52 protein-coding genes (2 of these 52 only partly in view) are annotated in these 57,671 nt (G+C 41.6%); 13 read left to right on the top strand and 39 right to left on the bottom strand.

Features of this window, described 5'->3' with window-relative positions; genetic code table 11:
• The 3 genes in view from EGX73_RS07400 to EGX73_RS07390 are tightly spaced (at most 47 nt apart) and all read left to right on the top strand, a layout consistent with a single transcriptional unit that may run on beyond the window.
• A protein-coding gene (locus EGX73_RS07400) for a beta-N-acetylhexosaminidase (RefSeq protein WP_096711016.1) crosses the window boundary here: on the top strand, positions 1-1,245 show its 3' portion. The gene continues 618 nt to the left of window position 1, outside the view; 1,245 of the gene's 1,863 nt are visible here — the last part of the coding sequence; the start codon falls outside the window, past its left edge; its stop codon occupies positions 1,243-1,245.
• A 47-nt stretch (positions 1,246-1,292) separates the two neighbouring features.
• Entirely contained in the window at positions 1,293-1,778 is a 486-nt protein-coding gene (locus tag EGX73_RS07395) for a hypothetical protein (protein ID WP_005472740.1), read from the top strand.
• Between the two features lie 11 nt (positions 1,779-1,789).
• On the top strand, positions 1,790-3,088 hold the full coding sequence (locus tag EGX73_RS07390; protein ID WP_003128606.1) for an alpha-L-fucosidase: 1,299 nt from the start codon (positions 1,790-1,792) through the stop codon (positions 3,086-3,088).
• Between the two features lie 233 nt (positions 3,089-3,321).
• Here the strand turns inward: EGX73_RS07390 and EGX73_RS07385 are convergent, their stop codons facing one another.
• The 5 genes from EGX73_RS07385 to EGX73_RS07365 form a co-directional block, all read right to left on the bottom strand.
• Entirely contained in the window at positions 3,322-4,614 is a 1,293-nt protein-coding gene (locus EGX73_RS07385) for a family 20 glycosylhydrolase (protein ID WP_005472742.1), read from the bottom strand.
• 29 nt (positions 4,615-4,643) lie between these two features.
• Positions 4,644-6,896: a helix-turn-helix domain-containing protein gene (locus EGX73_RS07380; RefSeq protein ID WP_005472744.1), complete on the bottom strand. Its 2,253-nt coding sequence runs from the start codon at positions 6,894-6,896 to the stop codon at positions 4,644-4,646.
• Between the two features lie 106 nt (positions 6,897-7,002).
• The gene (locus tag EGX73_RS07375) at positions 7,003-7,902 is read right to left on the bottom strand and encodes an ROK family protein (RefSeq protein ID WP_003128602.1); all 900 of its coding nucleotides are present in this window, start codon (positions 7,900-7,902) and stop codon (positions 7,003-7,005) included.
• Between the two features lie 228 nt (positions 7,903-8,130).
• Complete coding sequence (locus tag EGX73_RS07370; protein WP_003128601.1) at positions 8,131-9,294, bottom strand: AI-2E family transporter; 1,164 nt, start codon at positions 9,292-9,294, stop codon at positions 8,131-8,133.
• An 11-nt stretch (positions 9,295-9,305) separates the two neighbouring features.
• Positions 9,306-9,656 (bottom strand): PTS glucitol/sorbitol transporter subunit IIA, encoded by a 351-nt coding sequence (locus EGX73_RS07365; RefSeq protein WP_003128600.1) that lies wholly within the window; start codon positions 9,654-9,656, stop codon positions 9,306-9,308.
• Between the two features lie 118 nt (positions 9,657-9,774).
• Here EGX73_RS07365 and EGX73_RS07360 point away from each other — a divergent pair, with 118 nt between their 5' ends.
• From EGX73_RS07360 to EGX73_RS07350, 3 genes are read left to right on the top strand one after another with little or no spacing between them, the layout of a single operon-like run.
• The gene (locus EGX73_RS07360; protein WP_003128599.1) at positions 9,775-10,797 is read left to right on the top strand and encodes a lactonase family protein; all 1,023 of its coding nucleotides are present in this window, start codon (positions 9,775-9,777) and stop codon (positions 10,795-10,797) included.
• A gap of 21 nt (positions 10,798-10,818) precedes the next feature.
• Positions 10,819-11,169, top strand: coding sequence for a hypothetical protein (locus EGX73_RS07355; protein WP_003128598.1), 351 nt, complete (start codon positions 10,819-10,821; stop codon positions 11,167-11,169).
• A 29-nt stretch (positions 11,170-11,198) separates the two neighbouring features.
• Positions 11,199-11,360 (top strand): hypothetical protein, encoded by a 162-nt coding sequence (locus EGX73_RS07350; protein WP_021149110.1) that lies wholly within the window; start codon positions 11,199-11,201, stop codon positions 11,358-11,360.
• Between the two features lie 192 nt (positions 11,361-11,552).
• Here EGX73_RS07350 and EGX73_RS07345 read toward each other — a convergent pair whose 3' ends face one another.
• The 10 genes from EGX73_RS07345 to metG form a co-directional block, all read right to left on the bottom strand.
• Entirely contained in the window at positions 11,553-13,100 is a 1,548-nt protein-coding gene (locus EGX73_RS07345) for a bifunctional UDP-sugar hydrolase/5'-nucleotidase (RefSeq protein WP_003128596.1), read from the bottom strand.
• Between the two features lie 103 nt (positions 13,101-13,203).
• A complete protein-coding gene (locus tag EGX73_RS07340) occupies positions 13,204-14,487 on the bottom strand; it encodes an ABC transporter substrate-binding protein (RefSeq protein WP_003128595.1) in 1,284 nt (427 codons plus the stop codon).
• A 21-nt stretch (positions 14,488-14,508) separates the two neighbouring features.
• Positions 14,509-15,801 (bottom strand): MBL fold metallo-hydrolase, encoded by a 1,293-nt coding sequence (locus EGX73_RS07335; RefSeq protein ID WP_003128593.1) that lies wholly within the window; start codon positions 15,799-15,801, stop codon positions 14,509-14,511.
• A complete protein-coding gene (locus tag EGX73_RS07330; protein ID WP_041119808.1) occupies positions 15,785-16,603 on the bottom strand; it encodes a carbohydrate ABC transporter permease in 819 nt (272 codons plus the stop codon). Before EGX73_RS07330 ends, EGX73_RS07335 begins: the two co-directional genes overlap by 17 nt.
• A gap of 1 nt (position 16,604) precedes the next feature.
• On the bottom strand, positions 16,605-17,486 hold the full coding sequence (locus EGX73_RS07325; protein WP_029487291.1) for a carbohydrate ABC transporter permease: 882 nt from the start codon (positions 17,484-17,486) through the stop codon (positions 16,605-16,607).
• Complete coding sequence (locus EGX73_RS07320; protein WP_123866844.1) at positions 17,486-18,559, bottom strand: ABC transporter ATP-binding protein; 1,074 nt, start codon at positions 18,557-18,559, stop codon at positions 17,486-17,488. The genes EGX73_RS07325 and EGX73_RS07320 overlap by 1 nt, the downstream gene beginning before the upstream one ends.
• A 469-nt stretch (positions 18,560-19,028) precedes the next feature.
• On the bottom strand, positions 19,029-20,537 hold the full coding sequence (gene abc-f, locus EGX73_RS07315; RefSeq protein WP_041119805.1) for a ribosomal protection-like ABC-F family protein: 1,509 nt from the start codon (positions 20,535-20,537) through the stop codon (positions 19,029-19,031).
• A 516-nt stretch (positions 20,538-21,053) separates the two neighbouring features.
• Positions 21,054-21,482: a hypothetical protein gene (locus EGX73_RS07310; protein ID WP_003128588.1), complete on the bottom strand. Its 429-nt coding sequence runs from the start codon at positions 21,480-21,482 to the stop codon at positions 21,054-21,056.
• Positions 21,483-21,656: 174 nt separating this feature from the next.
• Positions 21,657-24,335, bottom strand: a complete 2,679-nt coding sequence (locus tag EGX73_RS07305; protein WP_005472760.1) for a cation-translocating P-type ATPase — start codon at positions 24,333-24,335, stop codon at positions 21,657-21,659.
• Positions 24,336-24,599: 264 nt separating this feature from the next.
• A complete protein-coding gene (gene metG, locus EGX73_RS07300) occupies positions 24,600-26,606 on the bottom strand; it encodes a methionine--tRNA ligase (RefSeq protein WP_003128586.1) in 2,007 nt (668 codons plus the stop codon).
• 184 nt (positions 26,607-26,790) lie between these two features.
• On the opposite strand from metG, the gene EGX73_RS07295 reads away from it, so the two are divergent.
• The gene (locus EGX73_RS07295; protein ID WP_005472766.1) at positions 26,791-27,060 is read left to right on the top strand and encodes a hypothetical protein; all 270 of its coding nucleotides are present in this window, start codon (positions 26,791-26,793) and stop codon (positions 27,058-27,060) included.
• A gap of 45 nt (positions 27,061-27,105) precedes the next feature.
• Positions 27,106-27,936, top strand: a complete 831-nt coding sequence (locus tag EGX73_RS07290; protein ID WP_003128584.1) for an NUDIX hydrolase — start codon at positions 27,106-27,108, stop codon at positions 27,934-27,936.
• Positions 27,937-28,134: 198 nt separating this feature from the next.
• Here EGX73_RS07290 and EGX73_RS07285 read toward each other — a convergent pair whose 3' ends face one another.
• From EGX73_RS07285 to opp3b, 5 genes are read right to left on the bottom strand one after another with little or no spacing between them, the layout of a single operon-like run.
• Entirely contained in the window at positions 28,135-29,172 is a 1,038-nt protein-coding gene (locus tag EGX73_RS07285; protein ID WP_003128583.1) for an RNA-guided endonuclease TnpB family protein, read from the bottom strand.
• Positions 29,173-29,188: 16 nt separating this feature from the next.
• Positions 29,189-30,124 carry an ABC transporter ATP-binding protein gene (locus EGX73_RS07280; RefSeq protein WP_003128581.1) on the bottom strand — a complete coding sequence of 312 codons (936 nt, stop codon included), beginning with the start codon at positions 30,122-30,124 and terminating at the stop codon, positions 29,189-29,191.
• A gap of 14 nt (positions 30,125-30,138) precedes the next feature.
• Complete coding sequence (locus tag EGX73_RS07275) at positions 30,139-31,191, bottom strand: ABC transporter ATP-binding protein (RefSeq protein WP_029487296.1); 1,053 nt, start codon at positions 31,189-31,191, stop codon at positions 30,139-30,141.
• Positions 31,191-32,228, bottom strand: coding sequence for an oligopeptide ABC transporter permease (gene opp3C / locus EGX73_RS07270; protein ID WP_003128579.1), 1,038 nt, complete (start codon positions 32,226-32,228; stop codon positions 31,191-31,193). The genes EGX73_RS07275 and opp3C overlap by 1 nt, the downstream gene beginning before the upstream one ends.
• Positions 32,228-33,169, bottom strand: coding sequence for an oligopeptide ABC transporter permease (gene opp3b, locus EGX73_RS07265; RefSeq protein ID WP_003128578.1), 942 nt, complete (start codon positions 33,167-33,169; stop codon positions 32,228-32,230). The genes opp3C and opp3b overlap by 1 nt, the downstream gene beginning before the upstream one ends.
• Before the next feature lie 82 nt (positions 33,170-33,251).
• On the opposite strand from opp3b, the gene EGX73_RS07260 reads away from it, so the two are divergent.
• Positions 33,252-33,587, top strand: a complete 336-nt coding sequence (locus tag EGX73_RS07260) for a DUF3899 domain-containing protein (protein ID WP_003128577.1) — start codon at positions 33,252-33,254, stop codon at positions 33,585-33,587.
• 232 nt (positions 33,588-33,819) lie between these two features.
• Here EGX73_RS07260 and EGX73_RS07255 read toward each other — a convergent pair whose 3' ends face one another.
• The 13 genes from EGX73_RS07255 to EGX73_RS07195 all read right to left on the bottom strand — a co-directional run bounded on the left by EGX73_RS07255 (position 33,820) and on the right by EGX73_RS07195 (position 47,317).
• On the bottom strand, positions 33,820-35,481 hold the full coding sequence (locus EGX73_RS07255; protein ID WP_003128576.1) for a peptide ABC transporter substrate-binding protein: 1,662 nt from the start codon (positions 35,479-35,481) through the stop codon (positions 33,820-33,822).
• A gap of 482 nt (positions 35,482-35,963) precedes the next feature.
• A complete protein-coding gene (locus EGX73_RS07250; protein WP_005472773.1) occupies positions 35,964-36,287 on the bottom strand; it encodes a hypothetical protein in 324 nt (107 codons plus the stop codon).
• 237 nt (positions 36,288-36,524) lie between these two features.
• A complete protein-coding gene (gene pcp, locus EGX73_RS07245) occupies positions 36,525-37,172 on the bottom strand; it encodes a pyroglutamyl-peptidase I (RefSeq protein WP_003128574.1) in 648 nt (215 codons plus the stop codon).
• 30 nt (positions 37,173-37,202) lie between these two features.
• On the bottom strand, positions 37,203-38,123 hold the full coding sequence (locus EGX73_RS07240; RefSeq protein WP_003128573.1) for a DUF979 domain-containing protein: 921 nt from the start codon (positions 38,121-38,123) through the stop codon (positions 37,203-37,205).
• Positions 38,124-38,807, bottom strand: coding sequence for a DUF969 domain-containing protein (locus tag EGX73_RS07235; RefSeq protein WP_003128572.1), 684 nt, complete (start codon positions 38,805-38,807; stop codon positions 38,124-38,126). It abuts the gene before it with no gap.
• 338 nt (positions 38,808-39,145) lie between these two features.
• Complete coding sequence (gene rlmN, locus EGX73_RS07230; protein WP_050762675.1) at positions 39,146-40,162, bottom strand: 23S rRNA (adenine(2503)-C(2))-methyltransferase RlmN; 1,017 nt, start codon at positions 40,160-40,162, stop codon at positions 39,146-39,148.
• Between the two features lie 310 nt (positions 40,163-40,472).
• Positions 40,473-40,772, bottom strand: coding sequence for a hypothetical protein (locus EGX73_RS07225; RefSeq protein WP_003128567.1), 300 nt, complete (start codon positions 40,770-40,772; stop codon positions 40,473-40,475).
• Positions 40,769-41,140: a type II toxin-antitoxin system PemK/MazF family toxin gene (locus tag EGX73_RS07220; RefSeq protein WP_003128565.1), complete on the bottom strand. Its 372-nt coding sequence runs from the start codon at positions 41,138-41,140 to the stop codon at positions 40,769-40,771. Before EGX73_RS07220 ends, EGX73_RS07225 begins: the two co-directional genes overlap by 4 nt.
• 9 nt (positions 41,141-41,149) lie before the next feature.
• A complete protein-coding gene (gene alr, locus EGX73_RS07215) occupies positions 41,150-42,271 on the bottom strand; it encodes an alanine racemase (RefSeq protein ID WP_003128563.1) in 1,122 nt (373 codons plus the stop codon).
• A gap of 53 nt (positions 42,272-42,324) precedes the next feature.
• On the bottom strand, positions 42,325-42,681 hold the full coding sequence (acpS, locus tag EGX73_RS07210; RefSeq protein ID WP_003128562.1) for a holo-ACP synthase: 357 nt from the start codon (positions 42,679-42,681) through the stop codon (positions 42,325-42,327).
• A gap of 353 nt (positions 42,682-43,034) precedes the next feature.
• Complete coding sequence (locus tag EGX73_RS07205) at positions 43,035-44,543, bottom strand: DEAD/DEAH box helicase (RefSeq protein WP_003128560.1); 1,509 nt, start codon at positions 44,541-44,543, stop codon at positions 43,035-43,037.
• A gap of 282 nt (positions 44,544-44,825) precedes the next feature.
• Entirely contained in the window at positions 44,826-46,175 is a 1,350-nt protein-coding gene (gene murF / locus EGX73_RS07200) for a UDP-N-acetylmuramoyl-tripeptide--D-alanyl-D-alanine ligase (RefSeq protein ID WP_005472783.1), read from the bottom strand.
• Positions 46,176-46,261: 86 nt separating this feature from the next.
• A complete protein-coding gene (locus EGX73_RS07195) occupies positions 46,262-47,317 on the bottom strand; it encodes a D-alanine--D-alanine ligase (protein ID WP_003128558.1) in 1,056 nt (351 codons plus the stop codon).
• 180 nt (positions 47,318-47,497) lie between these two features.
• Here EGX73_RS07195 and EGX73_RS07190 point away from each other — a divergent pair, with 180 nt between their 5' ends.
• Positions 47,498-49,231, top strand: a complete 1,734-nt coding sequence (locus EGX73_RS07190; RefSeq protein ID WP_041119801.1) for an AarF/ABC1/UbiB kinase family protein — start codon at positions 47,498-47,500, stop codon at positions 49,229-49,231.
• Positions 49,232-49,258: 27 nt separating this feature from the next.
• On the opposite strand, the gene EGX73_RS07185 is transcribed toward EGX73_RS07190, so the two are convergent.
• The 6 genes from EGX73_RS07185 to EGX73_RS07160 all read right to left on the bottom strand — a co-directional run bounded on the left by EGX73_RS07185 (position 49,259) and on the right by EGX73_RS07160 (position 55,488).
• Positions 49,259-49,711: a YaiI/YqxD family protein gene (locus EGX73_RS07185; RefSeq protein ID WP_003128555.1), complete on the bottom strand. Its 453-nt coding sequence runs from the start codon at positions 49,709-49,711 to the stop codon at positions 49,259-49,261.
• A gap of 115 nt (positions 49,712-49,826) precedes the next feature.
• Positions 49,827-50,492: an ABC transporter ATP-binding protein gene (locus EGX73_RS07180; RefSeq protein WP_003128554.1), complete on the bottom strand. Its 666-nt coding sequence runs from the start codon at positions 50,490-50,492 to the stop codon at positions 49,827-49,829.
• A gap of 10 nt (positions 50,493-50,502) precedes the next feature.
• Positions 50,503-51,999 (bottom strand): ABC transporter permease, encoded by a 1,497-nt coding sequence (locus EGX73_RS07175; RefSeq protein WP_005472789.1) that lies wholly within the window; start codon positions 51,997-51,999, stop codon positions 50,503-50,505.
• A gap of 260 nt (positions 52,000-52,259) precedes the next feature.
• On the bottom strand, positions 52,260-54,089 hold the full coding sequence (locus EGX73_RS07170; protein WP_123866843.1) for a carbohydrate-binding domain-containing protein: 1,830 nt from the start codon (positions 54,087-54,089) through the stop codon (positions 52,260-52,262).
• Between the two features lie 12 nt (positions 54,090-54,101).
• Positions 54,102-54,776: a DUF4956 domain-containing protein gene (locus tag EGX73_RS07165; RefSeq protein ID WP_003128549.1), complete on the bottom strand. Its 675-nt coding sequence runs from the start codon at positions 54,774-54,776 to the stop codon at positions 54,102-54,104.
• Positions 54,766-55,488, bottom strand: coding sequence for a polyphosphate polymerase domain-containing protein (locus tag EGX73_RS07160; protein WP_123866842.1), 723 nt, complete (start codon positions 55,486-55,488; stop codon positions 54,766-54,768). Before EGX73_RS07160 ends, EGX73_RS07165 begins: the two co-directional genes overlap by 11 nt.
• Positions 55,489-55,620: 132 nt before the next feature.
• Here EGX73_RS07160 and EGX73_RS07155 point away from each other — a divergent pair, with 132 nt between their 5' ends.
• The 3 genes in view from EGX73_RS07155 to EGX73_RS07145 are tightly spaced (at most 3 nt apart) and all read left to right on the top strand, a layout consistent with a single transcriptional unit that may run on beyond the window.
• The gene (locus tag EGX73_RS07155) at positions 55,621-56,295 is read left to right on the top strand and encodes a response regulator transcription factor (RefSeq protein ID WP_003128546.1); all 675 of its coding nucleotides are present in this window, start codon (positions 55,621-55,623) and stop codon (positions 56,293-56,295) included.
• Positions 56,296-56,298: 3 nt separating this feature from the next.
• Entirely contained in the window at positions 56,299-57,609 is a 1,311-nt protein-coding gene (locus tag EGX73_RS07150) for a cell wall metabolism sensor histidine kinase WalK (protein WP_003128545.1), read from the top strand.
• Positions 57,610-57,611: 2 nt separating this feature from the next.
• Positions 57,612-57,671, top strand: the 5' portion of a protein-coding gene (locus EGX73_RS07145) for a GNAT family N-acetyltransferase (RefSeq protein ID WP_021149078.1). The gene runs 411 nt beyond the window's last position; 60 of the gene's 471 nt are visible here — the first part of the coding sequence; it begins with the start codon at positions 57,612-57,614; its stop codon lies beyond the right edge, outside the window.

The raw sequence follows: 57,671 nt of genomic DNA, 5'->3' as shown, positions 1-57,671 counted from the left end.
ATTCGCAGCTGCTTCAAAACAAATAAAATCCATATTGGTATGGATGAAGCACACCAATTAGGAAAAGGCCGTTACCTCGAACACAATGGTTTAGAAGATCGCTTTGCCATCATGATTAAACATTTAAAACACGTCATCACTCTCTGTGAACAGCTACAATTAGAACCCATGATGTGGAATGACATGTTCTTTCGGATTGGTTCTCCAACAGGCGATTACTATGATCCAGCAGTCGTCATTCCTCCAGAAGTCATTCAGCAAATTCCAGCAGTCAACATGGTGTACTGGGATTATTATCATCATGATTTTCAAACATATCAACGACTGTTTGCTGAACATAAAAAGCTAAACCAACCCACAGTATTTGCTGGCGGTATTTGGACATGGAATGGACTGGCACCCAATTATGGCAAAACCATCGCTACAATGGAGCAAGCATTAAGAAGTGCCAAAGCAAATGGCATCACTGAAGTCTATGCTACCTTATGGGGAGATGACGGCGCAGAGACCCCGATGATTGCCAGCTTGTTAGGTCTACAATTATTTAGCGAGGCCCAGTTTTATGCCACGCCATCGCGGGAGATAGTCACAGATCACTTGAAACTATTTCATGGATCACAAGCAGAAGATTTTCTTTTGCTGGATCTTTTTGACCAAACTCCCGGTGTTGCTGCCGAAAATCCTTCTGGATCAAATCCAAGTAAATTATTGCTTTATCAAGATATTCTTTATGGCCTTTATGAAAAGACATTCAGAGAGGTGCCATTGACCCAACATTATGAGGAACTGGCCCAACGATTGGCCGCAGTCACGGGGACACAGGACACACAACGGATGTTCCGCTTTTATCACCAATTAGCGGTGGTACTAGCTTTGAAAGCTTCTTTGAGTCCCTGGATCTCAGAAGCCTATCATGAAAAAAAACGTGAGAACCTTCAAAAAGCCCTTGAGATGATTCAGCACTATCAGCAGGAATTACAACACTTGCATCAATCTCATCGAGATCTGTGGTTTGAATGGAACCGCCCCTTTGGGTTTGAAGTGATCGATCTTCGCTACGGCGCTCTATCTAAACGTGCCGAGATGGCACAATGGCGTTTGCAGAACTATTTGGATGGTCACATCACTAGATTACCAGAACTAGAGATGCCACTGTTGCCAGTAGATGATCCCTCAAGTGTCGGCAGTTTGGGAAGAAATCTTTTCCATGGCATTTATAGTGCCAGCAAGATATCTGATGTATAAGTACAAAAAAAGGACAAAAAATAGTGCAGAAAACAAGGAGGATTTGCATGAAAAAAAAGAGTTATCCCTTATTTTTCGTTGGTTTACTTTTCATTTGCGGTCTATTTTTTTATCAACAGACAACTTCTCGTTCAGCAGAAACCACTGTAGCGCGTTTGCAAGTTACAGGAGCCGTTACAGATTCTTCTGCAGCACAAGCGTGTCTGACCGTACTAAAGCAAAACCTGCAGGCAGCCACCCAGAAAGACGTTGAGGGCTACACAGCGACCCTTGTTACTTCTGCAAGAGAATCTACGGCAAGGGAAATGCACGCTTTTTTTGCGAAATATGATTTGACTCATGAACTCTTGTCTTTTGAAGTTGTCAAACAAGAAGCAGACTCCATGCTGGTAGCTGCACAGCAAAAAACAGTGAACCAAGGACAGAATGACTATCGCGACCATATTACCCAAGCCCATCATACCTTTGTGCTCGAGAATGGGCAGTGGAAGATTAAAGAAACGGTTATGACAAACACCGAATTCATTGATTAAGGAGTATCTCTATGAAAACATTTCAGAATTGGCCTGATCATTACCCCGATCCTAGCTGGTTTATTCATGATCGGTTTGGGTTGTTCATTCATTTTGGCTTATTTAGTATTGGTGCACGCCACGAATGGTTTATGACCACCGAAGAAATTGCCCCCGAAACTTATCGAGAAACTTATTTCGACCAATTTAATCCCAATTTATTTGATGCTGCTGTTTGGGCCCAAACAGCTAAAGATTGCGGTGTTCAATATATAGTCTTTACTACGAAACATCATGAAGGGTTCGCCCTATGGGATAGTGAATGGACCGATTATAAAGTCACCAATACACCCTTTAAGCGAGATTTACTCGCAGAATTATTGCCTGCGTTTCGTGATGTGGGAATCAAAATCGGACTCTATCATTCGCTGATTGACTGGTACCACCCTCATTTTACGATTGATGGATTGCATCCTCAAAGAAGTGACTTAGCCGCTCGAGAGTCCAATTCTCAACGGGATATGCTTATTTATCAAGATTTCATTGCTGGTCAAGTGACCGAACTATTGACTCAGTATGGCAGGATCGATTATATGTGGTTCGACTTTCCTTACAGTCATCGTGATTGGGGCTGGTCTAAAGGAAAAGGAGCAGAAGACTGGGACAGTTCGCGACTGGAAAAAATCTGTCGGACACTCCAACCGGATATGCTGATCAATGATCGCTTGGAACTTGGTCGGGGAATTACCACCCCTGAACAATTTCAACCAGAAAAACCACTGGAAAAAGACGGTTTACCTGTTCTTTGGGAAGCCTGTCAGACAATGTACGGGACTTGGGGCTATGATCGCGATGCGTTGGAATGGAAATCAAGTGATATGTTGGTGAAAATGTTGATCGATACGGTTTCAAAAGGGGGTAATTTTTTATTGAACATTGGTCCTAATCCCCGAGGAGAGATCGACCCGCGGGCAGTCAAACGAATGCAGGCGATTGGTGCATGGATACGGCTGCATAAAGAAGCTATCATCGATTGTGGTCCTAGTAAATACCCGGTACCTAAAGATTGTCGTTATACTCAAAATGGCAAGAAACTCTATTTGCATGTATATAGCTATCCCTTCAAACATATTCATTTGCCGGAAATTGCTGATCAAGTTCGCTTTATCCGCTTCTTGCATGATGGCTCTGAAATTTTTTATCGTGGCTTTGATCCTAATGAAGTCATCACTTCTACGGAAGCTGTCATTGCTCCTAATGATCTAGTCGTCACGCTGCCGGTAGTGCCACCTAATGTTCTCATTCCAGTCCTTGAGATTACATTGAAGTAAAAAGAGTAGAACAAAGAATACCGTAAAGCGCTAGACAATATCTCTAGCAAATAGACGGCAGACAGTAAATCTTCCTCGCAAACCCACGACGAAGATTCACTAGACTGCCGTCTACTATTTAAGTACTTGCTTTAAATACTCGCTTTAGGTATTCTCTCCATGTATTCTTCTTAGGAATCTCTTCTTATCGTCCACTTTAAAACAAGTCACGTTTTCCTAGAGAACGTTTCGCTTTACTGCTCTTTAGTCAACAACGACTGCCATTTCTGAAATAGTTGGCTAAAGGTTTCTTTCCCTGGATCTGTTTCTTCATAAACTTTTAGGCTAATGATAGCTTGCAGCCAAAAAGCTTCTGTGATCACTGCCGCACCTTCTTTTGCATCTGGGATATCTGCCCAAATCGCTAATGCGATCGCTGGGGTTTGTGCTAATTGTTCTTGGGTCACTTGCTGTCCGTTGGCAAAAGTCGTTAATGTAAACTCATCGCTTATTTTTTCATAGGTCGGATACGTATACCCTGCAGCTTCACCTACTACATAATAAAAGAAATTGTCATTGTGATTGATCACAGAATAGCCTTTGTCAAAATAAAGAGCGACTGGTGCCATATTTTGATTCCAGCGTGTCCAATAGGAAATCTCACAGTTTTTCGTTAAGGAAAGCTGTTCCTTTCGATTCAAGCGATAAAACCCATCATTCCATACACGAACAACAAAACCTAAGTCAGTCACATAGTCCACCAAATTATTCACATACGCAATGAATACTTCAATCCCACTTGCTTCTGGTCCATATGCTTCTTTGGCAGCTTCAACTAAAGTCGGAAACTCTTCTAGACGGTCAAAATCAACAAATTCATCTGCACCAATATGGAAATAATGGCTGTCTACAAATAGCTCTGCGTATTCTTTGTAGATCTCTCGGATGAAAGCGACAGCTTCTTGGTCAAGAATGTTCAATGCCCTAGCATCGACCCCACCAGTCGCGTTAGGTAAACACCATTCGGGATGGGTGGCTAAGACTTGCTTGAGATGTCCTGGGGAGTCAAAATCAGGAATGATCTCGATACCGTAACCTTTGGCATATGTGATTAGTTCTCGGATCTCTGTTTTTGTTAAATGTTCGGTTGATACAATCTCCGGAAAACGTTCAGACTCGATTCGAAATCCTTCATTTTCTGAAAAATGGACTTGCAAATGGGTGAACTGAAAAAAAGCCATACTGTGAACGAGTGCTTTTAGTTCTTTTAAGGAAAAATATTTGCGGCCAATATCGATCATTAGGCAGCGCTCCTTGATTTGGGCGGTGTAGCTGTTTTTTTGTTGTTTCTTCGTCACTTGATTCAAATAGTAGGTTGTCAGACCATAAAATAATTGCTGGGGATCTTTCGCAGTGATCGTTTTTTGTTCCTCATCAAGAATAAAATCTGCCGTTAGTGCAGGTTCGATCTTAATTTTTGGTTCCTCTTCTAATGAGACACCAATAGAAGTATAAAGTTCTCTCGCTTTTTGAGTCATTTCTTTCATTGTCACATTTCCCTTCATTTTTCGCATTTTCAGCGTTTTTGGTTGATTTTGCGATATTGTCCTGGTGTTACACCAACGATCGTTCGAAACTTACGCGTATAGTTCGAGACATCATAATAACCGTTGTCCCGAATGATTTCTTTGATCGGTAGATCGGTTTCGACTAATTCTTGTTTGATTTTTTCTAACCGCAGTTCTTGGATATACTTAGAAAATGTTTTGCCACTTTCTTTTTTCACAAATCGGCTAATATAAGAGACAGATACTTTAAATTCTTCCGCAATAGATTCCAATGACAGCTGAGAAGACTGAAAATTTGCTTTGATATAAGCAAAAATCGTTTCATTCAACTCCGATTCTTGATTTTGTGGTCGATCCCTCACTTTTTCGCAAATATGCTGGACCAATTGTTGCAACACCGTTCCTAGCTGCATCAGATTAGTAAAATCTGCATGTTCGGCTGCAAATAGCAAAATCTCCTCTCCCACTAATTCGCCTCCAGTTTGTGCAACCGTATTCAATAAATAATAGCCATACATCTTTTGGACCGGCTGAGATCGTTGTTTACTTAACCCGTCTTTGATTAACCAATGCACCGTTTCAATTGCGATATCGCTATTTCCTTGATTCAATGCTTGGATCAGTTTTAATTTTTGACTGTCGGGATACTGGATCGCCGAGCGTTGTTCTTCTGCGGAAATTTCAAGGTAATAAATGATTTGCTGGTTGTTACTGACATGATAATCCAATGCAGCTAATCCTTCAATATAAGATTCATTGATAGCCGTCAATTCATTGACGATGGTTCCCACCCCAATTGCTGGAAGCAGTCCAATCGCAGCTGCTATTTTTGCCGCGACTTCTTGAACGATCTCTTCCTGTTGGTATCTGTGATCAAATCCCACAGTCAATGCGATCACTTCAGTGGAAAGGATCTCGGTGGCGTAGGCTGTGTACCCTTGGCTGCTGATTTCTTCAATATAGTCAATCAGAAAACAGCTCTCGCCGGCTTTATATTTTGAAGCCACGGTTTTGGTATCGATCGTGATGACAAAATAATTGTCCGCAGGAAAATGAATATGAACGGCTTCGATCAGCCTTGCAACTTCTTGTTCCGAACGCAGACGACCGCTCATCAGCTTTCTAAGAACTTGTTCTCGAGCATGCGGCGTCTGCATCTGGATTTCTTTATGCAGTTCCTGCTGTTCTTCTAAAACAGCAGCCAATGTATTATGAACATCATCCATCGAATTGACCGACATCTCCATATCTTTATGGAATTCTCGAACCAAATGTTCGATTTTGCGGATCGGTCGATAATTTCTGATCCCCATTAATGTAACAGCAATGATCCCCACGAATAGAATACACATAAAAATAAGAATGAAATGTTCTTGAACGCGATTGACCAGCGATAATGCTTGTGATGGATTGGTCACCGATACCACTGAGATATGCAGTTCCTCATTGGGAATTGATTGAACGAGGTACTTTTGCTGATTAAACTGAAAGGTGTCCTGAGTGGTGATCTGAGCCATTTCTTGGGGATCATTCAAAAAAACTGTCAAATCGTTATGATTTGTGCTAGCTAAAATCTGAAACTCATCATTGATCAAATAATTCGTACTCGCACCATCACTATTGGTCAAGTCCAGCATTTTTGCTAAGCTAGCTTCTTTGATCTCATAAATAGCTGCTCCATAGACAGTCAGTTCATCATTTTGTAACGGCACAATGTAGAAGAATCGGGAATGATGCCGTGCCAATGATGCCCCTTCGATAGTCAGCAACGTTGGATAAGCTTTCTCTAGCTGATCGATCAGCTGTCCTTGCTGCATATCATTATCTGGGATTACTTTTTCTAAGAAACCTTCGACGGATAATTTGCCAATCGAAGAAAAAAAGTTCTCCGGTTCTTCTTTATAGTATAAATAAACTTCTTCGACAAACTCATTCGTGATCTTGTAGGTTTGCAGGCTTGCTTTGCCTTCCTTTGAATAATAGGGATGGGTCAAAAAATTTAATGAGAGTTGATGGTCATCCGTCATTTTCTGGGTCAGGTAGTTCAATTGAAGGAAGTTGTTCTCTAAGGAGTATTTCAATTGAATCAACTGATTCTTTGCCGTTAATGCAACCTGTTCATTGATACTTTTGACAGAAGTCGCATACCAAATCCACGAGACCGTTAAAAAGGGGATCAGGAATACCAGCAAGTAGGAACTGATTGAGCGCGCGATCCCTCTGAACGTGTTTTGCCCGTTTTGATCGTAAAACTTTTTCACTTTTATCACCTGACCCTTGTTTCATTCGCTGCAATTTAAACGCTTACATAATAAAAAAATAGAGACTATTTTTTTATTACATTTTTATCTTAGAATTGCAACTGTTTTAGCTAGTTTTCATTTCAAAAGTTTGCAGTAACCAATTGTAGCAAGCACCAATTAAATTGGACTCATTCCCAAACTGGCAACAGGCAACATTTGGCAATCGAACTGTACTAGGAATCTGCGCTGCAATCTGCTGAATCTTCTTTTCTAATAGCGGCAGTAAAAAGTCGCTTTCACTGATTCCGCCTCCAATCAAAACAATTTCTGGATCAAGAATGTATTGTAGGTTGTAGCAGGCCACGGCTAGCTTTTCAATAAAGCGATCCACCCAAATCGTCACTGCCGGATCGTTTTGCTGGTAGTAAGCAACAACTTTATACCCATCAATCGAGGGGGCTTTTTTTTCGGCTGCAACTTGTTCTACCAATGTTCTTGTTGCACCGGCAATACTCCAAATTTCCCAATCTTTCTTTTCGACTTCAGGAAACAGCATATAACCAAACTCGCCAGCTAAAAAGTGTTTGCCACGAATCAACTGGTTATCGACCATCAATCCGCCTCCCACAGAGGTACCTAAAACAATGACAGCAAAACTGCTAGCGCCTCTTCCTCTTCCCAGCCATTTTTCTGCTAAAAGCGCGCAATTGCCATCATTCTCCGCGATGACGGGTTTTTGATAATAGTCCGTTAAAAAAGAAACCATGCGATTACCAAATCCCTCATAAAGCGGTGAATCCATCCCAATCTGTTGTGTCACTGGATCTACTAATCCTGTCGTACTAATAGCAATTCCGGAAAAGTCTTTTGGATAGTCATTATCAATATGTGAAATCAATCGGTCGATCACAGTTGAATAGTCTTTATTCATCGGAAAGCTTCCTAATTGTATTCTTTCTCCGTGACTATTCAACAACCCCGTCTTGATCATTGTCCCTCCGATATCTACTGCAAGAATCTTCATTCCAACGCTCCTTTGCTTGTATGTGCTTTCAGTATAAGCATTCTCTAGAAACAGAAGCTATATGTTTTTCTTGCAACTATGTGTCAAAAATCGCACATAACAAAAAGGCTGAAGCAATTCGCTCCAGCCTTCTAAATTCAGCTTTTTTATACTCCGATAAAAAACTAGAAAAATGTGTGAGTCAGTGTGATTTTCACAAAGATCTTTCGTCAAAAAATTTTCTTCGAACTATTCTTGCTGAACATCGCTTTCCGTTTCTTCTTCATACAAACTCGATACGGTCGTATACCATTCAAAAATATGGGTAATGATCACTTTTGCCGCAGCATATACCGGGATCCCCAGAATCACGCCGACAAGTCCGAAGAGTTTACCCGAAGTCAGCAATACTAATAAAATCGTCACGGGATGGATCGACAACTCGTTTCCTAAAACGAGTGGTGAGATCAATCGCCCTTCAATAGTCTGTTCGATCACAAAGACGACCAGGACTTTCACCAACAGGACAGGACCACCGACGATACCCAAAAAGACCGCCGGAACCATCGCTAGAAAAGAGCCTAGGTATGGAATCAAGTTCAAAAAGCCAGCTGCGATCCCTAATGTGATGGCATAATCTAGGCCGATCAAACTAAAACCGACCATAAACATGATGGCTACTGCAAATGCGACTGTTAGTTGCCCGCGAATATAAGAAGAAACTTGATCATTCATCTCTTTTAAAACCGTCAATGATGGTTTACGCATTTTTGTCGGCAAAAATTTCACGAAATAAGGTGCTAACTGTCGTCCATCTTTTAAAAGATAAAAGAGAATAAAGGGCATCGTTATGACAGCCAATACCACCGTTGCAACGGCCCCAAAAAAGCTGCCGATATTTTGAATCGTGCTCCGTGATAAGTTTTGAATGATGTCGGTCATTGATGCAATCAACTTCTCATTAGATGCTTCCAATTGATCTTGAACTTGTGAGAAAATCGGATCGGACAAAATCTCATTGACTTTATTTTCAATGATATCCAAATATCCGGGCAAATTCTCAACGAAACTCATGGACTGTTCTTGGATCTTCGGCACAATCACCACAACGCCCCAGACGATCAATCCGATGACCAAAATAAAAAGACCGAAAATACTATAGATGCGTTTGATTCCCTTTCGTTCCAGATAATCAACCGCAGGATTCATCAAGTAATACAAAATCCCCGCCAAAATGATTGGCAATCCAACAATCGCCAGAAATTGCCAAATTGGCTCAAATAGATAGGATACTTTCGTAAACATAAACAAGATCAATAAGACGAGTAGAACCACTAATAGACTCGTGACTGCTTGATTATTTAAAAACCACTTCCAAAACCAGGACAAAGGGCGCTTCTCTGTTTCCTTCATTTCCCCGCCTCCTACTTGTAGATAACTTTCATACCAACTTCAAGGGTCGGCAAATTGAAAGGTTCTAAATAGATAGCGCTGGTCAGTTGCTCTTCGGGTACTTCATCGAAGATAAATGTCACATGCTGGATCGTTTGCAAAATTTGATTTGCGATAGGACCGACATGTGTCACGGTGTACGACTGATCCCCAAAAATAAGTGTATCGCCGTTTTCTACGACCAAATCTTGAGAATCTGGAATCGATTGGATCACTGAATACTCCCTTAAGATCTCTGTTGCTTGGTCGCCGAAAAAAATCAGCATTTTTTCTTTTTGATCGATCGCTTGTGGCCCAATCGCTTTGATTGTTCCTTGTTTCATACAACAACCTCCCCTTTATGTTCTTTTTTTATTATAACATAAGAAGTTTTTCTATCCGCCCATTTCCGCATTCTATGGTAGAATTAATAAGAAATCAAACTATTAGGAGGCTTTTTTTATGTTGCAAACGATCTACCTAGGCACTTATACGCGTCGCGAAAGTAAAGGGATCTATTCGATCACTTTAGATACAGAAAAAGAACAATTGGTCGACTTGACCTTGCGTGCGGAAGAAAAGAGCCCAACGTATCTTGCCCGCAGTAAAAAAGAAAGAGTATATACTGTGACCGAAGTTGATGGCGCAGGCGGTTGTGGTGCTTATACGCCTGCATTTGAGTTGTTGAATACTGTGACCGAAGAAGGCGCACCATTGTGTTATGTAGCAGTAGATGAACCTCGTCAACTTGTTTATGGTGCTAATTATCATAAAGGTGAAGTAAACGTCTACAAAATATTGGCGGACGGCAGTATTGAAGCCACTGATCACATCTATCATGATGAACCTGTTGGTCCTCACGAAAATCAAGACAACCCTCATGTACACTACACAGACTTAACGCCGGATCAACGCTTAGCTGTATGTGATCTTGGAACAGACCGTGTGTATACGTATGACGTTTCTGCTGAAGGAAAATTAACAGAAGCGGCTGTTTATGTTGCAGCTGCCGGAACAGGCCCTCGTCATTTAGTGTTCCATCCTAACCACCAATATGCTTATCTGGTAGGAGAACTAGACAGCTCTTTGACTGTTTTACGCTACAATGAAGCTGATGGCAGCTTTGAAGAAATCCAAAAAGTACCGACTTTACCAGAAGATTTCACCGACTTTAATAGTGGGGCTGCTGTCCGAGTATCAAAAGATGGACGTTTCGTTTATTCATCCAATCGTGGACACAACTCTCTCGTTGTCTTTGAAGTAACTGAAGATGGCGCTGGCTTGAATTTCATTCAACGTCGATCAACAGAAGGTGACTTCCCGCGAGACTTTGACTTGGACCCAACCAACAAATTCTTAGTTTGTGCCAATCAAAATTCCGACAACTTGACTTTGTACCGTCGCAACGCCGAAACTGGTGAACTCACTACTATTCAAAAAGACGTTTACGCGCCTGAATGTGTTTGTGTCTTATTTGAAAAATAAAACGATCAGGAGGACTCCCCCATGTTTGATAAAACACCCATCGAGCTTTTACTGAAAGATTTTTCAAATATTTATAATAAGTGCCAGTCAACTTATGAATTGGTCACTAGCCGTCGTTACAATGAAGCCCTCGTCTTATTGACTACGGCTGAAACCTATGCCATTGCAGAAAAAGCCTATATTCGTTGTGATACCTTTAAAGAATTGCAAACATCCGAAGTTACTGGCTTCTTTGATGCTTTTGAGATTTACTATTTTGAATTGAAACAAGTCCTTTTCCATGATGACGATGACTTTGTTTCTCTTAAAAGTCGTTTGGAAAAAATGAAAGAAATGTATGAAGCATTGACAGCCGCATTCAATTTGTTATGATGGTACCAAATAGACGAAAAGGTGATCTCATGAACCAAGAAGAAGTGCTTGAGCGCTTAAAAGAAGAGTTAGAACTTCCTTTTTTCCAAGCAAAATTAGAGGAAAAAAACTATAGCGAAGAAGACTATCAGCAGGTAAAAGCCGATTTGATTCGCTACTTCGATGAATATGTCCGCAATGTAGAAAACTAATCTGATTTTCTTTTACAAGAACATAGAAAGGGTCTGTGTCATAAGTAGCAACTAGACAAGACGATCCGAGGATAACTGGGTGTCATCCATCGTACATTGGTGATGGAAACTTGCTGAAGCGCAAGCACAGTCTCATTCTCCTCGGAATCGTTCGTTTGTTGCATGACTTATGTCACAGCCCTTTTTGGCTTTTTAGTACACGATTTTGAAATTCTGATTCGTCTCAGCTTCTAGTACTGGGTGTTGTTTCAAATAATCAGCAATCAATTCAGTCATATCCACTTGGATCTCCCGTACAATTTTGTCGGCTGTAAACATCGCGTAATTCCCACCGCCTACCGCTCGGTATTGATTTACGACAACTTCCAGCTCCTGTTCCGGCGTGATAGGCTCATTATGGAACAACAAGCGTGTGATTCGTTTGCCAACTGGCTGGTTCATATCAATCGTATAGTCGATTCCTTCGTACATATCATAATTGTAGTATTGCGGTTTCGGCTCGATAAAGGCTGGATTAAAGACGATTTTCCCTGCTTCGACGGCTAAGTAATTCGCTGTCTGTTCCAACGCAAGACGCAACTCTGCTCCGGTCACTTTTACGACAGCCAATGTATTAGGATAAATATAATTCGTGATGACATCCCGCATCGTGATCGTTGTACCGAAGCCTTTTCCTTCATTATTGAAGAGCGCTGTCCCAGATATTTCCGCTCCGCTGGCAGCCATCTGAACGCGATTGATAAATTCCACGTATGGATGTTCCACGATCCGTGCCTGCATCGGATCAGTAATTCGCATATCCCCGTTCACTTTCCCTAGCGGCTGATCCAACCAGCTTTCCAATTCCGTCTCAATTGGTTCGATCATTGCCAAAATTGCTTCATCGGCTGAAACTTCTGCCACTGAATGCAATGTCGCTTGTTGATCCGTAATCACTGTTTGACCCTCTTTTTTCTCTATTGTTAATTGGATTCGGCCGATTTGGCTGCCCCGATAACCTGGCTGGACCACAGGGACCCCATTGACAATGGCGGCGATTTCCCGATGTTGGTGTCCAGTAAAGAAAGCGTCAATCCCCGGCACCTCTTGCAGTAACTCATAGCCTTCATTCTCTCCGGTCAACAATTCGGTGGCTTCACCGGTTACCAAATCTTTCTCAAAACCGCCATGATAGCTGACGATGACAAGATCTGCTTGTTTTCTTAGCTCAGGCACATATTTTTTTGCCGTTTGGATAATGCTTTCGAACCGCATCCCCTTGATGGTAGCTGGTTGTTCCCAATGAGGAATATACTGGGTCACCAATCCCAACACCGCAATCTTAATCCCATCTTTTTCAAGGATCGTATAGGCTTTGCCGAAATAGGGCTGTCCCTCTTCATTTAAGATGTTCGCTGCTAAAACAGGGGACTGATAACTAGCGATTGCCTCTTGAAGATACGTTAATCCATAATTAAATTCATGGTTTCCTAAAACATGGACATCGTATGCCATGTGATTGATCACTTTGGTCAATTCTGCTACCGGATGCTGGCTTTTGGCAATATAATAACTCAGTGGGGATCCTTGGATAAAATCGCCATTTTCGATCATTACAACAGGACCATCAGCTTCGGCTTTTAACTGCTTTAGTTTCGTTGCGACTTTCGCTGCCCCAATAGCCAGATCGTGGTCGTCGGCGAAATTAGTTGGGTAGACATAGCCGTGCATGTCGCTGGTTTCAAGAAAGGTGATTTGCATTTTCTCATTACTCCTCTAACATTTATGTAAAAGAGACCGCAGGGATATCTGACGGTCTCTTTCGGGTTGATAGGGTCATTGTCTGGCCCTTTTACGAGCAGAACTATTGATTCCAAACATCCTCAAGTTGTGGAATGGAATCTTTAATCAATTTATCGGTATCTTTGTCAGTATTCGACAAAATATTCTCCATGATGGAACGAACTTCATTGTAAGCTGAGTCTGCATTTTCAATTACTGGGATCGAGAAAAGTTCTTTTGTTGCTTCACTTAACTCAGAAGCAACTTTCGTATCTGGATTGTTCTTGTATTCATCACTATCTAAAACAGATTGAACAACTGGCATGTATCCTGTTGAAACTGCCCATTCTAATTGTGACTCAGGAGAAGTCAAAAACTTCATGTATTCAAAAGCAGCGGTACGTTCCTCTGGAGATGCACTTGTGAACATATATAAGTCTGTTCCTTGTTGTAGATTGATTTTTTCTGGGCGGGCAGAGACACCATATTCAAATTTGCCTTCGGTGTCTTTTTTGACATATCCTTCTCCAGCAATCGAGCCGATGAACATCGCAACTTGTTCGTTTGCGAATGGTCCTGAAAGATATTGATCGGATCCAGCAATACGGAAGTAGCCGTCTTTCACACCTTCCGCATAATAATTGATGACTTTTTTCGATTCATCGCTGTCTAGCTGTAAATCCTTGTTAAAATCAACACCTTTGTTTTTCATGCCAATAGCATAGTAGTTATTCAATGAATCAAAGCCAGCACCAACAACGCTGCCATTTGATTTTTCGTAAATTGTTTTTGAAGCTTCTTTTAACTCATCTAATGTTGTCGGTACTTCTACACCATATTCTTTTAAAAGATCTGCATTGTAGAATAACATTTCCGTTGATTTGTTGAAAGGAATACCATATTGGACACCATCAATTTGTGCACCTTCTAATAATGAAGAGCGAATTTCTTCTTGGTCACCCCAACCAATCGTATCATTATCGATATACTCGCCTAAATCAACAAGCATTTCATCTTGAGCTGCATTCCAAAGCCAACCTGGATACGCTTGTGTGATGGTTGGCAAATCTTTTGGTGAAGGTAGTGTCGAATTGATTTTCGCCTGCAGATCGGAGTACTGAGATTGATTTTGCAGTTCTACTTTCACATTTGGGTTTGCTTCCATAAACTCATCTGTCAGTTTCGTCAGTGCTTCTTCTTGTGCACCATTCATTGCATGCCAGAATGTGACAGTAGTATCTTTCGGAACCTCTGTAACGATCTCATCGCTGCCTTTTGCACTGTCATTTGAGCCATTGTTGCCGCATGCCCCTAACACTAAAGTTGCCGCAGCCACTGCTGCAAATGCTAGTTTTTTTGATTTCATTCTTTACTCTCCTCTATCCTTTTATAGTTCTATTTTCTCGCCACGTTCTGGCAATATTCTTTCGCCATACGGATTCACCAGTTTCTCTGGTTTCAAGGTATGGATTGGAACCAATCTTTTTGGTTCGATCCACGCAATAATCTGATCAAGATCCTCAGGAACTGCGTGTCCCGAAACCGGCAGCCGTACAAACTCAATTTCCAGCTTTGCTAACAAAGCGAGAAACTCTTCATAGGCAGGATCAAAAGCCCCCAAAGGTTGTGCATCGCTATGGATATACAGACTGCCTGGTTGTAAATTTTCAAAATGGTCAACTGCTTGCCAGACATACTGGCCAGTGTCGACACATAAAGAACGATAATCAATTTCTAGCGCAGGATCTAACTCTGCTAAGGAAGCTCCGCCTTCAACCGTGTAATAGGGAACTTCTCTGTCAAAGATTTCTTTCAGTAATGCTGCTTGGTGTGCTTCAAGGACGATCGTTCGAGGACAAGCATCCACCAAAGCTAAAAAACGCTCTACATTGGCAGGATAGCCGTTGAAAGTGATTTGCCGTTGTGGATTTTTTTCGACCAACTCGACAAAAGCCGCTACCAATTCTTTCTCACTGGCTACTTCGATAGTATCTGGATCGCTTTCTCTTTCAGGAAAACTGATACTGACTCCTTCCATCATCAATAGATCCGTGTGTTTGGCTAACTGACAAAATTCTTTTGTCCGCTCTGGATGATAGCCATGCAACCGCAAATCGCCCGTATAGGCAATAAAGTGATCCGGTGTTCGAATCAGCAATGCCGCGGCACCATAGGCGTCGTGGTCCACAGGAACGATCTCTACTTCGATCTCACCAACTTTGATCACATCGTGGGGTTCCAAGCCAATCATTTCCCGCACAAAGGCAGGGGCTTCATGAGGAGTAGGAATCAAAAAATCACCGGTGCGATTCAATGCTTTTAGGATCGCTTTGGTTTCTTTCAAGGTATACAAAGGGATTGCAGGGTCCAAATAATTGACCATCTTTGAATGATCAAGATGGGCATGAGATAGAAAAACAGCTGTTTCTTGATAGTCCTTTTGTTCTGATCCATGATACGTATAAGACAGACGAGGATCATAGACATTGCGCAATTGCGGGACCCAGCGATGATCCACTAAGGTCTGTAATGCTTCGTCGGGTAATGGCTGCTCTGGGTGATACTCCGAACCAAAATCGAAGAAAATATGGGCATCTTTGTATGCCACTTCGATGACGGTGCCGCCGATCGTGAGAATACCACTGTGAAATGTAACTGTTGTTTTAGCCTTTGATGCCATCTTTTGCCACTCCTTTAATAATCTCTTTTCTAAAAATCAAATAAATGATCAAAATCGGAATGACAGTCAATGTCGCAGCTGCCATCTGCAAATGAACATCGCTACCGCTTTCTGATGTGAAGGCCGCTAGCCCATTGTTCAACAACCGATATTTTTTTTCATTCGTGACTAACAATGGCCACAAGAAAGAATTCCAGCTCGAGATAAAGGTCAAGATGCCAACAGTCACTAGTGCCGGTTTAGACATTGGGATCAATATCCGCCGTATGTAAGCCATATCGCTTGCACCATCGATTTTTGCTGCTTTATAAAAGGTATTCGAAATGCTTTTCAAATAGCCATTCAGGTAATAAATATAAAAGATACTCGTCAGAAAGGGAATAATCAACGCACTGTAAGTATTCAACAACCCCATTTGAGCAATCGTGTTGTAGTTGGTAAAGATGATTGATTCATAAGGAACCATCAATAAGGAAATCATTAGAGCAATCACAAGCCCTTTGAATTTGAATTCCAAACTAGTCAATGCAAAAGCTGCCAGAATAGCAGTAATCAATGTGGCGATAGTCGTGACTGCTGAAACAAAGACTGTATTCAGAAAGTAACGGAGAAATGGTGCTTTGGTAAAGACTTCGGCATAGTTGCTCCATTGAAAGGACTCCGGCAAAATCGTAGGCGGAATACTGGTGGCCTCACTATAAGTCATCAGTCCCGCGAGAATCATATAAATAAACGGAAAAATCGTGATGATCGCTAAGAGCGCCAAAAAAATCAGAGAGATGAGGGTTACGACTTTTTTCATCTTATTCCCCTACTTTCTTTAAAATTTTATTTTGGATAAAGGTCACCGCCAAAATAATAACAAAGAGAATCACAGTCGCAGCCATTGCGATCCCAGGACGGCCCGCAATATGGAATTTGTCATAAATATAATAGACAGCTGTGGTTGCGCTTTTGGCGATACCGGGTTGACCACCAAACAAGGCATAGACTTGTGTATAGACTTTAAAGGCACTGATGATATTAACGGTCAACAAGAAGGCAAATGTCGGAATCAACTGCGGAAAAGTAATCTTGCGAAAAATCTCCCAGTTATTGGCGCCAAACATTTTTGCGATCTTATAATGTTCTTTGTCAATGTTACGCATCCCTGCTAAGAGAATAATAATATTGAAGGCCAAACTGCTCCAAATCCCAAAAATGATCAGTGTCGGCATACTCATATTGACATTATCCAGCCAATTGACGGCGGGAATCCCCACTAAGCCCAGCAAGTAGTTGATGATCCCATAAGACCCATTAAAGAAATAGCGAAACACGATCCCAATGGCGATGGTACTGGTGACATACGGCATAAAGAAGATCGTCTCAAAAAAGCTCTTATGTTTCACCTTTTCAAAGATGATCCAAGCGATCGCTAGTGAAATCACTAATGCAATAGGAACCACGGCGAATGCAAACCAAGCTGTATTCTTTAGCGCCTTGAAAAACACTGGATCCGTCAGCACTTTTTGGTAGTTTTCTAATCCGGCATATCGCTGATTGATCAATGATCCTTTTTGAAAACTCATAAACAATGAACGAAATAATGGATACACACTAAAGAGCAAAATAATGACTAGTGAGGGCAATAAGAACAGCCAAGCTTTGGGTTGATTTTCGGGATTATAATTTTTCTTGAACATCAATAAACTCGCTCCCCTTTTTCATCAAAGATGAACGCTTTTTTGTAATTGAAGTCAAAAGCTAAGTGTGCTCCTTCTTCAATGATTTCTTCGATGCTAACGATCGATTTAATGTGGATGTCAGCCAGATCAAAGTTCAAGATCCGTTCACGACCAATTAGTTCAACACTTTTTATCTCGGTATTGAATAATGGTGTTTGGGTCGTCGTTAACACATCTTCTGGACGGATCCCTAAAGTATAATGACCATCTGTCAACGGTTTCTTGAAGCGGATATCCACGAAGCGCTCTGTAGGGATCGTGAATTCTGGATGATGCATGACACCATCTGTCACTTCTACTGGCAAGATATTGATAATTGGGTTTCCGATAAACTTTGCAACGAATAAATTATTGGGTTCTAAATAAAGATTTTGCGGATCATCATTTTGCTGGATCACGCCTTCATTCATCAAAATGATTTTGTCACTGATAGACAACGCTTCTTCTTGGTCATGAGTCACAAAAATCGTCGTGATCCCAACTTCTTTGACTAGGCGACGAATCTCCTCGCGAATCTTTAAACGCAAACGCGCATCTAAATTACTCAATGGTTCATCCAGCAATAGTACTTCAGGATTTTGGACTAACGCACGAGTGATGGCAACCCGCTGTTGCTGCCCACCAGACAATGTACCAGGTTTTTTATCCTTCAATTCTTCAATATTGGTCAGCTGCATATATTTTTCAGCAATTTGCTGCGCTTCGTTTTTCTTGATTTTTTTATCACCAACAGTCAGTGGAAACATGACATTTTCTAAAACGGTCATATGAGGATACAAGGCATAATTTTGAAAGACAAAGCCGATATTGCGATCCTTTGGCTCCGTTTTCACCACGGAATTTCCGTTAAAGCGGATATCCCCATCTGTCGGACTCAACAATCCAGCGATCAAATTCAAAATCGTTGACTTCCCACAGCCACTAGGCCCAAGTAAACAAACAAGATCGCCCTTCTCGATCGTAAAATCCACCGCTTTCAAAGCTTCAAACTTGTTGTCAAAGACCTTCTTCAACCCAACTACTTCTATCAAAAAAAGAACCTCCATTATTTTTCTCTTTGCCGCTTTTGTTCGACCAGCAAGATAGGAACACAAAAACAGCTGAATTCTTACAGGCTGTTGTCAAACGCTCAAAGAAATTCGATTTTTATGATAACAAATGAATATTTTTATTCGGTACTGTTATTGTAAATCTTTTGTAAAACCCTTTGGTAATTATGATAGAAATTTTAATTAACTAGCAGAACGATGAGAAAAAAATGAGATTGTTGAACGACAGAATATTGCACAGTAAGGCTTTTTTTCTTGCAAAATAAATAAAAAATCCAGCTAAAATAAATAAAAAAAGAAAAAACAGGCACCCCATTTATTATTTTTTATCTAGACCACTCAAATCAAAAAAACAGACTAACGATCAAAATAGGGTATCTTTCTCAAAAACCTACCACTTTAAAATAACAAAATCGGGATAAGATTTAAAAAAATCCTATCCCGGTTCGATTTATGGACGCGCTAGATCTGTATGTCCAAGCAAAAATTGTTGTGTAGTCACTTGATCCAGAAAATGGCGATCATGTTCAATGATCAACATCGTCGGTTGGACAAGTTGGATCACTTCAGCTAACTGATTCTGATTAAAGACATCCAGATAATTCAAGGGTTCATCCCAGATAAACAGCTCAGCAGGGGTTGCCAACGATTTTGCCAATTCCACACGCTTACGCTGCCCCATACTCATATCTTCGATTCGGGTCTGAAAGACATTTCGCTCCACGCCCAATTTCTTCAGATTATTCAACAATTCTTGATAATCCAATCGGTGGAATTCAGCAAACTCAGTCAAGGTGCCTCGATTATCCTCGTAATTTTGGCGAACACGACTGATGGACAAGTGTTGCGGCATCCAAACAGAGCCGGTGACAGTTCCAGTAAAATGACCTAATAGGCCAGCCACCAAACTCGATTTGCCAGAACCATTTGCACCCAAAATACCAATCCGGTCACCAGCTTCGATGGTAAAATTCAACGGATCAAACAACGGTTGCTCATACGTCAATTGCAAATTTTCCACTCGCAGCAAAACTTTGTGATGCGTGGCTTTAACATTCATAGAAAGGGGATCGATATATTCGATGTCTTTCAACAACTGTTCTTTGACTTGTGCTTGATCTTCCATCCGCTTGACGATTGCTTTGGATCGTTTCATCGTTCTGGCTGCCCGAGCACCAATCGCCCCTGTGTCATAGACTGCTCCACTGCCTTTTTTTGTTGGTGATCCCAGTTTATCTCGTTCCCGTCCTCGTGACCATTCTGCTTTTTCGGCAGCCGTTTGCTTTAAACGGCCGATCTCTTTTTTCAGTTTAACATTTTGCTCCTGTTCAAACTGATCTTGCCGTTGCTTTTGTTCTTCGTAAACAGAAAAGTTCCCCTGATAAATCACTAGTCGGCTTTTTTCAATCGATAAAATGTGATCCACCACTTCGTCAACAAAGTGTCGATCATGGCTGACGACGATAAAGCCTTTTTTCCGTTTTAGATAAGCAGCTACATGAGCACGAGCTGTAATGTCTAAATGATTGGTGGGTTCATCGATCAACGGAAAGTGTTCCTCATCGATGAACAGTAGTGCAAGTAAAACTTTGGTTTGTTCCCCACCAGACAATGTCTCAAATGGACGCCAGAGGACATCTGGATCCAACTGAAGCAAATTTAACTCTCGCTCGATCTGCCATTGCTCAAATTCACACAGATCTTGTAATGTATCATAGGTTAGTTGTTGCGGATCTGCCACTGGTTGAGGAAAGTAAACGAATGCTTGCTGATGGGTGATAGTCCCGCTATAAGGCAATTGGTCTTGCAGTAATTTGAGTAAAGTAGTTTTCCCCCGACCATTTCGACCGATCAAACCTAATTTCCACTGGGTATCGATCACCAAATCAGCTTGATCGAACAGCAGATGATTCTGAGTATCGAAGCCAAAACTTAATTGTTCTATTTTTATATTTGACATTTTTGTACCTCCTGTCTATCTCTAGACAAAAACCGCGCCTATTTTCAGGTCAGGTTCCAGAAAAGTACACAAAAAGACCCTCCAGAAAAACACACCAATCCTGAAAATCTGCACACTGCTCCCTAGAGAACATGATTCTATGCAGCTTCCAACAAATTGGTTAGTTTTTCAATGGAGGATCCCTCATTTCGTTTATAAGTTGTTTTCAGTATAGCATCTACCGCGAAAAACCGCAATTGGCGATACTTGTTTTTAGATTAGCAGTGAAACGATACTAACAAACTGTTAGGTAAATTTATTCACAATGTCTTTTGCAGTCATTTTATTATTTTGAGTAAAAAAACATTTATAAAAATAAAAAAACCATCAAGTTGGTTAGTCCTGATGGCAAAAGGAGTAAAATGAAAAATAAAAAGGTTGTTGGTTGTTAATTCATTATACATCCACCATCATCATTTTACATAAGAATAACATAACATTTAAATTAAATAACTCTCGTTTAAGAAACGAACTTTATCATTTTTTTAACAAGAGAGCTGTCATCCGCTGAATTGCAAAAGAGATTTCATCAGTGGCTTCGTCTTGTTTTTTCTCTGACGCATCGAAAGCTTCCCGATCGACCCCATCAGCAATACTTAGAATCATTTCTTCACAGCCAGCAACATACTTCGTATATGCTCGTTCAAATTTTTTGTGAATCCCCATGACCGTTGCAGGCGGGCGTAATTTAGAGATCTGTTCCAGCATCAAACGATATTTGTCCGTTCCTTTTTTAAAGGACGCTTCGATTGTTTCCAGACGCTCTGGTGATAGTTCAGATTCCTTTTTTTTATCGAGAGCCTGACGAATCTCTTCATAATTCGGATTCATGGTTTCCCCGATTTTCTCTGTCTCTTTCACTAGATCATTGATTGTTTGTACATAAAAACCTAAATTCGGTCGCACGATTCATTCCCCTACTTTCTTCTTAGCTATCTTTTATTTTACCGTTTATTGCCAAAAATGAAAAGGTCGGCAAAAGCAGATTGTTCATTCGCCCCTATTATTCATTTACGACGATTGGTGTGAACAAAAACCGCAGTCAGAATACTCTGCCTGCGGAATAAATTTAGAGACTGCTTATTTTTTGCCCATTGCACGTTGGACAGCTTTAACGATCTCAACGATCGGGATGATCGCGAAGGATGCACCTAGAACGATTCCCCATTGATAGAGATCTAAATGAGCCACTCGGAAGATGTCATTTAATCCAGGAACAACAATGATGACCATCATCAATGCAAAGGAAAGCAAGATTGCCCAGTTAAAGGTTTTGTTACGGAAAGGTCCCACTTTGAATAATGATTGGTAAACAGACTTAACGTTAAAGGCATGGAACAGTTGCATCAATCCTAGTGTAGCAAACGCCATTGTCAATGCATCCGCATGGATTGCATCATAGGTATCGTGTACCGGCCATTGAATTGCTGACCAATAGACGAACAATACCGTTGCAGCTTCCAAGATCCCTTGATAGATGATACTGCTCATGACTCCACCAGAGAAGAAGTTCGAATTCCGGCCACGAGGGGCATGCTTCATCAAATCTTTTTCAGCTGGCTCCATTCCCAATGCGATTGCAGGGAAAGTATCTGTTACAAGGTTGATCCACAACAGATGGATCGGCAACAGTGTATCCCAGCCCCATAAGGTAGCTAAGAACAATGTCAAAACTTCACCTAAGTTAGCCGCTAACAAATATTGGATTGCTTTTTGGATGTTTGAGAAAACTTTGCGTCCTTCTTCAACAGCAACAACGATCGTTGCGAAGTTGTCATCAGCCAGAACCATATCCGAAGCACCCTTAGATACTTCAGTCCCAGTGATTCCCATACCAACACCGATATCAGCTTGTTTCAGTGCTGGCGCATCATTGACACCATCACCTGTCATAGCGACGACTTTGCCTTCATGTTGCCATGCTTTCACGATCCGAACTTTATGTTCAGGTGAAACCCGTGCATAAACCGAGTAATGAGTCACTTTTTGTGCAAACTCTTCATCACTCATTTTGTTCAATTCAGCACCCGTCAATACAGCTGCGTCATCACCAGGCTTGATGATTCCTAGACGTCCAGCGATTGCTTCTGCTGTGTCTCGGTGGTCTCCTGTGATCATGATTGGACGAATACCAGCTTCTTTAGCTACTCGCACAGCATCGGCTGCTTCAGCCCGTTCAGGGTCGATCATCCCTACAAGACCAGCAAAGACTAGATCATTTTCTACGATTTCTGATTCCAAGTTTTCTGGTACTGCATCTACATACTTGTATGCCATTCCCAAGACACGAAGCGCTTGTTTGGCCATATCTGTATTGTTGAACAAGATTTTTTGTTTTTCTTCTTCAGTCATTGGTACTTCTTGTCCGTTCAACAAGACTTTTGACGCACGTCCCAATAAGACATCTGGCGCGCCTTTCACTGCAACTAAGTAACGACCATCTTCTTGTTCATGGATCGTACTCATCAATTTACGATCCGAATCAAATGGCAGATCCGCTACACGAGGTTCTGCACTCACTTGATCTTTCACGTGGAAGCCTTGATCCATCCCGAATTGAACAAGTGCTGTTTCAGTAGGATCACCAATCAAGTTGCCTTCCTCACCGAACTTAGTATCATTCGCGAAGTTCATGACTTTCAGAGCCATTGTATCCAATGGAATGTCTTCAGAAGCAGCATGTTGCTTGTCATTGACATAAAGTTTTTCAACTGTCATTTGGTTTAGTGTCAATGTACCTGTTTTATCTGATGCGATGATGTCTGTCGCACCCAATGTTTCTACTGCCGGTAATTTACGAATAACAGCGTTTCGTTTGGCCATGACTTGCGTGCCTAGTGCTAAGATGATCGTTACGATCGCTGGCAATCCTTCTGGAATCGCAGCAACCGCAAGAGAGATTGATGTCAGCAACATGTCGACCCAAGAAGTATTATTGAAGATCGTACCAACAAAGAACATAATTACGGCGATCACGATGATGGCGATCGTCAAGAATTTACCAAGTTCATTCAAGTTACGTTTCAACGGCGTTTCCGTTTCTTCGGCTCTTGCTAACATACCAGCGATCTTACCGACTTCTGTCGCCATCCCTGTATTGACAACGACCCCTTTTCCCCGTCCATAAGTCACATTACTGTTGGAGTAAGCCATATTGACACGATCACCGATCCCAACATCTGTTGCATCGATCACAGTCAATTCTTTTTCTACGGGTACCGATTCACCAGTTAATGCCGCTTCTTCGATTTTCAGAGAACTAGCTTCTAATAAGCGTAAATCAGCTGGTACCACATCGCCGGCTTCTAAAAGAACGATATCTCCGGGAACCAGTTCATCGCTTTTGATCGTCACCGTATGCCCATTTCGTAACACATTGGCATTGGGCGTCGACATTTCCCGCAACGCTTCGATGGCTTGTTCGGCCTTCGCTTCTTGAACCACGCCCATGATCGCATTGATAATAACAACGGCTAAAATAATGATTGAATCGACGATTTCATGTGACACGACAGCAGAAATGATCGCAGCGGCTAACAAGACGATGATCATCAAATCTTTGAATTGTTCAAAGAATTTTTGAGCCATCGATTTTTTCTTACCTTCTTCTAATTCATTGGCGCCATATTGTGACAGACGACTTTTGGCTTCGTCATTTGTCAAACCGTTGGCATCGGTTTGCAGCTCTTTCAGAACAGCCTCAGCTTCTTGTGCATAAAAAGCTTGCGAGAGTTGCTCTTTTTTATTCTCTTCAGACATGTTTTTCCTCCTTTATTCTTCTTCCTTCTTTATTGTACATGAAATGAAAAAAAATAGACTCATGTATGCACTAAAACACATACACGAGTCTCACTATTTAAGGCAACACCAGAAATTTCTTTCAGGATGGTGATGTTGCCGCAACGATAAGCTGCCAGTTACTCCCTCATGATCATCTCAATAAAGACCATTATACAAAATGTTTCATTCAGTTGCAATTTCATTTTCTGAAAAAAGAACAGAAATGATTAAATACTGTCTCGCTTAGGCAATGATTGATCCGTTAGGCATTCCCTTTGGAGCTTCAACAATTTTTAATCGTCCTTCGGTATCTTCCGCGGAAAGGATCATCCCTTGACTGATTTGCCCCCGCATCTTACGTGGTTTCAGATTCGCTACGATTACGACTTTCTTACCAATCAAATCTTGCGGCTCTGGATAAAACTCAGCGATTCCTGACAAGATTTGTCGATCTTGATCATCACCCGCAGCTAAGCGAAATTGAAGCAGTTTATCTGCTCCTTTGACTTTTTGACAGTCGATCACTTCAGCTACTTTCAATTCGATCTTGTCGAAATCATCGTATTTGATCTCTGTTTTTTCAGAAGCAAGAACCGTTTCTTCTGGGTTCCATTTGACTGTTTCAGCAGTGCTTTGCGTTCCTTCCGCCATTTTCTTCTGGATGTAAGCGACTTCCGTCTCTAATTCCAAACGAGGGAAGATTGGCGTTCCTTTAGCCACTACTTTGGTATCACTAGGAAATTCACCGAACCGCAAGTCTTTCAAGTCCATGGCTTCTGAAGTTAAGCCTAACTGATGGAAAATATTTGCCGGTGTTTCGGTCATGATCGGTTGCAGCAAGATTGCTACGATTCGCAAGCTTTCTGCAAGATGGACCATCACACTGTCTAATTCTGCTTTTTTCTCAGGATCTTTGGCCAATACCCACGGTTGTGTTTCATCGATGTATTTGTTGGCACGAGAGATCAACGTCCATACTTCCGACAATGCAGTACTGAATTCCATCTTGTCCATTGCTTCATGGTAGCGACCTACGACGTTGGCTGCGGTTGTCGACAACTCACTATCGTAAGGAGTTACTTTTGAGGCATATTTAGGAACGATTCCTTCACAATACTTATTGATCATAGCGATAGTGCGGTTTAATAGATTACCCAGGTCATTGGCTAGATCATAGTTTACCCGAGAAACAAAGTCTTCTGGTGTAAAAACGCCGTCACTGCCAAAAGGCACTGCCCGCAGCAAGTAGTAGCGCAAAGCATCCAAGCTATAGCGCTCAACAAGCATCTCTGGATAAACGACATTGCCTTTAGATTTCGACATTTTGCCGTCTTTCATCATCAGCCAACCATGACCGAAGATTTTTTTAGGCAATGGCAAATCTAATGCCATCAGCATGATTGGCCAATAGATCGTATGGAAACGAACGATTTCTTTTCCAACCATATGAACATCTGCCGGCCAGTATTTTTGGAACAATGAATCGTCATCGGAACCATAGCCTAGTGCTGTAATATAGTTTGATAAAGCATCGATCCAAACATAGACCACATGTTCAGGACTCGCCGTTACTGGAATCCCCCACTTGAAAGTTGTTCTGGAGACAGCTAAATCTTCTAAACCTGGCTTGATGAAATTATTGATCATTTCATTCTTACGGGATTCAGGTTGGATAAATTCTGGGTGCTCATCATAATATTGCACCAGACGATCTGCATACTTGCTCATGCGGAAGAAGTACGAAGACTCTTTTACTAATTCTACTTCGTGGCCGCTTGGTGCTTTCCCACCGATCACATGTCCTTCTTCATCACGATAAACTTCTGCCAATTGCGTTTCTGTGAAGTATTCTTCATCAGAGACAGAGTACCAGCCTTCATACTCGCCAAGATAAATATCTCCTTGGTCCAATAATTGTTGAAAGATTTTTTGGACTGCCTTTTTGTGATAGTCGTCCGTTGTCCGGATAAATTTATCGTAGCTGATGTCCAATGTTTTCCACAATTTTTTGACATCGGCAGCCATTTTATCTACATATTCTTGTGGATCAACACCTAGTTCTTCCGCTTTTTTTTCGATTTTTTGCCCGTGTTCATCAACACCAGTCAAATAAAACACATCAAAGCCCATTAGACGTTTATAACGTGCTACTGCGTCGCAAGCTATCGTTGTATAAGAATTTCCGATATGCAATTTGCCGCTTGGATAATAGATTGGCGTCGTAATATAAAATGTTTCTTTTTCAGCCATGGGCGTACGTCCTCCTTTTCACCTGTAAAGTGTATACTAAGGTAGTATACCATAATTTTCTGTGAGTTTTTCCTTTTTTCTTTTGCCCAAATTGATGAGATGATTTTACTATCAGCTCCTTTTGGTTTATGAGCTGTTTTTTTGCTATAATAGGAATGAACGTTTGAAAGAGAGGGTTTTTCGCTTGAAAAAACAACAACAGCGCTTCATGATCTTAGCTGTTTTAACGATCATCCATTTGATTTTTTCTAGTTTTTATTTGTATTTTTACGGCTATTTCAATGGGCAAAATCTAGCTAGCTTCTTTGTGGTCATCACATCATTGCTTCGTTATGGGTTCCTGCTATGGATCGCTGTGTGGGGATATTTAGCCATGAAGCACACACAAAAAGCGGCATTCTTCTATTTAGCACTCTTTTTTATCAATTTGATTTTTCCCTATTTTTTTAACTAATCCATCATCATTATTATTTCATCATATCAGGAGTAGGAGACAGGAATGAAAGAATTCACCTCAAAAACAGCAGAAAAAGAGTATTATGAAAAAGAAGCTTCTGAAGCAGAATTTTTAACTTGGTATCGCAGTCAGGACCAGCCAAAATATGAGAAGCCTTCTGTGACAGTCGATATGGTCTTGATGTGTTACAACAAAGAAGAAGAAGAACTGAAGATTGCACTGATTCAGCGAAAAGGGCATCCCTTTCGAAATTCTTGGGCTTTACCGGGTGGTTTCGTCAATCCGAATGAGTCAACTGGTCAAAGTGTCATTCGCGAGACGCAAGAAGAGATCGGCGTAACCATCTCAAAGCAAAACATCGAACAACTCCATACCTTCAGCACGCCAGGGCGAGACCCGCGGGGCTGGGTCATTACGGTCAGTTATCTCGCTTTTATCGGCGAAGAACCTTTGAGCGCTGGGGATGATGCCAATCAAGTCCGCTGGTTTTCATTAGAGAGAAAGGCGAACCAAATCTTTTTATCTAGTGGCGATGTTGAGATTATCTTGGACCTAGTCTCGGGACAATCTGTCGGTAAGGATACATTGGCTTTTGACCATAGCGCGATTATTTTGAAAGCATTTGAACGAGTGGCAAACAAAATGGAACACGAACCACAAGTACTGCTGGTTCTCGGCGAAAACTTCACGATCACTGAAGCACGTAAAGTCTTCGCTAAATTTTTGGGGATCGATTTTAAATTGATTGACCATTCAAATTTCAAAAAAGCCATGCTTCAATATTTCACGGAAATCGGTGAAAAGCCCGTCGGTATTGGACGACCTTCGAAAATCTATGAATTGAATGCTGATGTGCTTGGCGACAAAATGTAGGCCGTGCAAAGAGGCTGCAACACAAGCAAACAAGAACCGAAACGATAGACGAATCACTTTCAGCTGAGCATAAAGCCAGCGTCTGTGGGTTTGTGTATCGTTTGGGTATTTTTTGTTTTGCCTGACGTCACAGCCTCTTCGCTGGTTAATCATAATTAGTGAGCAGAATTCCTAGAAACAAAAATCCAAAGATTTTTTCTATCCCCTAGGCGATCCCTGGCGCTCCTCCCAGTTCGTTTCACTTTCGATTACACGCAACATTTGCGTCATTTTTTGACACTCTTTGGCCGACAAAGAAATAAATCGGACTTCTTTGCCGTACCACTCTGCTTTGTACGTGATTTTACGAATAAACTGATGCCAGTCGCTGACTGAAAAATTCCCTGTAGATCTACAAGTCTCATCGATCAGCCGTTCCAAAAAAATCGTATCGTATTGTTTGACCAGATGAAAGGTTACTTGATCGATGTATTCTTTTTTTTGATCACGATGCGCTCGATATAGCTGAGAAACTTTTCCTTTTTGTTTTTGATAATTACGAGCATGACTAAGCACCATTTTTTTTCGTTTGACAGCTTTTGCTTTCACATTTAGTTTTCGTTCTGCACGGGCCAGCCTTTGTTGAGATTTGATGGCATTGGTACTGATAAAGGGTAACTGTGCATTGGCCTCTACCAACACTTCTGGATGATAAACCAAGGCAATCTTTCGTTGGTTCTTCGGCAAGGGCTGAATTTCTTCGATGCAAAGAATCGAAATATAAAATTCAGTATTGTTTCTTGCAGAAATCGTCGCCGATTTAATCTGACCATTGATTGGCCGATGACGCTTGACTGCAACGAATGATTTCAATTTAGGCAATTTCAACTGATCATCGACCAAGTAGATCGTATGTTGTTGATTGTTTGTCGTATACGATTGCCAAATATTCTTTTTCGTCTTCAGTTTAGGAAAGCCTGCTCGCTTTTGAAAATAGTTGCGAAAAGCCCGTTCCAAATTGCGCTGGGCGTTGGCCAGTGCCAAACTGTCGGTCTCTTTTAAAAAAGGATACTCTTTTTTTAATTTTGCAGGTGTTAGTTTTTCTTTTTCTGCATTTGTAGTAAGTTCTTCCATCTTTGCTTTTAGCAATTGATTATAGGTGAAGCGTACGCAACCAAACGTTTGGATAAAGAACTGCTTTTGTTCCTCTGTAGGATAGATCCGAAATTTGTATGCTTTTAAAACACTCAGTTTCATCTCCTCCTAAACAGGTCTACCCCTTTTTTTGTGCCAATTTTTTCTGATACTGTGCCGCTTCTTCCTTCGTAGCATAAATAAAATGCCCCTCTGCGATTTCTTCCATGGCACGAGGCTTGTCATCTGTTGGTTCGCTGACGTATTTGATGCGCTTCCGTTCTCGTTCATGATCTGGGTCTGGCAGTGGAATCGCCGACAAGAGACTCTCTGTGTACGGATGGACCCCATAATGATAGATTTCATCACTAGAACCTACTTCCAAAAGTTTACCATTATGCATCACACCGATGCGATCGCTGATATGTTTGACCATTGATAGGTCATGGGCAATGAATAGATAAGTCAGCTTATGTTCTTGCTGTAAATCTTGCAGCAAATTGACGATTTGGGCCTGAATCGAAACATCCAGAGCCGAAATCGGTTCATCACAGATGATGAACTTGGGATCTACCGCTAGTGCTCGGGCAATCCCAATCCGTTGCCGCTGTCCTCCGGAAAATTCGTGGGGATAGCGAGTTCCATGACTTGGGTTTAAACCAACAGTTTTCAACAAATCATCTACGCGCTGGTTGCGTTCCTTTTCGTTTTTTGCCAATCCGTTGATATCGATCCCTTCAGCAATGATATCGCGAACTTTCATTCGAGGATTCAATGATGCATACGGATCTTGGAAAACCATTTGTACTTCTCGACGGAAATCAGCTAAATCTTTTTTGCCTTTGATTTTCATGACATCTTGTCCATCAAACAAGATTTCTCCTGCCGTGGGATGATTCAGTCGAATGACCGTTCGACCAGTCGTTGACTTCCCACTACCGGATTCTCCTACTAGTCCAAAGGTTTCTCCTTCATAGATCTGAAAGGAGATATCATCTACAGCCTTGACTTCGTCTTTGCGACCGACATTAAAATATTGTTTTAAGTTCTTTACTTCAAGCAACACTTTCTCCAATGGGTTCTCCTCCTTTATACAGATGCCTGTCTAGTTTTTTCTTGGAATTTTTTCCAACGAATCAAGATTTCATCCGGAGGGGTAACCTTAGGTGCTTGCGGAGCTAAAAGCCACGTAGCTGCTTTATGGGTCGGTGAAACATCAAAGAATGGGGGTTGCTGTTCGGCATCGATCTGCAAAGCAAACTCATTTCTAGGATAAAAAGCATCCCCAGTCGGCGGATCCAACAAATCTGGTGGTGAGCCAGGAATCGCATACAGACGATCCCCCGTCCCCTCCAAGGTAGGCATGGAACCTAACAGCCCCCAAGTGTAAGGATGCTGTGGATTATAGAATATTTCTTCTGCTGTTCCCACCTCTACGATTTTGCCGCCATACATGACGGCTACCCGATCTGCCACATTTGCTACTACTCCTAAATCATGGGTAATAAAAATGATCGATGAATTGATTTTTTGTTGGATATCTTTCAACAACTCAAGGATTTGGGCTTGAATCGTTACATCCAGTGCCGTAGTCGGCTCATCAGCAATCAGGATCTGTGGATAACAGATTAATGCGATGGCAATGACGATCCGTTGCCGTTGTCCCCCTGAAAATTGATGCGGATAATTTTTCAAACGCTTCTCAGCATTCGGAATCCCTACCAGATTCAAAAGATCCAAGGCTTGTCGGAGTCCTTCTTTTTTACTAAGCTTGTTATGTTTCATCAAAGATTCGGCCACTTGTTTGCCGATGGGCATCGTCGGGTCCAGAGAAGTCATGGGATCTTGGAAGATCATCGCAATTTCTTTTCCGCGAATCTTTTGTAGTTCTTTCTCAGATTTCTTGAGAATATCCGTTCCATTGAATAGGATCTCTCCATTATCTATATTGGCGTTACTAGCTAATAATCCCATGATACTGCGGGTAGTTACTGATTTCCCACTACCGGATTCGCCAACGATCGCTAGTGTTTCGCCTTTGTATAGTTCGAAACTGACATCGCGGATCGCTTGGACTTTCCCTGCAAAGGTATCAAAGGAGATCTCTAAATTTTTCACTTCTAACACTTTTTCCATAGCAATCACTCTTTCATTTTCGGATCGAAGGCATCACGGAGTCCATCAGCAAGTAAGTTGAATCCGATCATAATGACCGACAACGTAACCGCCGGCACCCACATTTGGTAAGGCAAGAATAAAAAGGTCTTGTACCCGTCGCTCAGTAACATCCCTAGCGATGCTGAAGGCGGCTTTAAGCCCAAACCGATAAAACTTAGAAAAGCCTCGAAGAAAATCGCTGATGGGATACTGAACATCATTTGGACAATAATCACACTCGAAATATTCGGCAAGATATGCTTCATCGCAATCTTCATACGGCTCTCACCTAATGTCGTAGCAGCTAGCACAAACTCTTGATCTTTTAATTTCATTGTTTGCGCGCGAACAATCCGAGCCATTGGAATCCAGTTGGTGATAGCCATCGCAGCTACGATCGAAAAGATTCCTGGTTTGAAGACGACCAGCATCAAAATCATCACCACTAGATTCGGAATCCCAGAAAGGATCTCTAAGAAACGTTGCATGATATTATCCACTCGTCCCCCTAATAAACCGGAAATCAATCCATAGGTCACGCCAAAGATGATATCTAGCAAAGCGGCAATAAAGGCAATCAATAGCGAGATTCTCGTTCCGACAAATAAACGGCTCAACAGATCCCGTCCTAGTCCGTCGGTTCCTAGTAGATAGTAAGTGCCTTCTGGAACATTGGCAGCAGCATATTTATCAACCAATTCACCACCAACCATTGCATACCCATTTAATCCTGGGAGATTGAGTCCGGGAATTTTGGGAGGCAGATTCGTGAACTTCACGTTTTGCGCAGTAGGGTCATGGGGAGAAACAAAGATCGTAATAATCGAGATTGCAATAATGATCAGCAATAGTACGATCGAAAATACAGCTGCTTTGTTTTTCTTCAGACGGCGCCATGAATCTTGGAAAAAGGTCAGCGATGGCGCAGCAATTGCTTCTCGTTCTTCTTTGGTATTTTTTTGTAACGGCTGAAATTTGGCTGCATCAATGGCAGCTACTTGATTGATTGTTTTCTCTTCCATTAGCCACGGCTCCCTTCTGACACACGGATACGCGGATCAACGATACCATACAAAATATCTACCACTAAAATCACAAATACTAACATGGCAGAGTACAAAATCGTGACTGCCATGATTGTTGGATAATCATTTGTCATGATTGATTTTACGAATTGTTCGCCAATCCCCGGAATCGCAAAAATATTCTCAACAACCAATGAACCCGTCATCAATCCAACGGCTAAAGGTCCTAACAAGGTAAGCAGCGGGATCAAACTGTTCCGCAAACCATGCTTGAAGGCGATCTCCCAGCGGCTCAGCCCTTTGGCACGAGCCAACTCAACGTAATCACTGTGGAGCACCTCGACCATCTCGGTTCGAATAAAGCGGGCAGAGTCTGCCAGTGGCGACATGGCTAATGCGATCGTTGGCAAAATCGTGCTTGCAAAAGTTTCCCATTTGGCGATTGGCAAGACACCTAATTTGATGGCAAAAATGTATTGCAGCAAAACGGCAAAGACAAAGTTCGGAATCGAACGTCCCAAGATCGCTACTAGCGTTGACGTCGTATCAATCCATGTATTTTGTTTCATAGCGGAGATCGTCCCTAAAATGATACCGAAAAAAGTCCCAAAAATAATTGCCTGCAGCCCCAATTGTAAAGAAGGACCAATCCGACCAGATAATAGATTCGCTACCGGTTGATTTTTGAATTGGAATGAAATCCCAAAGTCGCCTTTAACTAAATTCGTCAAATACAGCCCATATTGAGTAATCATCGGTTTATCTAAACCTGCTTGTTCATTCAATAAGGCAATCTGTTCGGGACTCAGTTTTTCTGCATTGGTATAAGGTGTTCCTGGTAAAAATTGCATTAAGAAAAATGTGATCGTGGCAATCAACCATAAGGTCAATACCATATAGAATATCCGTTTCAATAAATATTTCAAAAAACCGTTCACGCGTCTTCCCCCTAGGTATTTTGACTTCTTATCAATAATTATGTAAATTAAGTAGTACGAATCATTAAAAAGGAGTCAACTTATGCGGATAAAAAAAAGTAGTGGGCTGATCGCCCTCATATGTACCCTTATTTCCATTAGCTGGTTGTTTTTCAAAAAGGAATTGACCCTGTCAACTATCTCGGATGCACTATTTCTTTGGGCTTTATTCTTCTTGATCATCGGCGGTTTTCTTTGGGTCTTTGCCTCTGGGTTCTTTGATCATTTCCAATATTCAATGAAAAAAGCTTTTTCCAAAAATAAAACCGATTACCTTAAACTCTCCGATGTTGGTAAACAAAGCTACGGCTTTTGGCTATGGCCAGGAATTTTTTTACTGCTACTTTCTTTGCTCTTTTTATTAATCAATACTCTTTAATTTAGTAACCTATCGTTTCGTGTCTTTTGTCGACTGCCTTTCTGCTTTAGAAAAAAAAGCCGGCTGAGACTGTATTCAAGAGAAGATTTCCATACGTGACAAATAGTGAAGCACTTGGCATTTTGGAGAAGCAGCAGCTTCTCCATTTTTGTTATGCCTGTTATTCCAGCTATTCATCGATAATCGTCATCTTGTATCCAGTTACTGTCCCAGCCGCTAGGCATTCAAGTGGTTATTCAATCGATGTCCACTTGTAATCGTATTGTGCGCCTGCTGCATGAGCAACGACACCTTTTACATTTGGTGCACGTAAATGAGCTTCTGCTTTTTGGTAAACTGGGATTACTCCTTGTTCACTCATGATTAGTTTTTCCGCATTGACTAAATCTTCCCAACGCTTTTCTGGGTCATTGACGTTAGTCGTACTTGCAGATTTAATCAAGGCATCATACTCTTCATTGCTCCATTGACCACGGTTATATGAGTTGCCAGTCGTGAATAAGTCTGTAAAACTGCTAGCATCTGCATAGTCAGCTCCCCAACCACCCATCAACATATCAAAGTCTCCAGCGTTGGAACGATCCAAACGAACAGAGAATGGTACGGGGCTTAACGTTACTGTTAAACCATCCAATGTTTTTTGCAATGTATCTTGTACATATTCAATGATTTTCTTCGTAGAATCTGTATCAGAGGCTAAGATATCAAATTCAAGAGAATCGATTCCCAATTCTTCTTTAGCTTTTTCCCAATGCTCTTTGGCTTTGGCCTCATCATATTCTAAAACACTGCCTGCTGATTTAGTAAAATCAGTATTGTCGGATGGGCTAAAGGTCATGCCTTCTGGTACTAGACCTGTCGAAGCAATTGAGCCGTCCCCTAAAATCGATGTCACTAAAGCGTCACGATCAATGGCATACGAAATTGCTTTACGTAAATTTTCATTGCGGAATGGTGATTTTTCATCGCGTTGATTGACTTCAAAATAATAGGTCGTTGCTTCTGGTTGAGAGACAAACGCTTCATCATTGGCCATTTGCTGTGCAAGTTCCCCTGTAAGAATGACATCATCAGCTTGACCATCTTGGAACAAGTTCAATGCAGTCGCTGATTCTTTAACAACACTCACATTGATAGTTTCTAATTTCACTGTATCTTTATCCCAATACTGATCATTCTTTTCGTATGCCCATTCGGTATCGGTTCCTGGTCCATCAAATCCGGTAAGAACAAAAGGTCCATTATAAACGGCATTGTCGCTCGTTGCCGCATATTGATCCCCGTGTTCTTCAACAACCGCTTGACTTTGCGGAAAGAAAGATGGGAATGCCAGCAAGTAGTCAAAGTAAGGAGTGGCCTTTTCTAATGTGATCTCTAACTCATGATCGCCAACTGCTTTGATTCCTAATTCAGACGGATCTTTCTCTCCGGCTGTGATAGCTTCCGCATTTTTTACTGGTGCGTACAAGTAGGCATACTCTGAAGCCGTCTCAGGCTTGACTGTTCGTTGCCAACCATAGACATAATCAGCTGCTGTTACAGGTTCGCCATTTGACCATTTTGCGTCATCACGTAATTTGATCTTATAAGTCAATCCATCTTCACTGACTTCTGCTTCTTCTGCTGCTCCAGCTGGCTGCGGTTTGCTGTCAGCGTCTAAGCGGTACAACCCCTCATATACATTATTTAGCGCACTGAAACTGATTGTATCTGTCGCAAGGGACAAATCGGCACTTGGCATTTCTTGTTGAACCACAACATTGAATACCTGTTCCGCATTGCTTTCGCTGCTGGCAGCTGATCCGCTGCTTGAATTATTTGAACCACCTGTGGTACAGCCTGCTAAAACTAAGCCGCACACAGCAACCAATCCATATGCCCATTTATTTTTCATCCTGAACTACTCCTTAATTGATTTAATTTTCAGAATAATCGCTCTTTTCTGAAGTTAGATTAGATTTTAATTAATAATTATTAAAAAAGCAATCTTTTTTTACAATTTTTAGCATTAAAAAACACGATAAAAGACAATAACTTTGAAGAATTTCTACTAAATATTACTAGAAAACTAATAAATATGCTACTTTCATCTTCTTCTCATTTTTATTTTAAAGACCATTTTTTCTTTTAAAAAAAACAAAAAGAGTTGTGTCATAAGTTACAAAAAACAAGCATATATCCGAACAATCAATGAAAGACACTCACTTTACAGCCGTGTCTTGTCGCTAATCTTGATGATTCTTGCGACCTTCATTTTTGATCATTCGGATATCATTTGTTTCAACTTATGTTCCAACTCTTGACTAGTTTTAAGAAACATCTTGGCCACTATAACTGTCTGTGTCCGTTTTGACAAGCAATGTTCAACTAGAAGACTTAAGAAACTAGCCATTCTCCGCCAGCAGCAACAACTTCGTCTCGCAAAAAGGCAGTCAAACGCTCACCTATTTGTTCATCTGGATGTCGGGGATCAACTAAGCTGATCTCTTGCTGCCAGATAGTGTCGCTTTTTTGGAAGGCACTCACAAAGCCGACCAATTGCTCTCCTTCAATAGCTGCAATGACAACTTTATTCGGCTGCAGTAATTCTTCTGCTGTCCGCTGCTCTTTTTGATAGGTAGACGGATAAATTAGAACGGCTAAGTCGATCAGCTGATCACGTAAAATATAATTCTCTCTATCAAATTCAGTAATGATCATGATTTGCCCCCTTCGCATTTCGCGTGTTCCACTAGATGAATTCTATCAATAAATCGATAAAAAGACGAATAAATGACTTTCCGCGCTTCATACTTGCTCGTTACTTGAAATAAATAAGATCAGACAACATCGGCCTATTCTCGCAAGCAACCTATCCTCTTACAAGTTATATTCCTAGTTGTCTGATCTATCTATCGTTAAATCAATTCGTTTTAATTGACAATCTGTTCGTGCCGCTTAATGAATGGCGCCCCCGATTGCTTTGATGTCTTCTTTTCCTTGATAATCGACAATCGCACCGATTGCCGCTTCCAATCCTTTCGCAATATCTTGTAAGCTCATAGCCGGTTGACCAGGCTTGTCAACAACTTGCTCCGGAACGAATGGGACATGAATGAAGCCCCCTTTAAGCGTTGGGTATTTTGTATCGATCATGTATTGTACTTGATACATGATGTGGTTGCAGACAAATGTACCGGCAGTATTTGAAACAACAGCAGGAATCCCGGCTTCTTTCATCGCAGCTACCATTGCTTTGATCGGCAACTGACTGAAATAAGCAGGTTGACCTTGAGGCTGGATGGCTTCATCTACTGGTTGATTGCCTTCGTTGTCTGGAATACGTGCATCATCGACATTGATCGCCACTCGCTCAGGTGAAATAGCAAAACGTCCGCCTGCTTGTCCAATATTCAAAACAACATCAGGTTGGATCTCTTCAATTTTAGTTTGTACAACTTCAGCTGATTTGCCGAAAACAGTAGGAATTTCTAATTTAACTATCTTTGCTCCGTTGATTTCTTCTGGTAATAATTTAACAGCTTCCAACGCTGGGTTGATTTCTTCTCCGCCAAATGGATCAAATCCTGTGACTAAACATTTCATATTGATCATCCTTTCTATTCCTTTTTACCACTAAAATGCCCAAAAGTACATCAATCCGATATGGATCACAATTAGCAGCACGGCAATCGGTGCTTGGGTTTTGATTACTGCATTCGAATTTTTCATCTCGAGTAATGCGACGGGTAATGCATTGAAATTGGCTGCCATCGGTGTCAACAATGTTCCGCAAAAACCGGCAGTCATCGCCAGTGCTCCTGCTACAACGGGATCTCCCCCTTGAGCGATTACGAATGGGACACCGATTCCGGCAGTAATGACAGTAAATGCCGCAAAGCCATTTCCCATGATCATTGTAAATAAAACCATGCCTAAACAATAGGCAATCACACCAATCAAACGATTGCCTTCGGGTACTACACCTGAAATACCATGGGAGATCACTTCTCCAACACCAGCAGCATTAAAAATCACGCCTAGAGCCGCTAGTAATTGTGGCAAGATACCAGCAGTACCGACTTGTTGGAACATACGATCGGAATCATCCAGCACTGTTTTTGGTTTAGCAGAGGTCAATACCATTGCTAAAATCAACGCCAAAACAGAAGCGATCCCGATCCCAACTTGTCCGCCTAAAGGTGTGTAGGAAATCGCAACTGCGATGACTGCTAGTGAGATACAAGGGATAAAAATCTTACTGCCGATTCTTTCGGCGGCTTGTTCTGCTTTTTGTTCATCGACATCCACGATTTTACCAATTCGAACTTGCTTGAAGAACGTCAATACGCCCATACAAATAATGATGATCCCATCAATGATGTAAGGAATAAAGTTTCCGAAAGCAAAAACGATACCAAGTAAAAGCCAAAATGTTGCTGTACCCAGTCGTGTTGGATGGGTCGCATCTTTAAAGACTCGAACAGCAGTCATGATTGACAAGAGACCGATCAAAATATAAAAGAATTCTAAAATATTATTGATGATTGCTTCCATTTACTTTTCCTCCTTTTCGCCATATTTTTTAGACATTTTGCGATCGAAAGCCAGATTTGAAAGGGTAGCAATGACTAAAACGATCAGCGCGATAGGGATTGAAGCCTGTGCGATTGCACTGGCGGCTACGTCATAACCCAATGATTTTAACGTTCCAGTGATCAATAAAACACCCGAAGCCGCCACAAACGTATTTTGGGCAAAAAAGTTCCCGTAGTTCTCATTAGCTGCCGCCCGAGCTTTGATTTTTTCCTGATCTGCTTCTTCTAGTTCGCCATACTTGTTCTCCGCTGCGGCTTGCGCCATTGGGTTTACGATTGGACGAATAAATTGCGTGTGTCCTTGGATCCGAATCGAGAAGAAACCTGCTAGTTCTCGAATAAACAAATACAAACTTAAAAACTTGCCTGGGGTCAATCCTTTGATTTTTTCAATCAAAACAACGGCCTGTTGTTTCAATCCAAAGCGTTCTGAGATTCCTACCATTGGTAGTGTGAGTAGGAATAAGGTCACGAGACGATTGTCTACAAATGCCTTTCCTAACATTGATAAGAAATCAGTAAAATCTATCCCCGAAACTAATGCGGTTGCTAATCCTGCGATCAGAACAACGGCGATCGTGTCGAGTTTCAGCAAAAAGCCGACAAGAATTACCAAAATACCAATCAATTTGATCCATTCCATGGAATCATCCTTTCATCATGTGTGTTATTTTTATTTCTATCAATTCTTATAGTATAGACGATTTTTCAAGCCATGAGTATCGGAATTTTGAAAAAATCCAGAGAAATCGTTTTCCTTTGTTGTTATCCAAAACAGTTCTTTTCTGAAATAAAAAAATCAGCAAAAGCAGGAACCGCACCCGTCTTTGTCTCAGAGCTGGCCTTTTTCAGCGGTCTGTCAACAAAGAGTGCCGTTCACCTACTTTTCTGATTTTGAAAAAACGGTCTCCTGTACCGTTTTTTGATAAAAGTCTGTTCAATGAGCGACTTTCCCGCCTTCATGGTCAGACTTATTTGTTTCTAGGCAGTGACTTGCTTTTTCATCTGTTTGCTGCGCAACTGACCGCAAGCTGCATCGATATCCGTCCCATGTTCTTTGCGAATCACACAGTTGATACCATTTTTCTTCAAGATGTCATAAAATGCTAAAACATCTTCTTTCTTACTGCGAGCATACTGATCATGTTCACTGACAGGGTTGTAAGGAATCAAGTTCACATAAGAAAGCTTGCGTTTATTCTTGAGCAATTCGACCAATTGCCGCGCATGCTCTGGTCGATCATTGACATGATCCAGCATGATGTATTCAAACGTGATTCGCCGATTGGTTTTTTCCAAATAGTAGTCAATAGCTTCCATTAGTTTTTCAATCGGGAAACTGCGGTTGATCCGCATCATCGAAGTTCGTACTTCATTATTTGGAGCATGGAGTGAAATCGCAAGGTTCACTTGTAAGCCATTTTCAGCAAACTCTTTGATTTTATGAGCTAAACCACTGGTTGAAACAGTGATATGGCGCGCACCAATCGCTAGTCCTTTCGGATCATTGATAATCTGCAGAAACTGCATGACATTCTCGTAATTGTCAAAAGGCTCGCCGATTCCCATCACCACCACATGGGAGACACGTTCTCCAGCATTCAATTCATCGAAATAATGTTGCACCAGCATGATCTGAGCGACAATTTCTCCAGCAGTTAGGTCTCGTTGTTTTTTTAGCAGACCGCTCGCACAAAATGTACAGCCGATATTACAGCCGACTTGTGTCGTCACACAGACTGACATACCATATTCCTGACGCATTAAGACGGTCTCAATCATATGATTATCGGGTAACTGGAACAAATATTTGACTGTGCCATCGCTGGCTTCTTGTAAGACGATTTGTTTCAAAGGATTGATCACAAACGATTCATTTAACTTAGTTACCAATGATTTAGGCAAATTGGTCATTTCTTCAAATGTCGCTACTCGTTTCTCATATAACCATTCCCACACTTGATTCGTGCGGAATTTCTTTTCTTCTTGCTCAGTCATCCACAAAGATAAGGACTCTTTGGTTAATCCATAAATTGAAGGTTTCACATTGCTTCCTCTTTTCAAAATAGTCGCTACATACTATAACTGAATTTTGCGTATAAAGCAACTCATCTCCGAGGCTTGTTGAAAGCAGAATTACGAATGCAACACTCTGATCTCAGAATATAAAAAAAGATAAAAGACTGAACGATCTTGTTCTAGACACTGGGCTCTTTTTCCTAATTTATCGTTTCTGCTAAAATTTTCCCTGCTAATGCAAAAAACTTTCCTCACGTATCACATATAGTGATGGAAAGTTTTTTTGTATTCACGTATTGAATTCAATGACTTTGCCATCTTTCGCGACTAATTCGCCACGTTGCGGTGGGCTTGTGTGCAGGTAAAGCTGCAATGGCATCTCCAATGTCAATGTCTTTTCTCCTTGCTGAAAGACACCATAGTAACTTGCTTTTTCCTGATCTTCATATGTATGGCTCAATAAAAAATACCCTTTTTCAACGTCTTCTTGTTTCTTTTTAGTTTCCCGTAAAAAGCGCCGCAAGTGTTGATAAGTATAAAATAAAAATAGTATCAGTGTTGCCGCTAATAACAAATATCCTAGCATCATGAATGAATCGACGACGTGGAATAAGCCGTCTCGACTCCCACACTGATCATTAATGCCGCATCGACTTCACACATGATTGATTCATCTAGATGACAAACCTTCTCCTTTAGTCGACTTTTGTCGATTGTCCGAATCTGCTCCATCAAGATCACTGAATCTTTACCAATCCCTGTACAAGTCGCTGAGATCCCAATATGGGTCGGCAGTTTTGGCTTAGCCATTTTAGCCGTGATCGCGGCAATGATCACCGTTGGACTAAAATGATTGCCTAAATCATTTTGAATCACTAATACTGGCCGAATCCCTCCTTGCTCCGATCCAACGACCGGTGACAGATCGGCAAAATAAATGTCTCCCCTTTTTACCATAGGACCACCCTAACTTTTATATTCTCGCGGCACCCTTGCAGAAAGCGTGCATGCCACTTCATAATGAATCGTCTCTAATTGTTCCGCTACCTTTTGCATAGTGATGCACTGTCCGTTATCTTCGCCGATCAATGTGACTTTTGTTCCCGCAGGAAATGACCGGGGTAAACGGATCATCAGCTGATCCATACATACACGACCAACGATTTCACAATACTCACCAGCTACCAATAAAGAAAATCCTTGCATTTTTCGCAACCAGCCGTCCGCATAACCAATCGGTACCGTACCGATCCATTCTGCTTGCGGCGTGATATATGTTTCACCATAGCCAATTCCGGCTCCTTTTTCAAGTAATTTCACTTGGACCAATTCAGAAACAAGAGACAAGGCTGGTTTCAATGGATATGTTTCTGGCAATGCCGTTCCTGAAGGATTCAATCCATACATCGCAATGCCATAGCGAACCATGTTCCCTACGGCTTCTGCGTGCCACAAAGCAGTAGCACTATTGCCGGCATGGACATACCTTGGCAATTCAGGCAGACATGCCAATGCGGTTTGAAACCGTTGATTTTGTTCTTGCCAATACGTATCATCTGCTTGATCGGCCGTCGCAAAATGGGTGAAAACCCCTTCCCATGTGAACAAAGACTGCTCTTGGAGCCATTTGACAGCCGAGAGTAACTCTTCATTAGAAATAAAGCCAATTCGCCCCATTCCTGTATCAACTTTCAAATGGACCTTCAGCGGATTGGTGACAGGATTTTTTTGCAAGAAAGCAGCCGCTTCTTGCAACCACTCGTTCGTACTTACTGGAAATGAAAGATTGTAGTAGCTCAGCAAACCGATATCTGCCACAGAAACGATCCCCAACACCAATATTGGTTCACTGAATCCAGCTTCCCGCAACTCGATACCTTCATCGACTGTCGCAACACAAAAACCGGAAGCGCCCCCTTCTAGAGCTGCTGTTGCTGTCTCAATAGCCCCATGTCCGTAGCCATTTGCTTTGACCACAGCAAATAAATCCGTTGCCTTTGGCAAACGCGCCACTTCATTTTCAACATTTTCTTTGATTGCCTTTAAATCTATAATGGCTTTCGTTGGTCTATGGATTGAAACGACCATTCCACTTTCCTTCTTTCTCTAGTGATTCCCTTAACGAATCGCTATCTCTGGCATTATTCATTCTCCAACAAGATTTGCGCAAAGGCAGTCTCATTGGTATGAGTGATACTGACAAACGTCTGATGTAGAGGGTGAGGTGCCTTTGTAACAACGGGCGCTCCAGCCTCGTTGGTCAGAACTTCGATATCTTGAAAAGACAATTTCCCAATTCCTGTTCCCCAAGCTTTCGAAAAAGCTTCTTTACAAGCATACCGTCCCCCAAGAAATTCAATCTGCCTTTTTTTTGGCAGCTTGAAAAACAGTTCAGATTCCTTCTCAGTTAATATACGCTGAATAAATTGCGGTTTGTTTTCAATCAATTCTTTGATGCGGGCTAATTCTACTGCATCGATCCCGATACCTTTGATCATTTTCTATCCTTTTCTGTTCAGCAAGAACCTTTATTCCATGACTGTTCATTACGATTTTATATCTATCTATTTAATACATCAGCTGCATTTATTTTAGTTTCATTCTACCAAAAAAAAAGGGAATTACCACTCAAAACTAAAGGGTTTAATGGATGGTTAAGAAATTTTTGAGAGGCTCGTTCTCCAGTTTTCCTTGACTATACCGTCTTTTCTCAAAAAGGGCAAAAAAAATATCCGAACAATGATCGATCACGCCAAGTGGCCTCTTGGTCAGTGGCACACATTGGCAGGTTGATCGAAAAAAGTTCAGATAATTTTGTGTCGAAAAAGGTGCTGAAAGCGACCTCTAAGGACTAGTCTTGATTGTTGCGGATAACGAAGCCGCGTTTTTTGTCATTGCTGCGACGGTTATTTTTGCGAGCGCCGTCTTTGCTGTAATTTCCTCGAGCTTTGCCGCTGCGGTTGCCGCCGTTGTCTTTACGGTTGCGGTTGTTGCTGTTGTTGCTGCGACGACCATTTTTATTGAAAGATTTCTTTCCTTGCGGTAATGGTCTTTCTGGTGTGATCTTCACAGGGACAAGATCAGATGGATCTTTCGCGATTGTTTTAAGAAGCAAAGCAGCCAAGTCTTGTGCTGAGTAGCGTTCCAATAAATCATCTGCAGCTTGGAGGTATTTATCCAACCCGTTTTCATCCATTTTCACTTCTACTTGTTCAATTGCTGCACCTAATTGCCCCTTAAAAGCTTCTTTTTCGGTTGGTGGACGCATTGGTGACATCCGTTTTTTAGTTAGATTTTCAATAACATGCAAATAACTCATTTCGTTTGGTGTAACGAAAGTTACGGAGATTCCGCCTTTACCTGCACGGCCCGTCCGTCCGATACGGTGAACATAACTCTCTGGATCTTGAGGAATATCATAGTTGTAGACGTGAGTCACACCAGAAATATCTAATCCTCGAGCTGCAACGTCTGTAGCAACCAAAATATCTAAATGACCGCTCTTGAATGAACGTAATACGCTCATTCGTTTTTGTTGAGACAAGTCTCCATGGATTCCTTCCGCTTTGTAGCCTCGAGCTTCTAGTCCTCGTGCCAATTCATCGACACGACGTTTTGTCCGACCAAAAACGATCGTCAACTCAGGTGTTTGTACATCCAACAAACGAGTCATAATATCGAATTTTTCATAGTCTTTTGAACGAACATAATATTGATCGATCAAATCAGCCGTCATTTCTTTCGCCTTGATTTGAACATGTTCAGGGTTTTTCATGAATTTTACGCCAATGCTCTTGATTGCAGGAGGCATTGTTGCTGAAAATAGTAAGGTTTGACGTTCTTCAGGTACTTGGCTGATGATCTTCTCGATATCTTCCAAGAAGCCCATGTTCAACATTTCGTCTGCTTCATCCAAAACAAGTGTTTCCACTGTGCCAAGTTTCAATGTGTGGCGGTTGATATGGTCTAACATACGTCCTGGTGTACCGACAACGATATGGGGACGATCTTTTAGTTGACGGATTTGACGACCAATATCCGCACCACCGTAAACCGCTTGAACCCGGATTTTTTTGTCTTTTCCTAAACGATATAGTTCTTCTTGGGTTTGGATCGCTAATTCCCGAGTAGGTGCAATCACTAATCCTTGTAGTTGGTGATTTGCTGGGTCGATTTTTTCCAACATTGGCAAGCCGAATGCTGCTGTTTTTCCGGTACCGGTCTGAGCTTGACCGATGACATCTCTTCCTTGCAACGCAAGGGGAATTGTTGCTTCTTGGATTGGTGTTGCTTCTTCAAAGCCGGCACGCTCAACAGAAGTCAATAATTCGTTTGATAATTCTAGATCTTTAAATTTCAAATGGATCCTCCTAATTTGGTCATCATCATGATGCCTGTTTTCTTTAATCGAAGCGTACTTTCTTCAGAAACACAAGAGCAGTCCCATCTCTTATCTTTCTCTTGTTACCGAAAAACCGCTTCACGAAGGCATTATAAAAGGCTAAAACAAATCTTTCTGTCTCAGCCATCATTTTATCTCAAAACGTCAATGTTTATTTACAGTAATCATTCTGTGCTTCATCTTTCGGCATTAAATAAGTATAGCACAGAATGAAAATTTCAGCAAGATTTCACGCTTACTTTACATTGCTGTTAGAGAATCAATTACCTCAACCAGGCCCATTCCGTTGCTCCCCTTTAAAACAATGCTATCCGTAGGCTGCAGTTCTTTTTGTAGTTGTGTGATCAGCGCCGCTTTTTCCTCTTTGCTAAAGAAATGGACTCGATCGGCTAAGCGGCTTTGATCCAATGCACGTTTCAACGCTTGCATCTCACTACCGTACAAAAAGATCAAATCGAACCTTTCATCTAAATGATCCGCCATCGCGGCATGCATCTTCGCTGAATCAGGACCTAACTCCAACATGTCTGCTAGCACAGCGATCCGTCTGCCAGTCAGAGGCAATTTTCTGAAACTGTCTAAGACTAATCCCATCGCTGTTGGGTTTGCATTATAGACATCGCTTAAAATAGCGGCGCCATTCGCAGCTTTCAGCCATTGTGTACGATTCTTTGTCAGTTGAAAATCAGCCAATCCTGCTTTGATTTTTTCTTCTTCAATCCCCAAATAACGACCGATGCCAATCGCGATCAAGGCATTCTTTACATTGTAGCCGCCGATCACTGGAATCGTATAGACTTGATCCGCTACCGTAAAAGCTGTTTGTTCTTGGGTTTCTTCTTGGATCGTTCCTTTAAGATTGCCTTCACCCAAACCAAATGTTTCTACCTGCTGAGTCAACTCTGCAAGGTAGGGGGTCAATAAAGGCTCGTCTGCTGGTATCATGAAAAATCCTGCTGGGTCTAAGCCGGCAGTGATTTCCATCTTGGCTTTCGCGATTCCTTCACGAGAACCAAGATTCTCAATATGGGCTTCACCGATCAATGTGATCGCTGCAACATCTGGCTGAGCCAAGTGTGACAAGACCTCGATTTCCCCCGCATGATCCATCCCCATCTCCAATACAAGAACTTCTGTATCCGCTGGTGCATGCAGAATCGTTAGTGGCAAACCAATTTCATTATTGTGATTTCCTTGTGTTTTGTAGGTTTTGAACTGCTGTGCCACCACCGCATCTACCATATCTTTTGTGGTAGTCTTACCATTGCTACCTGTAATAGCAATTACTTTTGGCGCCAGTTTTTCTTTATAGAATTTTGCCAGCTTTTGAAAGGCAGCTAGGGTGTCTGATACTTCGATGATCATTAGTCCTTCTGGCGGCTGGATTGTCGGATGGCTCCAAAAAGCAGCGATTGCTCCTTTTTCTTGTGCTTGTTGAGCAAACTCATGGCCATCTCTCGTTCCGGCCAACGGCACAAACAAACTATCGGTAGTGACCAAGCGGCTGTCAAATTCTACACTGCTGATCATTGTCTGATCGGCACATTCTACGCCAAATAAAGCGGCAACTTCTTTTATCGATAGATTCATCTTATTTATCTCCTTAAGTTAAAAACAGGGAAGATCATGGTCCTTTCAAGCTTCACCTTGAGTTGAACTGATTTCCCTATTTGTGATTATTCGACATCGGTTAAAAAGGCTTGACGCTGTTTAAAACGGTTGACTCCTAATTGAATCAATTCCTCAATCAAATCACCATATGGCAGACCGGTTTTTTCCCACAACAGCGGGTACATACTAAACTCGGTAAAACCAGGCATCGTGTTCAATTCATTCAGGAATAATTCGTTTTTGTTCGTCAAGAAAAAGTCGCAGCGGCTGAGGCCGCTTCCTCCAAGCATCGTATAAGCTTTTTTGGCAAACTCTTGCGCTTTCGCTTGTGTCTCCTCAGGAATTTGAGCTGGGATCTGCATCTCAATCTTATTGTCAAGATACTTCGAATTGTAATCATAAAAAGCTACATCTTTAACGATCTCGCCGGGCATTGTTGTACGCACATCTTCATTTCCAAGAACAGCGACTTCGATTTCGCGAGCTTCGATCCCTTGTTCTACGATCGCTCGTGTATCATAACGGTAGGCTTCTTGAAGTGCATTTTGCAATTCTTCCCGATTTTCAGCTTTTGTGATCCCAACACTTGAACCCATATTGGCAGGTTTGATAAACATTGGATACAAAAGACTGCCTTCACATTGTTCAAATACTTTTTTAGGATTTTCTTTCCAATAGTTTTTAAGAACGGGTACATAAGGAACTTGCGGAATCCCCGCCGCCTGCAAGATATATTTGGTCATAATCTTATCCATGCCACAGGCACTAGTTAAAACCCCTGCGCCTACATAAGGCATGCCGATGGTCTCTAGAAAACCTTGGATCGTTCCATCTTCTCCATTTGGTCCGTGGAGCAGCGGAAAAACAATCGCATCCTCTTCCTTGATCTCACCAGGTTGGATCGGCGTCCCTTGGTAAGCCGAATCCGTCAGATTCAACACTTCTTTGGATGTAGGGGCTTCAGTCAATAAAGAGCCTTTTAGCCACTGGCCATCTCTCGTGATCATTACTAATTGTACTTGGTAGTAATTATAATATACAGCATTGACTACTGAAAAAGCGGATAGAAGCGATACATCATGCTCTGCACTGCGTCCGCCATATAATAAAATAATTTTCAAAAGAAATTCCTCCTGTATTCATTGTTTCTACCAAAACTAATTCTTCCACATTTTAGCACAAAAACGAAGCTGCGACATTATTTCTTGCCGATTTTAACAACTGAAATCATCCGTAGTTGAATGTTTCTTGATTTCTTCGTACTATTAGACTAGCGAAACTTAAAGAATAGAGGTGCCCGTATGGAACAGGAATCACCATCTAAGAAAAAAAGACTCAGACAGATCGTTCAAGTGTTTCTCAAATACAAAGTGATTCAAAATTTAAGTAAGCAGCAAGATCCCCTCGCTGTACGCAAAGCCTTTGAAGAATTAGGACCCACCTTCATTAAAATCGGACAAATGCTTTCCGTCCGTAGCGACTTATTATCTGACGCTTTTATCAATGAATTCAAACACTTGCAAGACAATGTCAAAAGCGATCCTTTTCCGCAAGTCCAGGCGCTGTTAGAAGCAGAATGGGAACAACCTCTGACAGCCATTTTTACAACTTTGCAAGAAAAGCCCTTAGCTTCGGCATCTATCGGTCAAGCTCACCGTGGGACTCTAAAAGATGGCAAAGAAGTTGTTGTCAAAGTACAGCATCCCGGCATTATTTCCGCTATCCAAGTAGATCTCGATTTGTTTGAAAAAGCGATTCCTTTGATTCGCTATATTCCAGAAACGAATGTGGTGGATCTTAAAAGCGTTCTGCATGAAGTTCGACGCTCATTGGATAATGAAACAAACTTTCTGCAAGAAACGAAAAATGCGCAAGAGTTTTATCACTTCAATCACCACTGGCAGCAGATCGAGATTCCTAAAGTCTATCCTCAGTGGTGTACACGTAAAGTCATCGTCATGGACTATATGGAAGGAGAAAACCTAAACTGTTTGCTTGCTCGAAAAAACAATGAACAATTTTTTCCCAACCGGACAGTAAAAGAAATCAAGAAAGAGGTCGGTACCCTGCTGGTAGAGAACTTTATGAAGCAAGTCTTTGAAGACGGCTTTTTCCATGCAGACCCTCATCCTGGAAATATCTTCTTGCAACCACTGGATCCCGATCAGCAAACAGCTCCTTTCCATGTAAAAAAGAAAGTTGGTGTTTTAGGCGGTGTTGATTACTCCTTAAAATGGCAGGATGAGGAGACACTGCCGCCTTATCGCTTGATCTTTTTAGATTTCGGAATGATGGGACATATGGACCAGACCCTTCGCAGTCGGCTGGCAGATGCCTTGATCGCATTGTACACTCAAGATACCCAACAAGTTGGTAGAGCTGTCCTACGCCTTTGCCGTCGGGAAAGAAACTTCGATGAAGTGGATTTCTATCAAGATCTTCAGTCTTTTGTTGAAAATTATTACAACATGCCGATCAAAGATATTGATTTGCAAAAAGTATTAGCTGAAGTCATCACTATCTGTCATGACAATCATCTACAGATGCACCGTGACATCACGCTGCTGATTAAAGCTTTCGGAACGCTTGAAGGAGTAATCGAGGCACTTGACCCTCAATTATCGATGATGGAAGTGACACAGCCATTTGCTCAGAAATACTTTTTGCAGCAGCTGGATCTTGAAGAAGAAATGAAAAAAAGTTTGTTAGCCAGTGCCAAAAGTCTCCGAGCACTCAGTCGACTCCCTGATCGAACATTAGCTGCTGTCAACACACTAGCTACTGGCAAGCATCGTCTGAATATTGAGATCCGCCATCAAAAACAGCTGCTGGACCGTTTTGATCAAATGATCAATCGGCTAGTGATTGGCATTATCTTAGCAGCAGTGATTTTAGGTTCCTCTCTTTTAGTCGTTGCAAGTCCCCAACAGGGCAGCTTTGTTCATCAAATGGGTATCTTTGGCTATTGTATAGCCTTTGTGGCCATCGTCACCGTTGCCGGAAAATATTTTTATGATCGTTTTCGAAAAAAATAAACGATCCAGCAGTCTCCTCAATGATGGTTACTGCTGGATCGTCTTTTTAATTTCTTGCTCTAGAACTTGTTTGAATTGTTGACGATCCTCTTTCGTGAATGGTTTCGGTCCTTTGGTCCGCTTCCCGGCTTTACGCATTTGTGTTCCTAAATACCGTTGCCCTAATAAAAAGTCGATAGTCTCCGGCAAATATTCTGTCCCGTTATGATGAAAAACACGGGCTTTTTTTGGTAATACAAGTGAAGCTAAGCCATAATCTTGTGTGACTAAAAAATCGCCCGGTTGAATTTCTTTAACAATCTCATAGTCGGCTCGATCGGCCCCCTTATCCACATAGACAAAATGAACAAAATCAGGATATTCTTTGGCCGTATAGTGATCGACACTAGTGACGATCACAACTGGCAATGCAAACTGCGCACCTAATTCAATGACTTCGTTTTTTACTGGGGAACCATCCCCATCGATCAGTAATCGCATCGTCTCGCCCCCTTCCTTTTATTGTAGAAGTTTCTGCTGCAAGATGCAAGACAAGGCTGTATCCGCTCTGATGAGAAAATACAGCCTTGAGTTTAGTCTTTCAGTAACAAGTTTATTAGGAGTCCCGCATGACAAATTGACGCTCTTTTAGTTCATAAACAACATCACAGACTTTCGCTACTTCTTGTTCATGGGTCACTAAGATGATACATTTCTTTTGTTCATGGGCAATTTCTTGAAACAGTTGAACGATATCTTTTGAGGTCGTTTCATCTAAATTACCGGTGGGCTCATCTGCCACGATCAACTCATGTTCACAGCATATAGCCCGGACGATGGCCACTCGTTGTTGCTGTCCACCCGAAAGCTGGGTAACTTTCTTCATAGCTAATTCTTCAGTTATCCCAACTTTAGCCAGGTTTGCCAAAGCATATGCCTTTTTATCTGTTTGTTGTGACTTGGCAATCGCCATTGCGGTAGTCACATTATCCAGTGCCGACATATAGGGCAACAAATTATAAGCTTGAAAGACGATAGAAACATCTTTACGACGGTATTCTCGCAATCCAATTTTGTTCAACGGTTCGTTATCGTAATAAATATTCCCTTCTTTTGGTGTGTCCAATCCCGTGATTAATGAGAGAAAGGTCGTTTTACCAGAACCGCTGGAACCAAGGATCGCGTACATTTTTCCAGAATCAAAGGTCAAATCTACTTCTCGAAAAAGGGCTTCAGATTCTGTTTGGTACCAATAACCTAATTTTTCTGTTTGTAACGTCATGCTATCCCTCCTAGGAAACCAATATTTTTTTTGGATTGAGGCGCAAAATTCCAGCTGAAGATAATAGAATGGACCCAAAGCTGATCCCTACACCTAACAATGCCAATAAGCCGATTTCTTGGAATGAAACCGTAATAGCTAACTCTTGTACTTCTGCCGAGGGTGTAAAAGCGGATAGCCCGCTTCTGCCATTAGGACCGCCGTTGCCCATACTTGGCATTCCTTCCGGACCATTCATCCCTGCGTCCGCTTGTTCCGTTGTCGTTTGTTGAGCCAACAGCTGCTCGCCCACGATATTCCCTACAACATTGCCACTAGCTGCAGCGATTCCCAATGCAAAGAACATACAGATAGCAATCTCGGTAAAAAACTGTAAAATGACTTTTATTCGCGATTCGCCTAAAGATAACAGAACGCCGATCTCATATTTGCGTTCTCTGATCGACAACATTACGATCAATGTCAATATGATGACACCGGCAACCGCAACTAGCACAATTATATTTTTGGCAAAACTTGCAACATTATTCAATGGTGTCAACATCGACTGATACATTTGATCATTCGTTTGGATACTGTAGGTATCGGTATCAATCAGTTTTTCAGCTTGAGCAACGAAACTGTCCATTTCTGAAGGATCACTCAACGTATAAGTCGCCGAATCTAACGTATCCTCATTACCCGCCAATGTATTAACGAGAGTATAGGATGCAAACAATGTATTGGCTGGGTTCAAAAAATTGAACATTTGGCTCATACTGTTCCCAACTTCACTGGTTTCATAGATCCCTTTGATCGTTACTTCGACTTCATTGTCTTCACTATCAGAAATAACAAATTTGTCGCCAACTGAAAGCCCATTTGCTTCTGCTAATTCTGATTCGATCAAGACATGATTCGTCCCTTCATCTCCTGCAGTGATGGCTTCACCATCGGTAATTTTCGCGGTGCCTTCTGAAAAACTTGTATAGTTCGTACTTTCGGAAACACCAGTGATTTGAAAATCGCCGCTGCTCATTCTGCCTCCTTGCATATTAGGCATCCCACTTGGCTGGCCATTCGTTGCTCTAGATGAATCCTCCGTAGATTCTGTCGCTGTACTTTCGTCATCCTCACTTGAAATAGCTTCAATGCCACTGACAGCATCGGCTGATGTACTCGCTTCAAAGCTATAGGATGCTACCCCACTTAACGCTGCAATTGCTTGAGCATCACTAAGATTTACCGGTGTATTCTGGAAACTGCCTGGATCGGGCGGTGTCGACTCCCCCTCTGAAGTATCTGAAGAAGCTGTTTGGCTGTTTTGTCGAAGAGACTCCCGATTGGCTTGCAGCGTCACCGTCGCTCCCACGCTTTTTTGTGCGTTTTCGGTTGCGACTAAAGCAGCACTGCGGATTGTCAATCCTGCTAAAACAAAAATCAAAATTGCCGAAAAAACAGCAATTAGCAGCAAACTTCGACCTTTCTTTGCCCACAAACTTTGTAAGCCGCGTTTCATAAAATTCATCTCATATCCTCCTCTACTAAACGTAGCTTGACTATATGTTTACTAGCTTAAGTACACCTTAAAATAGGCATGGTCTATCCACGATATCTTTAGACACTGTCTGCTTCAATCTCGGAAATGGAGGGCTAGAATATCCTTTCAGAATGTTACACTTTAATGGCTTTTTACCAATCATGTATAGCAAGAATAAACTAAGTTGTAGCGGTCATCGTTCGTAGTATTCTTTCTTTGGTTCCTCCAACGAGGGCTACTAGAATTGATCAGCGTCCAAATCCGCCCATTTGGTTTGTCGTGGCAGTTGCGCCAGATTGAGTCAAATTTGAAAGGGTATCTGTTAAAGATAATGTGCCTAATTCAGAAGCATCCTTCACACTTCCTCCTTGATAAAGACCATAAACAGAAGTTTCACTATTGCTGCCGCCACTAAGTAGTGTATAGTCTGCTGATTGTAAATCTGGACTTGAAATCACCACATGTTGAAAATCCTTACTAGGTGCATAGGATAATAACGTATTGCCCTCAGTATCTTGCAAGGTGATCAACGTGTCTGCTGCCTGAGATTGATCGAAAGTAATCGCCACTGATCGTTGTGTTCCGCCACTCACATTCATTGCCATATCAGTGGTTCCTGCAGCGACGAGGGTCCCACCTGTAATTTCAAAGGTTCCATTATAATCTAAAGCGCCATTCCCGCCTTGCGTCGGTCCATTGACAATCACGATTCCACCGCTCATTGTGACATTGCCATTGCTGTCCAATCCATCTCCTTCAGCATCAATTGACAAGGTTCCACCTGTGATGACAACTTCTTTGCTATCGTCTGCTTGATCGCCACCGCCTGGTCCTCCTCCAAAACTATCTTGTCCAAATTGTCCGCTGTCCGTCGTGTCGCTGCCGCCGCCGGCATTTACCCCATCATCGCTTGCTAGCACTTGAATATCTCCACCAGCAATGGTGATGACGCTTGCTTCTAAGCCTTCATAGGATTTGTTGACAATAATCGTCCCATCATTAATGGTTAAACCATTGTCTGCATGAATGCCATCATCTCCAGTCGCTGCTGAAATCTCCCCGCCATTGATGGTGACTGAATCATTGGCGTGGATACTATCATCCGCACTATCGATAGTATAGGAACCACTTGCTAGTAGGATGGATCCACCTGCTTTCATTCCTTTATAACTTTCATCAGCGACGACCGCTTGACTATCTGCACCATCAGCTGTCTTAACGGTCATTTCTGCTGATTGAATACTAAGATTTGTCTCAGCTTGGATACCATCCCGACCACTTTGGATCGTAAATATACCCCCATCAATCCCAATATAGCCTTTTGTAGCATCTTCGGTATTGTTGGCTTGGATACCATCTCCTTCAGAAGTCGTCAGAGTATAATTCCCATCTCGAATCGACACCGAATCTTTTCCTTTGATCGCATTGTTTTTTGCTGTGATTTCATAGGTGCCGCTTGCCAAGACTAAATCGTCTTTGCTGCGGATACCGTTGCTATAATTGCCTTCAATGACCAATTTCCCTTCTCCATTGATCGACAAATCGTCTTTTCTATAAAAAGCAGCATCCGGTTCGGTTTCTCCTTCTGCAAAGGTATAACTCGTTCCATCCGTTAACGTATTTGTTGTATCCGCAGCTAATGTCGTAATGACTTTCTCTGCCTGCTCGATAACAACTGCTGAACTGTTAGCATTCGTGATACTTACTCCAGCAAAAATCAAATGAACTTTGGCTTCTTTGTCGACGTTGATTTTCAACTGACCATCTGTCAAAGAACCGCTGACCATATATGTCCCTGCCGAAGTAATCGTTACTGTTTGATCATCAACTGTAAATCCTTCTCCAGCTTCCGTTTGTGAACCCGCCAGTTTTATCGCTATGGCTGAAGATGACTCATAAGAAGCATCCAAATCCTCTTCTTCATACTTTCCATAATAATCTGTATCTTCCAAAGAAGTAGATCCATTCGTAACCGTTGCTTCCGAAGTTCCAGTGGCAGAACTTGAAGAATTTGTTTCAGATTGCTGCGCACAAGCTACCAGTAACAGTGCCAAAAACAATGGGTAGATTTTTTTCATTAGTCTTCCTCCTTATAATTCATCACGATTAGCCGCAACTTTACCGAGTACAACAGGTAAATTGCCATTACGCGTCCGTACATCATCGATCAAAGCCTTTTCTTGTGTTTGATCCTTCAATACTAAGTGATAGCGTAACTCGTAGAGACTACCCATGGTTGTTGTGCGTACCGAATCCAACTTGGCTGTATGAGTAAATTTCTCAAAAATGTCATCAAACAGTTGGGGATAATCTAAGTCTTCTGGAATAGTTATTTTCAATTCCCGTTCGCTCGTCTTACGTCGTTCGCCAAAGGGTACGGTATACAGCATCAATAAAAAGGCAGCTACCACGAATGAAAAAACCACCACATAACCGACATAACCCATACCGGTAGCTAAGCCGATCCCCATGGACCAAAACACACTGGTGATTTCGCGAGAACCTCCTGGAACGGAACGGAAGCGGATCAAGCTGAATGCGCCCAAAATCGCTACCCCAGTTCCTAAATTCCCATTGACCAGCATAATCACTGATTGTACTAGAACCGGCAGTACTGCCAACGTAATGACAAAATTTTTTGTATAAACATTCTTTACCATATGCACTCCGGCAACTAAGAGACCCAGAATCAGTGAGGCACTAATACAAATAATCAAGCCATCCCATTCAAGAGTAGCGGTATCACTTAACAAACTAGATAACATTCTGAATATCCTCCTTTTTAAACAAATGACGTTGGTAGGTTTGAGTATACTTGGAAAAACTAGCTTTGCGCACACCATACTGATTCAATTGTTCAACAAACCAAAGGGGATAGGCCCCCATTGCTTTGACTTCCATCAACACACCAATCTCTGACGCTATCAATTGTCCATAACTCCCTTCAGACAATGTCAGATTGTTTTCCCGATAACGAATGTTTTGATCAAAGGTCACTCTAAATTCACTGTCTTCTGATGCAAAAAGCGAAAGGCGGTCATAGGCAATCAAAACGCGCGGACTTAAGTCATGGTTTTGTTTAAATAGCCAACGAATTTCGGCGGCAATTTGAAGTGGTTGAATAGTGGTAGGAAATTCCCCGCTTCGTATCCATGATTGATAATCTGAATAGCTTAGAGGAACACGCCGCTTATATACAATGCCATTGACTTTCTTCTTGATTTCTAGGAACACCAAACTGTCCTGAGATGGAACACCATAACTCCGGATGCGAAATTTCTCTTTATACTTTGGCTTATCCATCGAATGACGGATGAAACGAAAATCATCCGTGTCATAGTAAAGAGATAGAATCGTGTGTTGGCCATATTCATCAATCTTCATCCTCTGCTGCAACGCACCCAGAAACGGCTGAAACTGCTCAGACGATAAAAGATACTTGGTTTCTTTTCGTTGAAATACCTTTTTTAATTTCATGGTATTTTCCTCCTTTGATTGCTATAGTCCCTATTTAAGACGCTGAAACTTAAAGACAGCTTAAGCAAAAATCACTTTTTTAAGTTTTTTTTATGTTACTCATGCTATGCTTATAATGAAAGAGGTGACAGAATGATCAAGTTATTACTGATCGAAGACGACAGAACGTTATCAGAAAATATTAAAGAAATCGTTGCAGAAATTGGTGAAATCAGCCAAGCTTTTGATGGGAGTGAAGGTCTGTATGAAGCCCAAAGTGGGATTTATGATTTGATCATTCTAGATTTGATGCTTCCAGAAATGAATGGCTATGAAGTATTGGCAAAATTACGACAGCACACTGTTCAGACACCAGTCTTGATCTTAACCGCCAAAGATGGATTAGAAGATAAGGTCGCTGGCTTTCAAAAAGGCGCCGATGACTATTTGACAAAACCTTTTTATCGGGAAGAATTATTGATGCGTTGCAAAGCCTTGTTAAAACGTTCATTGGGTTTATTTAATGAAAACCAAGTGGTCTATAAAGGATTGACCTGCAATCTCTCTACTAATGAGGTAACGATTGACGAAAAGCTATTACCTATCCAAGGAAAAGAATTTGCATTACTCGTTTATTTTTTGCAAAACCGAGGCATTATTTTGACGAAAGAGCAAATTTTTGACCGTATTTGGGGATTTGATTCAGAAACAACGATCACAGTAGTCGAGGTCTACATCAGCAATTTACGCAAACATCTTCGGGATACTGGTATTGATAAAGAGATCCGGACACTGCGCAATGTAGGCTATATTATGCAAGGAGATTAGCGAATGAACAAAGAACTCTCTAAGAAACAGCGACTTAAATTGTTCTTGATCAATATCAGCGCTTTTGCATTGATCTTTACATTGCTCGGAATCATTGTACTAGAATTATTTGATCAATCTGCATATCAAGAAACCGATATTGCCCTTGAACAAGCCGTCCAAGATACACGTCTGGTCCAAGCAGAGATCAACAACGCTAATCAAAACGAAGCCATTGCCTTACCGCCCAATACAGCAATGCCAAAGATTCCTGGAACCAATCGTTTCAACACCCAATTTATTCTTTGGTCAGAAGACGGTACGATAGTAAACAAACAATCATTAGGCGGACGTTTCTCTCAGCTAGCTTCACTCAAATTAGATACGGAACATTTAAATACGATTCAATCACTGACCGTAAGCGATCAAAATGAAGCGGAGACTTTGCTGTTTCACTCGATCACGGTTGCCGCGCCTACGAACCAATCAGGGGTAGCCTATGTTCAAGTGTTGGCCAATACCAACCAAATCAATAATGCAATGAACAACTTTCAAACAATTTTGATTTTATCGATGATTTTCTTTTGGATCTTGTCAATCGGTATCAGCTACTACCTTTCTTCATTGACAATGCGGCCGATCCTCGCTTCGTGGAAAAAACAGCAAGAATTTGTCGAAAATGCTTCTCATGAATTACGGACGCCTTTGACGATCATCCAAAACAGTTTAGAGCGCACCTTCACTAAGCCCAATCATACGATCATTGAGGAATCAGAAAGTATTGCTCAAGCATTAGCAGAGACCCGGAGGTTGACTGGATTGACAGCGGATTTATTGACGATTGCCCGCAGCGATTCCAACCAGCAGATGTTAGCCAAAGAAACCATTGCCATCGCTCCTTTCATTCAAGAACTGGCAAAACCGTTTCAAGAGATTGCCAAAATGAATAATAAACAATTTGTCTTGGAAAACCTAGCTACGACAACTGCTGTCTTCGACCCCAAAAAAATACATCAAGTATTAGTAATTTTATTGGATAATGCCCTGAAATATACAAGTCAAGGAGATAAGATCACACTGCTGTCAGAAATTTCCAACAAGTATTGGCTGCTCGAAGTTAGAAACACAGGTCCATCTATTAGCGATGAAGACAAGAAACATATTTTTGAACGCTTTTATCGGGAAGATCGCTCCCGTTCAAAAGAAACCGGCGGCTATGGTCTCGGTTTGGCCATCGCCAAACAAATCGTGGAGGAACACAAAGGGCAAATCAGTGTACGTGATCTACAACCTAAAGGCGTTATTTTTCAAATCCGTTTGCCAAAGGTGGGATAAAAATGAAAGTCATTCATTTAAGAGAACATCCTGAATATTTACAGGAAGCGATCACTTATTTT

The organism is Enterococcus sp. FDAARGOS_553, from assembly GCF_003812305.1.
GTDB lineage: Bacteria > Bacillota > Bacilli > Lactobacillales > Enterococcaceae > Enterococcus_D > Enterococcus_D gallinarum.
The sequence above is the reverse complement of the archived record's forward strand: the minus strand, read 5'-3'. Positions and strand labels throughout refer to the sequence as shown.

What these genes read in the sequence shown, in the direction of transcription:
- acpS (WP_003128562.1), bottom strand. Translation starts at nt 42,681, where the DNA reads ATGATCAAAGGTATCGGGATCGATGCAGTAGAATTAGCCCGCATCAAA.
- EGX73_RS07385 (WP_005472742.1), bottom strand. Translation starts at nt 4,614, where the DNA reads ATGAAAGAAATGACTCAAAAAGCGAGAGAACTTTATACTTCTATTGGT.
- abc-f (WP_041119805.1), bottom strand. Translation starts at nt 20,537, where the DNA reads ATGTCAAATATAAAAATAGAACAATTAAGTTTTGGCTTCGATACTCAG.
- EGX73_RS07375 (WP_003128602.1), bottom strand. Translation starts at nt 7,902, where the DNA reads ATGAAGATTCTTGCAGTAGATATCGGAGGGACAATGATCAAGACGGGG.
- EGX73_RS07390 (WP_003128606.1), top strand. Translation starts at nt 1,790, where the DNA reads ATGAAAACATTTCAGAATTGGCCTGATCATTACCCCGATCCTAGCTGG.
- EGX73_RS07240 (WP_003128573.1), bottom strand. Translation starts at nt 38,123, where the DNA reads ATGGAAGCAATCATCAATAATATTTTAGAATTCTTTTATATTTTGATC.
- EGX73_RS07170 (WP_123866843.1), bottom strand. Translation starts at nt 54,089, where the DNA reads ATGAAAAAAATCTACCCATTGTTTTTGGCACTGTTACTGGTAGCTTGT.
- EGX73_RS07185 (WP_003128555.1), bottom strand. Translation starts at nt 49,711, where the DNA reads ATGCGATTACTGATCGATGGGGATGGTTCCCCAGTAAAAAACGAAGTC.
- EGX73_RS07225 (WP_003128567.1), bottom strand. Translation starts at nt 40,772, where the DNA reads ATGATGCTAGGATATTTGTTATTAGCGGCAACACTGATACTATTTTTA.
- EGX73_RS07355 (WP_003128598.1), top strand. Translation starts at nt 10,819, where the DNA reads ATGTTTGATAAAACACCCATCGAGCTTTTACTGAAAGATTTTTCAAAT.
- EGX73_RS07260 (WP_003128577.1), top strand. Translation starts at nt 33,252, where the DNA reads ATGCGGATAAAAAAAAGTAGTGGGCTGATCGCCCTCATATGTACCCTT.
- EGX73_RS07165 (WP_003128549.1), bottom strand. Translation starts at nt 54,776, where the DNA reads ATGTTATCTAGTTTGTTAAGTGATACCGCTACTCTTGAATGGGATGGC.
- EGX73_RS07235 (WP_003128572.1), bottom strand. Translation starts at nt 38,807, where the DNA reads ATGGAATGGATCAAATTGATTGGTATTTTGGTAATTCTTGTCGGCTTT.
- murF (WP_005472783.1), bottom strand. Translation starts at nt 46,175, where the DNA reads ATGAATCTATCGATAAAAGAAGTTGCCGCTTTATTTGGCGTAGAATGT.
- EGX73_RS07330 (WP_041119808.1), bottom strand. Translation starts at nt 16,603, where the DNA reads ATGAAAAAAGTCGTAACCCTCATCTCTCTGATTTTTTTGGCGCTCTTA.
- EGX73_RS07340 (WP_003128595.1), bottom strand. Translation starts at nt 14,487, where the DNA reads ATGAAATCAAAAAAACTAGCATTTGCAGCAGTGGCTGCGGCAACTTTA.
- EGX73_RS07345 (WP_003128596.1), bottom strand. Translation starts at nt 13,100, where the DNA reads ATGCAAATCACCTTTCTTGAAACCAGCGACATGCACGGCTATGTCTAC.
- EGX73_RS07255 (WP_003128576.1), bottom strand. Translation starts at nt 35,481, where the DNA reads ATGAAAAATAAATGGGCATATGGATTGGTTGCTGTGTGCGGCTTAGTT.
- EGX73_RS07365 (WP_003128600.1), bottom strand. Translation starts at nt 9,656, where the DNA reads ATGAAACAAGGAACAATCAAAGCGATTGGGCCACAAGCGATCGATCAA.
- EGX73_RS07150 (WP_003128545.1), top strand. Translation starts at nt 56,299, where the DNA reads ATGAACAAAGAACTCTCTAAGAAACAGCGACTTAAATTGTTCTTGATC.
- EGX73_RS07180 (WP_003128554.1), bottom strand. Translation starts at nt 50,492, where the DNA reads ATGACGTTACAAACAGAAAAATTAGGTTATTGGTACCAAACAGAATCT.
- EGX73_RS07285 (WP_003128583.1), bottom strand. Translation starts at nt 29,172, where the DNA reads ATGAAACTGAGTGTTTTAAAAGCATACAAATTTCGGATCTATCCTACA.
- EGX73_RS07305 (WP_005472760.1), bottom strand. Translation starts at nt 24,335, where the DNA reads ATGTCTGAAGAGAATAAAAAAGAGCAACTCTCGCAAGCTTTTTATGCA.
- EGX73_RS07370 (WP_003128601.1), bottom strand. Translation starts at nt 9,294, where the DNA reads ATGAAGGAAACAGAGAAGCGCCCTTTGTCCTGGTTTTGGAAGTGGTTT.
- metG (WP_003128586.1), bottom strand. Translation starts at nt 26,606, where the DNA reads ATGGCTGAAAAAGAAACATTTTATATTACGACGCCAATCTATTATCCA.
- pcp (WP_003128574.1), bottom strand. Translation starts at nt 37,172, where the DNA reads ATGAAATGTTTAGTCACAGGATTTGATCCATTTGGCGGAGAAGAAATC.
- EGX73_RS07395 (WP_005472740.1), top strand. Translation starts at nt 1,293, where the DNA reads ATGAAAAAAAAGAGTTATCCCTTATTTTTCGTTGGTTTACTTTTCATT.
- EGX73_RS07350 (WP_021149110.1), top strand. Translation starts at nt 11,199, where the DNA reads ATGAACCAAGAAGAAGTGCTTGAGCGCTTAAAAGAAGAGTTAGAACTT.
- EGX73_RS07335 (WP_003128593.1), bottom strand. Translation starts at nt 15,801, where the DNA reads ATGGCATCAAAGGCTAAAACAACAGTTACATTTCACAGTGGTATTCTC.
- EGX73_RS07325 (WP_029487291.1), bottom strand. Translation starts at nt 17,486, where the DNA reads ATGTTCAAGAAAAATTATAATCCCGAAAATCAACCCAAAGCTTGGCTG.
- EGX73_RS07190 (WP_041119801.1), top strand. Translation starts at nt 47,498, where the DNA reads ATGGAACAGGAATCACCATCTAAGAAAAAAAGACTCAGACAGATCGTT.
- EGX73_RS07290 (WP_003128584.1), top strand. Translation starts at nt 27,106, where the DNA reads ATGAAAGAATTCACCTCAAAAACAGCAGAAAAAGAGTATTATGAAAAA.
- EGX73_RS07250 (WP_005472773.1), bottom strand. Translation starts at nt 36,287, where the DNA reads ATGATCATTACTGAATTTGATAGAGAGAATTATATTTTACGTGATCAG.
- EGX73_RS07155 (WP_003128546.1), top strand. Translation starts at nt 55,621, where the DNA reads ATGATCAAGTTATTACTGATCGAAGACGACAGAACGTTATCAGAAAAT.
- alr (WP_003128563.1), bottom strand. Translation starts at nt 42,271, where the DNA reads ATGGTCGTTTCAATCCATAGACCAACGAAAGCCATTATAGATTTAAAG.
- EGX73_RS07220 (WP_003128565.1), bottom strand. Translation starts at nt 41,140, where the DNA reads ATGGTAAAAAGGGGAGACATTTATTTTGCCGATCTGTCACCGGTCGTT.
- EGX73_RS07160 (WP_123866842.1), bottom strand. Translation starts at nt 55,488, where the DNA reads ATGAAATTAAAAAAGGTATTTCAACGAAAAGAAACCAAGTATCTTTTA.
- rlmN (WP_050762675.1), bottom strand. Translation starts at nt 40,162, where the DNA reads ATGACTGAGCAAGAAGAAAAGAAATTCCGCACGAATCAAGTGTGGGAA.
- EGX73_RS07360 (WP_003128599.1), top strand. Translation starts at nt 9,775, where the DNA reads ATGTTGCAAACGATCTACCTAGGCACTTATACGCGTCGCGAAAGTAAA.
- EGX73_RS07175 (WP_005472789.1), bottom strand. Translation starts at nt 51,999, where the DNA reads ATGAATTTTATGAAACGCGGCTTACAAAGTTTGTGGGCAAAGAAAGGT.
- opp3C (WP_003128579.1), bottom strand. Translation starts at nt 32,228, where the DNA reads ATGGAAGAGAAAACAATCAATCAAGTAGCTGCCATTGATGCAGCCAAA.